At 48.5% G+C, this 57,671-nt stretch carries 45 protein-coding genes (2 of these 45 only partly in view); 11 read left to right on the forward strand and 34 right to left on the reverse strand.

Going from position 1 to position 57,671, the window contains the following annotated elements:
* From MKY92_RS24140 to MKY92_RS24185, 10 genes are all read right to left on the reverse strand, one after another.
* On the reverse strand, positions 1 to 534 hold the 5' portion of the coding sequence (locus MKY92_RS24140; protein ID WP_339297915.1) for an LLM class flavin-dependent oxidoreductase. It extends 810 nt beyond the left edge of the window; the window shows 534 of its 1,344 coding nt (coding positions 1–534); its start codon is at positions 532 to 534; its stop codon lies off the left edge, out of view.
* A 322-nt stretch (positions 535 to 856) separates the two neighbouring features.
* Positions 857 to 1,135, reverse strand: coding sequence for a glutaredoxin family protein (locus MKY92_RS24145; RefSeq protein ID WP_339297916.1), 279 nt, complete (start codon positions 1,133 to 1,135; stop codon positions 857 to 859).
* Positions 1,136 to 1,352: 217 nt separating this feature from the next.
* A complete protein-coding gene (locus MKY92_RS24150) occupies positions 1,353 to 2,306 on the reverse strand; it encodes an aminoglycoside phosphotransferase family protein (RefSeq protein WP_339297917.1) in 954 nt (317 codons plus the stop codon).
* Between the two features lie 424 nt (positions 2,307 to 2,730).
* On the reverse strand, positions 2,731 to 4,458 hold the full coding sequence (locus tag MKY92_RS24155) for a glycosyltransferase family 2 protein (protein ID WP_339297918.1): 1,728 nt from the start codon (positions 4,456 to 4,458) through the stop codon (positions 2,731 to 2,733).
* Between the two features lie 66 nt (positions 4,459 to 4,524).
* Entirely contained in the window at positions 4,525 to 5,364 is an 840-nt protein-coding gene (locus tag MKY92_RS24160; RefSeq protein ID WP_036673573.1) for a GT-D fold domain-containing glycosyltransferase, read from the reverse strand.
* A 692-nt stretch (positions 5,365 to 6,056) separates the two neighbouring features.
* Entirely contained in the window at positions 6,057 to 6,788 is a 732-nt protein-coding gene (locus MKY92_RS24165; protein WP_339297919.1) for a sugar phosphate nucleotidyltransferase, read from the reverse strand.
* On the reverse strand, positions 6,785 to 7,558 hold the full coding sequence (locus MKY92_RS24170) for a glycosyltransferase family 2 protein (RefSeq protein WP_339297920.1): 774 nt from the start codon (positions 7,556 to 7,558) through the stop codon (positions 6,785 to 6,787). The genes MKY92_RS24165 and MKY92_RS24170 overlap by 4 nt, the downstream gene beginning before the upstream one ends.
* On the reverse strand, positions 7,558 to 8,670 hold the full coding sequence (locus MKY92_RS24175; protein WP_339297921.1) for a glycosyltransferase: 1,113 nt from the start codon (positions 8,668 to 8,670) through the stop codon (positions 7,558 to 7,560). The genes MKY92_RS24170 and MKY92_RS24175 overlap by 1 nt, the downstream gene beginning before the upstream one ends.
* A gap of 41 nt (positions 8,671 to 8,711) precedes the next feature.
* A complete protein-coding gene (locus tag MKY92_RS24180) occupies positions 8,712 to 9,668 on the reverse strand; it encodes a glycosyltransferase (RefSeq protein WP_339297922.1) in 957 nt (318 codons plus the stop codon).
* 435 nt (positions 9,669 to 10,103) lie between these two features.
* Positions 10,104 to 10,403: a hypothetical protein gene (locus MKY92_RS24185; RefSeq protein WP_339297923.1), complete on the reverse strand. Its 300-nt coding sequence runs from the start codon at positions 10,401 to 10,403 to the stop codon at positions 10,104 to 10,106.
* A gap of 34 nt (positions 10,404 to 10,437) precedes the next feature.
* On the opposite strand from MKY92_RS24185, the gene MKY92_RS24190 reads away from it, so the two are divergent.
* On the forward strand, positions 10,438 to 12,003 hold the full coding sequence (locus MKY92_RS24190) for a M4 family metallopeptidase (protein WP_339297924.1): 1,566 nt from the start codon (positions 10,438 to 10,440) through the stop codon (positions 12,001 to 12,003).
* A gap of 170 nt (positions 12,004 to 12,173) precedes the next feature.
* Here MKY92_RS24190 and MKY92_RS24195 read toward each other — a convergent pair whose 3' ends face one another.
* The gene (locus MKY92_RS24195; protein WP_339297925.1) at positions 12,174 to 17,378 is read right to left on the reverse strand and encodes a WIAG-tail domain; all 5,205 of its coding nucleotides are present in this window, start codon (positions 17,376 to 17,378) and stop codon (positions 12,174 to 12,176) included.
* A 376-nt stretch (positions 17,379 to 17,754) separates the two neighbouring features.
* On the opposite strand from MKY92_RS24195, the gene MKY92_RS24200 reads away from it, so the two are divergent.
* Positions 17,755 to 18,885, forward strand: coding sequence for a YheC/YheD family protein (locus tag MKY92_RS24200; protein ID WP_339297926.1), 1,131 nt, complete (start codon positions 17,755 to 17,757; stop codon positions 18,883 to 18,885).
* 85 nt (positions 18,886 to 18,970) lie between these two features.
* Complete coding sequence (asd, locus tag MKY92_RS24205; protein ID WP_047841263.1) at positions 18,971 to 19,762, forward strand: archaetidylserine decarboxylase; 792 nt, start codon at positions 18,971 to 18,973, stop codon at positions 19,760 to 19,762.
* 347 nt (positions 19,763 to 20,109) lie between these two features.
* Here the strand turns inward: asd and MKY92_RS24210 are convergent, their stop codons facing one another.
* Both MKY92_RS24210 and MKY92_RS24215 read right to left on the reverse strand, forming a co-directional pair.
* Positions 20,110 to 20,895 carry an AraC family transcriptional regulator gene (locus tag MKY92_RS24210; RefSeq protein WP_036605807.1) on the reverse strand — a complete coding sequence of 262 codons (786 nt, stop codon included), beginning with the start codon at positions 20,893 to 20,895 and terminating at the stop codon, positions 20,110 to 20,112.
* A 178-nt stretch (positions 20,896 to 21,073) separates the two neighbouring features.
* Positions 21,074 to 22,558 (reverse strand): PLP-dependent aminotransferase family protein, encoded by a 1,485-nt coding sequence (locus tag MKY92_RS24215; protein ID WP_339297927.1) that lies wholly within the window; start codon positions 22,556 to 22,558, stop codon positions 21,074 to 21,076.
* A gap of 130 nt (positions 22,559 to 22,688) precedes the next feature.
* Between MKY92_RS24215 and MKY92_RS24220 the strand changes: the two genes are divergently transcribed.
* The 3 genes from MKY92_RS24220 to MKY92_RS24230 all read left to right on the forward strand — a co-directional run bounded on the left by MKY92_RS24220 (position 22,689) and on the right by MKY92_RS24230 (position 25,174).
* Positions 22,689 to 23,306, forward strand: a complete 618-nt coding sequence (locus MKY92_RS24220) for a pyridoxamine 5'-phosphate oxidase family protein (RefSeq protein WP_339297928.1) — start codon at positions 22,689 to 22,691, stop codon at positions 23,304 to 23,306.
* A gap of 178 nt (positions 23,307 to 23,484) precedes the next feature.
* A complete protein-coding gene (locus MKY92_RS24225) occupies positions 23,485 to 24,783 on the forward strand; it encodes an aminotransferase class I/II-fold pyridoxal phosphate-dependent enzyme (RefSeq protein WP_339301901.1) in 1,299 nt (432 codons plus the stop codon).
* 262 nt (positions 24,784 to 25,045) lie between these two features.
* Positions 25,046 to 25,174 carry a hypothetical protein gene (locus MKY92_RS24230; protein ID WP_017692471.1) on the forward strand — a complete coding sequence of 43 codons (129 nt, stop codon included), beginning with the start codon at positions 25,046 to 25,048 and terminating at the stop codon, positions 25,172 to 25,174.
* A 165-nt stretch (positions 25,175 to 25,339) separates the two neighbouring features.
* On the opposite strand, the gene MKY92_RS24235 is transcribed toward MKY92_RS24230, so the two are convergent.
* The 5 genes from MKY92_RS24235 to MKY92_RS24255 all read right to left on the reverse strand — a co-directional run bounded on the left by MKY92_RS24235 (position 25,340) and on the right by MKY92_RS24255 (position 30,214).
* On the reverse strand, positions 25,340 to 26,557 hold the full coding sequence (locus tag MKY92_RS24235; RefSeq protein ID WP_339297929.1) for an ABC transporter permease: 1,218 nt from the start codon (positions 26,555 to 26,557) through the stop codon (positions 25,340 to 25,342).
* Positions 26,558 to 26,559: 2 nt separating this feature from the next.
* Positions 26,560 to 27,312 (reverse strand): ABC transporter ATP-binding protein, encoded by a 753-nt coding sequence (locus tag MKY92_RS24240; RefSeq protein WP_036605802.1) that lies wholly within the window; start codon positions 27,310 to 27,312, stop codon positions 26,560 to 26,562.
* 27 nt (positions 27,313 to 27,339) lie between these two features.
* Entirely contained in the window at positions 27,340 to 28,713 is a 1,374-nt protein-coding gene (locus MKY92_RS24245; protein WP_339297930.1) for a DEAD/DEAH box helicase, read from the reverse strand.
* Positions 28,714 to 28,925: 212 nt separating this feature from the next.
* Positions 28,926 to 29,699 carry an SDR family oxidoreductase gene (locus MKY92_RS24250; protein WP_339297931.1) on the reverse strand — a complete coding sequence of 258 codons (774 nt, stop codon included), beginning with the start codon at positions 29,697 to 29,699 and terminating at the stop codon, positions 28,926 to 28,928.
* Between the two features lie 56 nt (positions 29,700 to 29,755).
* Positions 29,756 to 30,214 carry a chemotaxis protein CheX gene (locus MKY92_RS24255; RefSeq protein ID WP_036605799.1) on the reverse strand — a complete coding sequence of 153 codons (459 nt, stop codon included), beginning with the start codon at positions 30,212 to 30,214 and terminating at the stop codon, positions 29,756 to 29,758.
* A 456-nt stretch (positions 30,215 to 30,670) separates the two neighbouring features.
* Here MKY92_RS24255 and MKY92_RS24260 point away from each other — a divergent pair, with 456 nt between their 5' ends.
* Together MKY92_RS24260 and MKY92_RS24265 are read left to right on the forward strand one after the other, a co-directional pair.
* On the forward strand, positions 30,671 to 31,573 hold the full coding sequence (locus tag MKY92_RS24260; RefSeq protein WP_036605798.1) for a LysR family transcriptional regulator: 903 nt from the start codon (positions 30,671 to 30,673) through the stop codon (positions 31,571 to 31,573).
* Between the two features lie 30 nt (positions 31,574 to 31,603).
* Positions 31,604 to 32,413, forward strand: coding sequence for a histidinol-phosphatase (locus MKY92_RS24265; protein WP_339297932.1), 810 nt, complete (start codon positions 31,604 to 31,606; stop codon positions 32,411 to 32,413).
* 487 nt (positions 32,414 to 32,900) lie between these two features.
* Here MKY92_RS24265 and MKY92_RS24270 read toward each other — a convergent pair whose 3' ends face one another.
* The 7 genes from MKY92_RS24270 to MKY92_RS24300 all read right to left on the reverse strand — a co-directional run bounded on the left by MKY92_RS24270 (position 32,901) and on the right by MKY92_RS24300 (position 39,270).
* A complete protein-coding gene (locus MKY92_RS24270) occupies positions 32,901 to 33,533 on the reverse strand; it encodes a GNAT family N-acetyltransferase (protein WP_339297933.1) in 633 nt (210 codons plus the stop codon).
* 168 nt (positions 33,534 to 33,701) lie between these two features.
* The gene (locus MKY92_RS24275) at positions 33,702 to 34,433 is read right to left on the reverse strand and encodes a metallophosphoesterase family protein (protein ID WP_339297934.1); all 732 of its coding nucleotides are present in this window, start codon (positions 34,431 to 34,433) and stop codon (positions 33,702 to 33,704) included.
* 57 nt (positions 34,434 to 34,490) lie between these two features.
* Positions 34,491 to 35,465, reverse strand: coding sequence for a metallophosphoesterase (locus MKY92_RS24280; RefSeq protein ID WP_339297935.1), 975 nt, complete (start codon positions 35,463 to 35,465; stop codon positions 34,491 to 34,493).
* 175 nt (positions 35,466 to 35,640) lie between these two features.
* Positions 35,641 to 36,405 (reverse strand): succinate dehydrogenase iron-sulfur subunit, encoded by a 765-nt coding sequence (gene sdhB / locus MKY92_RS24285; protein WP_338588456.1) that lies wholly within the window; start codon positions 36,403 to 36,405, stop codon positions 35,641 to 35,643.
* Between the two features lie 50 nt (positions 36,406 to 36,455).
* Entirely contained in the window at positions 36,456 to 36,590 is a 135-nt protein-coding gene (locus tag MKY92_RS24290) for a hypothetical protein (protein ID WP_339297936.1), read from the reverse strand.
* A 225-nt stretch (positions 36,591 to 36,815) separates the two neighbouring features.
* A complete protein-coding gene (gene sdhA, locus MKY92_RS24295) occupies positions 36,816 to 38,558 on the reverse strand; it encodes a succinate dehydrogenase flavoprotein subunit (RefSeq protein WP_339297937.1) in 1,743 nt (580 codons plus the stop codon).
* A gap of 43 nt (positions 38,559 to 38,601) precedes the next feature.
* Positions 38,602 to 39,270: a succinate dehydrogenase cytochrome b558 subunit gene (locus MKY92_RS24300; protein WP_091020850.1), complete on the reverse strand. Its 669-nt coding sequence runs from the start codon at positions 39,268 to 39,270 to the stop codon at positions 38,602 to 38,604.
* 295 nt (positions 39,271 to 39,565) lie between these two features.
* Between MKY92_RS24300 and MKY92_RS24305 the strand changes: the two genes are divergently transcribed.
* Positions 39,566 to 40,489 (forward strand): LysR family transcriptional regulator, encoded by a 924-nt coding sequence (locus tag MKY92_RS24305; protein ID WP_074096338.1) that lies wholly within the window; start codon positions 39,566 to 39,568, stop codon positions 40,487 to 40,489.
* A 58-nt stretch (positions 40,490 to 40,547) separates the two neighbouring features.
* Here MKY92_RS24305 and MKY92_RS24310 read toward each other — a convergent pair whose 3' ends face one another.
* Together MKY92_RS24310 and MKY92_RS24315 are read right to left on the reverse strand one after the other, a co-directional pair.
* Positions 40,548 to 41,219, reverse strand: coding sequence for a TrkA family potassium uptake protein (locus MKY92_RS24310; RefSeq protein WP_339297938.1), 672 nt, complete (start codon positions 41,217 to 41,219; stop codon positions 40,548 to 40,550).
* A gap of 48 nt (positions 41,220 to 41,267) precedes the next feature.
* Complete coding sequence (locus MKY92_RS24315; protein WP_307543472.1) at positions 41,268 to 42,608, reverse strand: TrkH family potassium uptake protein; 1,341 nt, start codon at positions 42,606 to 42,608, stop codon at positions 41,268 to 41,270.
* A gap of 424 nt (positions 42,609 to 43,032) precedes the next feature.
* Between MKY92_RS24315 and MKY92_RS24320 the strand changes: the two genes are divergently transcribed.
* A complete protein-coding gene (locus MKY92_RS24320) occupies positions 43,033 to 44,730 on the forward strand; it encodes a type II CAAX endopeptidase family protein (RefSeq protein WP_339297939.1) in 1,698 nt (565 codons plus the stop codon).
* On the opposite strand, the gene uvrC is transcribed toward MKY92_RS24320, so the two are convergent.
* Positions 44,699 to 46,786 (reverse strand): excinuclease ABC subunit UvrC, encoded by a 2,088-nt coding sequence (gene uvrC, locus MKY92_RS24325; protein ID WP_339297940.1) that lies wholly within the window; start codon positions 46,784 to 46,786, stop codon positions 44,699 to 44,701. The genes MKY92_RS24320 and uvrC overlap by 32 nt on opposite strands.
* 494 nt (positions 46,787 to 47,280) lie before the next feature.
* Positions 47,281 to 47,598 (reverse strand): thioredoxin, encoded by a 318-nt coding sequence (gene trxA / locus MKY92_RS24330; protein ID WP_017692451.1) that lies wholly within the window; start codon positions 47,596 to 47,598, stop codon positions 47,281 to 47,283.
* 265 nt (positions 47,599 to 47,863) lie between these two features.
* On the opposite strand from trxA, the gene MKY92_RS24335 reads away from it, so the two are divergent.
* Positions 47,864 to 48,019: a hypothetical protein gene (locus MKY92_RS24335; protein WP_017692450.1), complete on the forward strand. Its 156-nt coding sequence runs from the start codon at positions 47,864 to 47,866 to the stop codon at positions 48,017 to 48,019.
* Positions 48,020 to 48,147: 128 nt separating this feature from the next.
* Here the strand turns inward: MKY92_RS24335 and dnaI are convergent, their stop codons facing one another.
* From dnaI to MKY92_RS24360, 5 genes are all read right to left on the reverse strand, one after another.
* Positions 48,148 to 49,098: a primosomal protein DnaI gene (gene dnaI / locus MKY92_RS24340; protein WP_076319793.1), complete on the reverse strand. Its 951-nt coding sequence runs from the start codon at positions 49,096 to 49,098 to the stop codon at positions 48,148 to 48,150.
* 263 nt (positions 49,099 to 49,361) lie between these two features.
* The gene (locus MKY92_RS24345) at positions 49,362 to 52,157 is read right to left on the reverse strand and encodes an alpha-mannosidase (protein ID WP_339297941.1); all 2,796 of its coding nucleotides are present in this window, start codon (positions 52,155 to 52,157) and stop codon (positions 49,362 to 49,364) included.
* Positions 52,154 to 55,333: a beta-galactosidase gene (locus MKY92_RS24350; protein ID WP_339297942.1), complete on the reverse strand. Its 3,180-nt coding sequence runs from the start codon at positions 55,331 to 55,333 to the stop codon at positions 52,154 to 52,156. Before MKY92_RS24350 ends, MKY92_RS24345 begins: the two co-directional genes overlap by 4 nt.
* Positions 55,330 to 56,649 (reverse strand): glycoside hydrolase family 125 protein, encoded by a 1,320-nt coding sequence (locus MKY92_RS24355; RefSeq protein ID WP_074096344.1) that lies wholly within the window; start codon positions 56,647 to 56,649, stop codon positions 55,330 to 55,332. Before MKY92_RS24355 ends, MKY92_RS24350 begins: the two co-directional genes overlap by 4 nt.
* A 255-nt stretch (positions 56,650 to 56,904) precedes the next feature.
* Positions 56,905 to 57,671 carry the 3' end of an alpha-mannosidase gene (locus MKY92_RS24360; RefSeq protein WP_339297943.1) on the reverse strand. The gene runs 2,449 nt beyond the window's last position, so only the last 767 of its 3,216 coding nucleotides appear in the window; its start codon lies off the right edge, out of view — the gene reads right to left on this strand; the stop codon is at positions 56,905 to 56,907.

The following is a 57,671-nucleotide window of genomic DNA, read 5'->3' on the forward strand; positions in this document are numbered from 1 at the left end:
ACCGCTCTCTTTGTCTCTTACAAAGGCATCATCTTCCCAAGAGTCCCACAACCCTTTGGTTACCTGTAAATATTCCGCGGCAATGCGATAACGTTCCGGATGCGTAGGGTGACTGCTCTTGCTATAGTTCTTCGCTGTACCTTCCAGCGGAGAAGTCACGACGTTCCAGCCTGCACGGCCATCACTGATCTGATCGAGGGAACCGAACTGTCTCGCTACGGTGAACGGATCACTATAGGATGTCGAGAGGGTGCCTACCAGTCCAATACGTGAAGTAACGGCAGCCAAAGCGGAGAGGATACTGATTGGTTCGAAGCGATTCAGGAAATGGGGAATGGATTTCTCGGTAATATACAGACCGTCTGCGATAAAGACCAGATCAAACTTGCCTTCCTCCGCTTTCAGTGCCTGACGTTTGTAGAATCCAAAGTTAACGCTGGCATCCGACAGAACCTCCGGGTGTCTCCATGTGGTGTTGCTTCCTCCAACCCCATGAATAATGGCTCCAAATTTCAAACTGCGTTTCGCTGTCATATGCACTCCGCCTTCCTTGGATTAGAATCTTCAAAAGAATGATCAAGGACCAACTGAACTGATTACGTATGCAAAATAACTTAAAAGTTAACTATTCCTATGAGTTTGGTTTGTTTTAATTTCACAAAGCTTATCACTGCCCCGTAAAAGGGTCAACAGCGTGACTAATAGATTTTTTCTATATGAACATTGAAGTTTTAAATAAGACCATTTACATCCCAAGTGAGCTATAACTTATGAACGTTCCGGCTGCTGCACAAATGCGATCTTGCATCATGCAGCAGCCGGAACAGCTTGCTCCAAAGGTATATATCGACTCCCGTTAGACTGCGGCCGCTTCGTCCGCTCGTGCCAGAAGTTCAGCCAGCTTCTCCAGATCAGGTTCCAGCAAGGCTTCAAACTTGCCGTCCCCTCCCACTTCAATGACGGGTACATGCCGAATGCCATATTTTGCTTCAAGCACATCTCTCAGCACGTCATGACCCTGCACTTCAATCTTCTCAAAAGGCTGGTTTCGCTCTGTCAGAAATGCTTTCACTTCCCCGCAGAAATGACAGCCTGTTTTGCTCCACAGCACGACTTTTTTGGTTGATGATGACATCGACATACCTCCTGATTGGTTTTAAGATCAAGATCTGGGCCATTGAATATGAACGCCCTAGACCTTCAATTCCCATCTGTTAAATAAGAATTATGGCTCTAAATGTACTCCTGTGCCCTTCCTGCGTCAATGGATCTGCTAATAGAATAAACCTATAACCAAATAGAAAGATTAAATTATAAATTTGAAAGATGGCTTATTTTACAGGAATGAATCGTTATTGGCCCCTCCTAACCTTGTTAAAAGCTTGTTTGGCTAAATCAGTGTAGAACTCGATCTGATCCGGACTTCGATCTATGGCCCACCTCAGGGTATCAAAAGCTTTCAATAACAATACACGGCTCGCTAGATTCAGTTCGCGCTCTTGCTCTTGTGTACTTGTCCCATAGCCTTCTAAAAACGCTTTCAATTCTACCTTGTCAGGACCCTCACCCCGTAGCTGGCATTGCATGAGTTGAATGATATCGCCATACGGCACGACGGTGACCTCCGCATTCCCCCAGTCCAGAAGGGTAACCTCACCCGTTGAACTTACGATGATATTCTTCAAGGAGAGATCACCATGGCATAAACCAAAGCGGAACTTTTGCAATTTCAATTGTTCGAACCATTGCCTTACGAGCTGTGATTCCTTCATCGTAATGACACCAAGCTCAATCAATGAATCTTGCTCCGTGAGACTATTGATATTGTATTGCACATATCCTTGCCAACTGCCATCTGATCCTGCATGAGGGGGAGAGTAAAATTCGTTTTGTACGTGATCGGGCATTTCCCTTCCGAAACCAGCCACCGGGATGGATTGAAACTGTTTTGTGTACTCTCCAAGTTTCCTCCAGATTACGGAAGCAGGCACGGTCGTGTCTAATCCGTTATCCCCTTCGATATACGTTTGAATCATATATGCATGTTCAGCGGTAAGCCCCAAGGACAATGTCTGTGGCCCAGGAATACCGGCACTCGCCGCTTGTTCGATGCACCATTTTTCTTTCACAAAGGTAGAATATGTATCTGGATCGTTCATGCGTACAACCACTTTATGACTTGCCGTCTCCACCAGGCAGACCTGATTAACAAAACCTTTACCGATGATATGATGTGAGCATGTTACTTTTTCCAGCAAAAAATCACTGGCAATCTGTTCGGCTTGGTTGACTACAGAATTTTTCACCGTGTTTCCTCCCTGTCCCTATCTGATGACCCCAAGTTACGCTTGGTGATCATTGTGTTGGTCATAGTGTAAAAGGAAATCGATGATCTTTCAATCTCTTTACTTTAAGTGGTCTATTTAAGTTAAACTAATCATTTACACGATAACGGAGAGGACAGAAAAAACCTGAAAAAGCGAAGCGTTCGCCTTTATCCCCGGATTTTCCCTTGAGAAAGGGGAATCGAAAAAATCTGGGGATAACAGCGATTGGAAGGTTATTCTGTCATCGTAGTGTCAGTGTAAATAATCTTTAGTTCAACTTATATAGCTACCAACTCATATGTAATGTTTGGATGCGGAATGAATTCAAAGCGATTCCACAGGATACCGCTGCATCTTTCATTCCGCATCATGCTGCTGATTCGCATAACTAGATCGCCTGACATTACAGATCGGGGTTCAAGAGCAGAGGTGGGGCGATAATGGGCCAGCCTTCTTCCATCGCATTCAGTTGGGCCGCAGACACGCTGATAATATGCCCAGAATGTACACCCCAACGTTCTGCCGCATAGACCGAAACAAATCGTCTCCGCTTGTCTCCGCTGATCTGATATCGAATCTCGGGTGCATCCACTGCGGCAACAATACTTCCTTCTGCCCATCCATTGTGAGAACCATGAACCGCTGTCGTATGCACCTGTTGTGATTCCCTCGGCCATCCTTGCACGTCCCCCGCTGATATCAGTGCTTCTCCGGCAGGAATGGCGAGCAGATCCGGTTTGGCAATCTGAACAGGAGATATTCCACGAGGTACAGGGATGTTCAGCTTACGCCGCCGACCGCCAGTTAGAGTATAGACATCTCCTTTGGCATCGGACAGAAACGAACCTTCCGGGTAGAAGTCATAACTGTGTCTGAACTGTAATGCTGGATCTTGGCTGCCCTGCGTTGAGATTCGCTGACGCGGATCCATTGGGTTTGTGTCACCATCCTCTTGTTGACCGGATGGGGTACCAGAGGTTTGTTGTCTAGCCAAGCGAGAGGTTTCGGCAACCAGCGCATGGGGATCTCCCCACTTTTGGCTATAAAACTGCTCGTTATCCTTATTCACTACAGCAAAGTCCTGCTCACCCAAGGCTTTCATACTGACACTTCCGAAGTGGTGGATAAAAGCATCCCCGGCTACCGCAAGCTGGTATCCTGCCAGCTTCACCCGGATGATCCAGTCATCATCTTCGAAATTGCCCACCGCGTACCCTTCGTCCAGATAACCTACCCGTTCCAGCAGCTCCCGTGAGAACAGCCAGCAGAATCCGACCAGTCGATCGGTTATTCGATGTTTGTCTGCATCCGGACGATTATGTGTGGCGGCAAAAGACCACATCTCTTCTACCTCACGGTACGGAACCTCAATCTGCTGATCCCCGCCAATATAGTTGGTCACCGGACCCACCACACCAATCTTCGGATCACTGGCAAGACAAGTCATCATGTTATCCAGCCAGCCCGGAGTAACAAGCGTATCGTTGTTCAGCACGATGATATGTCTTCCTCTCGCCATCATCAGTCCATGATTGACACCTCCTGCAAACCCCCGGTTCTGATCCAGGGCAGCCACCCTCACCATGCCGCCTTTGCGGCGCATGGCCTCGGCAGTTCCATCCTTGGAGGCATTATCCACGACAATGATCTCGAAGGGGGCAGGGGTATGCTTTTCAATACTGGACACACATTTCAGTACATAGTCTCGCTGATTGTACGTGGGGATAATGATGCTAACTCCTTCAAAAACAAGACCAAACGAGCTCTGTCCCTGGCGGACACCTTCGTTGTATCCTCTGGTATACCCCTGTTTGTAGAGCCTGGCGCCTTTGGCTGTGCGCCTGCTCTTGCCTTTATGTCTGGATTTCCGTATTGAGCGACGACCTGCTGCATGCAGGACTGCCATGGCAGATCGCGAGACATTGTGCTGTGTGGCACGGTGGTCCGCTTTTTTTTCGCTGCTTATGCTGCCATTCCGGTTGTTTTCACTGCGGCTCTTGTCACTGTGAGTGCTGATATTTGGAATGATGTTCAGATGACTATGACCCTTTCGACGGACGACGTTTCGAGCATTAACCTTGTTGTTACGACCATGACGTCCTTCCCCGCGCTGTTGATCGGGTGCTCTCATGTTGCTCCCTCCATTTCCACTTGTCCGTGAGGCTAACACGCATATCACCAGCCTCTGGACGGTCCACTAGAGTTGAAGCTCTCCTGTTACCAGTTTGTCAGCCAAATGTCCAAAATCCAAAGCGACCTTGCCGAGTTCACCTGCAATTCGCCGACACAGAATGACCGCCGGAATTCCCGCCGCCACCAACGCGATATCAAAAGCATGTTCTGCAGTTTGCTGCATCACCCTCGGAATATCCATGACTCCTGCCACAGAACCAATGATGCCTGTGACATGAATCCCCCGGTTATGCAGCAGTGCCGCAAGCTCTGGTGCCTGGCTGCCTATGAGCAGAACCCGCCGTCCTTGCAGCAAGGGCAACACCAGGCCGGACTGATGCAGACTGTAATTGATCGTCGAACTGGTCAATTTCAGCCGGGACCAGTCGATCCCGAAGTGGCGCAATACCGGGAATAACAGCCCCTGGAAGGTCGGCGCCCGCGAGATCGGCACGCCAACCCAGTCGGCGGCCTGTATGGCTTCCGCAAGCATCGCGCGGATGTCTGGGGTTGAGCATGGCACCCCTGCATAGGGCAGAAACGGTGCCAGCTCCTGCACTTCCTGGCCTGGCAGCACCGTATCGGCTGCCAGGGTGAGCAGTTCGCCATCTCCGAGGCGAACGACAGACAAGGGGCGCTGCGCATCCAGCGCCGCTGTAATGTGTCCAGCCATCTCATGAGGGCTGGACAGCCGGGCCAGGCTGGGCGCGTATTGGCGGAATCCCGCCGCGATCAGATCTGCCGCCGCCACGGCTGGCAGAATGTGATCCGGCGGGATGTGCTGCGCCACCAGCGCCTCCCCGCCGGCGAATACGCCGTCGCGGTAGCCCTCGGCGTAGCCGCCGGGCACGGCCTCCGCCTGCACTGCGTGCTCCGCGGGCGGAGGCGGCAAGCCCTTCGCGCCGGCAGCGCCTCCCCGCCCCGCGGGGGCGCCACCCTTCGGGTGTGTCGCCTGGCGCGGGGCGGGGCCAGCACCGCTGGCAGGCATCGCCGGTGGCGTGCTGGCTTGCGGTGCTGGCAAGGGCGCACGGCGCATCGCCGTGCGCTGCTTGGCGCGAGCAGCGGCACGCCGGCCCCGCGCGGATGCCGGCCTGCGCCCAGCAGTGGCCTGGCGCAGGCCGGCTTTGCCTTTGCCGGTGCGGCTGGCTCTTGCCGCTTTGCTCGCACGCGCAGAGCCAGCTTTGCCTGCTCTGCCAACAACACTGCCCGTGTTGCTCGCTTGGCCTGCACGGACCTTATGCGCTGCGCCTGCAGATGTACCCGCTTTGGTCAGGGTACTACGTTTACCTGACTTCACACCTCTGACTCCAGCAGAACCTGTACCTGCTGCTGCCGGAGTGCCACTGCCCATAAATACGGCCGGGTGGATGCCCCGGGGCTTACCCGACACGGAGGCCCTAGCGGCCCCGGCACGTGTCACTACTCTCACGCCATTCCCTCCTTTGGCATGCACGAGGATTGTCGCTGCGCAAAGCGCCGGAGCATCCTTCCAGCTCCGGCGCAGAGTGTTCTGCTCCCATGGGGCACCGCACAGCGGCAGCATCAGGCGCATATATTTTAGGGCAATTGTCCTTTCATGCGGACAGCTGCTTCCTGGAGCGAATCAAATGTACCTGCATCACTCCAGTATTTCTGCAAAATGTCGTATTCCAATCCACCAGCAGATGCGTAGTGATTATTCACATCCGTAATTTCAAGTTCTCCGCGCGCAGACGGAGCAATGTTGCGAATCAGGTTAAATACATGATCGTCATACATGTATATGCCCGTCACACAATAAGAGGTTTTCGGCTGGCTTGGCTTCTCCTCGATGTACGAGATTCGCTCTGGATGCTTTGGATCAAAAACAGGCACCCCGTAACGTCGTGCATCATCCACCTCTTTGAGCAGAACTCGCGCTGTACCAGCAGGTTGCTGCATGTAACGGTCCACATAAGGCTTCAGATCATCGCTGAAGAGATTATCTCCGAGAAGCACAACGAATTTTTCTCCAGGAAGGATAAAAGTGGTCGCCAGATCCAACGCTTCCGCAATTCCGCCTGCCTTTTCCTGAATGCGATAAGTCAACTTCACCCCATGATCCGCTCCGCCACCAAGATAATCTGTATATAACCCGGCGGAATGTTTGTTGATCACAATCAATAGATCATCAATGCCTGCCTGGCGGAGCCTGTCGATGCCATACATAATCATCGGATGTTTACCGACTGGAAGCAGATGTTTGTTAATGAGCCGGGTCAGCGGATACAGTCTAGTTCCTGTTCCGCCGGCAAGAATTACACCTTTCATTCCACGTTCCCTCCTTCATCGGATATGTCCATATATTCAAGCGGATCGACATGCCATTTGTTCATAAAAATCGAACGATTACGCTCAAGCAGCTGTTTCCACGCTACCGGATCTGTCTTCTGGAAGCTGGCACTTCCCTGATGATGCACGAGAACATCTCCACATACCAGCAGGCGATATCCCTGCAATCTTGCTCTATAACAATAATCGTCATCCTCATAGTGTCCCGGAGAATATGCCTCGTCAAGCAGTCCAACCGATTCCACGACATCTCGTTTCATCAGCATGCACAGACCAACGATCCGGCGTACTTCCCTCCACCTTGAAGAATCCGCAATATTATTGGAATGGGCTAACTCCTGAAAATGTTCCATGTCCCGAAACGCCAGTTCAATCTGCTGGATGCCGCTTGCATAATTCGTAACAGGACCCGTGATCCCAATGCTTGCGTCACTGTACAGAGCCGTTCGCAGGTTCTCCAGCCAACGGGGCGTGACCGTAACATCATTGTTCAACAGCAACAGCTCATCCCCGCAAGCTGCACGAAGTCCAGCATTACACGCTGCCGGAAACCCCCGATTGTCCGGGAACCTTACAAATCGAATTCGCTCCAGCGCACAATATTCAGCCGTTCCATCCGTCGAACCGTTATCTACCACGATAATTTCATATGACGCAGGATCGCCCGAGTATTGACGTATGGCATCGATGCAGGGCCTGATCAGATCCAGGCCATTGTAAGTTGGGATAATCATACTCGTCAGTGTCATTAGGCGTTCCTCCTGTAAGCCACTTCTACACGGGAGAGTGTATGTGCCTGGGCTGGATTCCAACCTGTACCCAGCAATGTAGCCAGTGCCTCCAGATGATCTCCGATGATCAATTTGGCGACATCATTCCCACTTCCCGTGTTACCAGGGCGCAACCGATTGGAACGAATAACATCCACCTGACTTGGTGCCGAGACGTTCATTCCATGCTGAATAGCTAGACTTTGTGCTTTAGGTGGAACGGCCAGTGATGCTGGCTTCACGGTCTGAATCATACGACGAGATAATGCATGAGGCACAGCTGTCATGGAATTGGAACCCAGATCTGCCCTGCCTAATGTTCGGTTCAGATATGCTTTGATCCGGCTTACCTCATCCTGCCCTGCAAACGCAGGAAGCAAAGACGTCAGATTATTCAACGCCACATCCTGTCCCCGATCAACCGCGAACAGAAAGGGTGCAAGCTGTTCAGCCGAGACGACCATATCTCCATCCACAAAAAGTACCGTCTCCGCATCCGTCATCTTGGCTCCAAGTGCCCGGCCGACATCATGTCCTGCCCGATCAGGTTCATAGATTACTGTAAGTCCCGGCTGCCTTAGTACCTGCTTCAAACTGTCATCTGTCGTTCCATTCAGTACCACAATAATATCCGTCAGAGGCAACCGCTTGAGTTGCAATAACACCTGCCCCAGTGTGTGTTCCTCATTACAGGCACAGACAATGGTAGCAGCCGAATGACGAAGAGGGAGTGGCACGATCTGGAATGAATGTCCCGAGGCCTGAGCATAACCCTGCATAAATGCCTTACCTGCCTTCAGAGCTAGCTCGAAGTTGCTTAGCTCCGCAACGTTCGCCGCGTGTGCATTCCATACGAGACGTGCATGGTTTTCTGATACTGTATTGTTTGCCTTTGCCTCGCTTCCTGCAACTTGCCCCGCTTTCCACATCAAGTGCAGATCTACTTGACCAGACTTTGCTCGGCTTCTTCTTGTTTTTTGAATATCTACATGTTTATTGTTCCTATGACGCTTGTTCATTACTGTTCTTCCGGCTGTCGTTTGTCTATTTGTCGTCCGCCTGCGGCGGACAACCCCTGAACGTCCCTTCATTTCCTCACCTCCAGCATGCTGCATCATCCGATGCGACATGCTTACCTCGCTAGGTTGCGAACACGTTTCAGATCGGTATAACCTCCGCGGGGACCGAGCGTATCCGTAATCCACTTGATCGCTGCCATATGATCATTGAGTACCACTTGACTTAGCAGATCAGGTCCGCTTCGCTTTTTGATTCGTACTGCATTCATTCTACCCACAGGTACGTGATGAACAGCGCGTACCCGAAGTCCGCCGATCACTGCCTTCGCTTGTGCGAGTGGCGGAACTTCCAGTGAGGATATCCCTATGACCTCAAGTCCTGCTCGGCTTATTGCATGTGGAATAGCTGTCATGGATGCTCCTCGGAGATCGGATCTTGCGAGTATGCTGTTCAACATGTGTTTGGCCTCCACTACCGGATGAACGGGATGATGAGTGACTGGCCCATGGTAGTCGTTAAGCGCCACATCCGTTCCCTTCAGCACAGCCTTCACGTAAGGCGCAAGGTGCTCTGCGGGAATTGCGATATCTGCATCAGTAAATAGCAACACCTGACCATAGGCCGCTGCCGCGCCTACTTTTCGTCCTCCATCATGCCCCAGCGCTTCTACATACGTGAGCACTCGTGCTCCAGCCCGTTTGGCTGCGGTAGCCGTACCGTCTGTTGAACCATTCACAACGACAAGCACTTCAGCATCACGGCATATCCGCCGCGCTTCACGGACAACTGCACCAATCCTTTTCTCCTCATTCATGGCAGGAATAATGACCGAGAGCATCGGTCGCCTAGAAACATCCCTGTGTGAAGGAGCATCACTCATGCCATTTTCCGCTCCATTCTCTACTCCATCCTTAGCCTGTGACATCAGCTGTTTGGATGGAATAACGAACATATAGGCCTTTGTACCCTTTTTGTGTCTAGACTTCCATTTTCGTTTCTTCAGTACTGTTTTTCTTCGTGTCACATTGGATCGAGTTGCATAACGTACTGTGGCACGTGTTTTACGCAACAGTTTCACCTCCCGCATTCGATCATCGGCATGCCAAGGGAGTACACGTTATTCTATGTATTCGTGGAGCAGTGGAAACGGCGTTTGTCCTTGCACGAAGCAGGTTCTCCCTGTGAACACGAGGGTACAGGCCTTGCTTTTAGACAAAATACGTCAAAATATGTGGAAAACGCTACCTCTCCCCTACTTCAGACACAATTTTAACAAAAATCTAAAATTGTATCTTTTCCAAAGTTTTACATTGTGATAATATACGTTCCAAGCAGTTTTATTTACAAAAATAACCTTGTGGTGAACGTAAGTTCCCATATATTTTTAAATCAATTTATTGACCTTAGGTTGATTAGATGATGACCTCATTCACAGAACCTGTTAAACAGATACATTTTACTCTTGAGAGGAGTGATGCCGTTCAGAACACACTGCCTTTATCATTTACGCAAACCCGGATTGAACACCCCAGTTTTCCGTGAACGTATCTTCTACCTGCGCAATTGGACAACCCCCGGCTTGGCTGAAAGAGGAACACAATAGACGATTAAACCTTCGGGTTGAACTGAATAAACGGTTATCCTTTTTGTTTGGTGTCGTGCTTAACACTTCCCGAGCTAAGGCCAAGCCGATTTTGTTCCAATCGTTTCTTGTCTTATTCCACGCTTCAGGTTCAGCCCCACGCTCCGCGCTGCCCGAGTTGCAGACGGAATTCCAACCGAGACTGGCATGAACATTTTCCAACCAAAAAATAAGTTTAAGAATGGGAGAGTTTACTATGAAATTTGCCAAAGTTATGCCAACAATTCTTGGAGGAGCTCTTTTGCTCGCTTCCGTATCCTCTGCTACTGCAGCTCCATTGTCTGATCAATCCATTCCACTTCAGGCCCCTTATGCCTCTGAGGAGGGTATTCCATTGAACAGTGGAACAGATGACACCATCTTTAATTACCTTGGACAGCAGGAACAATTCCTGAATTCCGATGTGAAATCCCAGCTCAAAATTGTCAAAAGAAACACAGATACATCTGGCGTAAGACACTTCCGCCTGAAACAGTATATTAAAGGTATCCCGGTATATGGTGCCGAACAGACGGTCCACCTGGACCAAACCGGAGCCGTTAGCTCCGCACTTGGCGATCTTCCACCGATTGAAGAGCAAGCCATTCCGAATGATGGTGTAGCCGAGATCAGCGGAGAAGACGCGATCCGTATTGCAACCGAAGAAGCAACCTCCCGGATCGGAGAGCTTGGTGCAGCGGAAATCACACCTCAAGCTGAATTGAACATCTACCATCATGAAGAAGATGGTCAGACGTATCTGGTTTACATTACGGAAGTAAATGTACTGGAACCTGCCCCTCTACGGACCAAATATTTCATTAACGCAGTGGATGGCAGTATCGTATCCCAGTTTGACCTCATTAACTTCGCTACTGGAACAGGTACAGGTGTGCTTGGAGATACCAAAACCCTGACAACTACCCAATCCGGCAGCACCTTCCAACTGAAAGACACCACTCGCGGCAATGGCATCCAAACGTACACGGCGAACAATGGCTCCTCACTGCCTGGTAGCTTGCTCACAGATTCGGATAATGTATGGACTGATCGTGCAGGTGTAGATGCTCACGCTCATGCGGCTGCTACGTATGATTTCTACAAAAACAAATTCAACCGTAACGGTATTAATGGTAACGGATTGTTGATCAGATCAACCGTGCACTACGGCTCCAATTACAATAATGCCTTCTGGAACGGAGCACAGATTGTCTTTGGTGACGGAGATGGAACGACGTTCCGATCCCTGTCTGGTGATCTGGATGTTGTGGGCCATGAATTGACGCATGGTGTTATTGAATATACAGCCAATCTGGAATATCGTAATGAACCAGGTGCACTCAACGAAGCCTTTGCCGATATTTTCGGTAATACGATCCAAAGCAAAAACTGGCTGCTCGGTGATGATATCTACACACCTAACATTCCAGGAGATGCGCTACGCTCCCTCTCCAACCCTACATTGTATGGTCAACCTGACAAATACAGCGATCGCTACACAGGCACACAGGACAACGGTGGTGTCCATATCAACAGTGGTATCATCAATAAAGCTTACTACCTTGCTGCTCAGGGCGGAACACATAATGGTGTGACTGTTACCGGAATCGGTCGGGATAAAGCGATCCAGATTTTCTACAGCACACTGGTGAACTACCTGACACCAACGTCCAAATTTGCCGCTGCCAAAACAGCTACCATTCAAGCAGCCAAAGATCTGTACGGAGCAACTTCCGCAGAAGCTACTGCTATTACCAAAGCGTATCAAGCTGTAGGCCTGTAAAATCTTATTTTAATGTAGTTGAACTTATAATGTACTCATCATAATGGTAACGAAACGTTCAGACACCCCTCACCGTCCGAACGGATTAAGCTGATATCAATTAAAAGCGGTGTCCCGGACAACTCTGGACACCGCTTTTGTCATTTGTTTATTACGGATACAATCCTGCACTATCCTTGCGAAGGTCCCGCAGCAATCCATGACAACAACCCGTACGTATGCTTGCAATCTGCCGTACGTGACACTTCAAGAACCGCTTCATCTTCACTCTGTGAGAGCAGGGAAATCTGGAATCCCCGATCATTGCTCATGCCCACAATCACATAATGTTCTGAAGCAAATGATTCTTCAAAAACAACGGTTACCTCTGTGCTTACTTCACTCTCTGGCAGTACAAAAGCTTCCATCCCGAATTGTTGTACAACCGGTTGTTTGCTTACGCTGCGAACGGGTTGGAAGGCCAGATGTTTGGCCTGAACTGCCCCCGATTGCAACTGGCTGCTGCCCACGGCATCATCACACAGATGCTCCTGTGTAATCGATTGTTCACTTAACATAAACTCCGTAGTTCCAGCGATCTCCTGTGACCGTTCAAGCTGTGGTTGCTGAGACTGATCTGCCTGATCTGCCTGCTCCGTCGTGAACAAAGCTGCCGATGGTTCGCCAAGCTGATCTGTTTGGGATATCAGCTCTTGTTGTTCCTCCAGACCAGCACTCGGCAATGCCTCGACAATGACCTGCTGTGATTGCTGTACACCTTCATTTTCTGGTTGAAGCAATCCCTCTTGTCTTTTGATCGCTGCCAGCTGTTCCAGCGTTTCTCCACTGAACTGACGGATCGCATTCCATATCTCTTCGCTCAGATGCGCTGGACCTACAATCCCCGCATTCAAATGATTAGAGGTAATACTCTGCTCACTCAGTTTGCTGCCGTTCACGCTGCCATCGGCCAATTTGGCACTGGTGACGGACCCATTTTGCAGATGGACCCCGCTTACTGCTTCCTCTTCCAGATGGGTTGTGCGAATACTGCGTTCTTGAATATGATCAGCATGAATGGTTCCATCCTGAATATGACGAGTTTGCACACTTTTGTCTGCCATGTGGATAGCCGATACCGCACCTTCAAGCAATTTATTACCGTTTACACTGCCGTCAGCCATTTTGGCACTTGTTATGGAACCATTGTGCAGATGAATAGAACTTACCGATTCCGCTTTGAGGTGGGAGATCCCAATGCTTCGCTCTTGAATATGGTCAGCATGTATGGCTCTCTCTTGGATATGACGGGATTGCACACTTCCATTGGCAATATGAACATCCGACACCGCATCTTCAAGCAGTTTGTCGCTGCTCACACTGCCATCCGCCAGTTTGGCGCCCGTTACAGACCCATTTTGCAGATGAACCGCACTTATTGCTTCCTCCTCCAGATGGGACGTACCAATGCTATGCTCCTGAATATGATCAGCAAGGATCGCTCCTGCCTGGATATGGCGAGTTTGCACACTTTCCGATGCGATATGGCTCCCCAATACAGCATCTTCGAGCAATTTGCTGCCGCTAATGCTACCATCAGCCATTTTGGCACTTGTGACGGACCCATTTTGCAGATGAACCGCACTTACTGCTTCCTCTTCCAGATGGGCTGTGCCTATGCTTCGCTCCTGAATATGACCAGCGTGAATAGCTCCTGCCTGAATATGCCCGGATTGCACACTTTCCGATGCGATATGAATCCCGGATACCGTACCTTCGAGTAACTTGCTGCCAGTTATACTGTCATCCGCCAGTTTAGCACTCGTTACAGATCCATTTTGCAAATGAATGGCACTTACCGACTCCTCTTCCAAATGTGCTGTGCCGATGCTCCGCTCTTGAATATGATCAGCAAGGATTGTTCCCTCTTGAATATGACGGGATTGCACACTATCGTCTGCAATGTGGATATCTGATACTGCTCCCTCAAGCAACTTGCTGCCGGTTACACTGCCGTCGGCCAACTTGGTACTTGTCACAGATCCATTCTGCAGATGAATGGCACTTACGGCTTCCTGTTCCAAATGAAGCATGCCGATGCTGTGCTCCTGAATATGGTCACCAAGGATTACTCCTGCCTGGATATGGCGGGATTGCACACTTTCAGAAGCGATATGGATTCCTGACACCGCATCTTCGATCAACTTACTGCCGGTTACACTGCCGTCGGCCAGTTTGGCACTGATGACAGACCCATTTTGCAGGTGAATCGCACTTACGGCTTCCTCCTCCAGATGGGTTGTGCCGATGCTCCGCTCCTGAATATGGTCAGCATGAATGGCCCCTGCCTGAATATGCTCGGTTTGCACACTTTCGGACGCAATATGAATCCCCGATACGGTTCCTTCAAGCAATTTGCTGCCGTTTATACTGCCATCCGCCAGTTTGGCACTTGTTACAGATCCATTTTGCAAATGGACCGCACTTATAGACTCCTCATCCAGATGAACTGAGCCAATACTGCACTCTTGAATATGATCAGCAAGGATTGCGCCTTCTTGGATATGACGGGTTTGCACACTTTCATTGGCAATGTGAGTAGCCGATACGGTTCCTGCAGCTAATTTGCTGCCATCCACACTACCCGTTGCTAATTTGGAGCGTGTTACAGATTCATCCTGCAAAATAATCGTACTTACCGCTTCTTCTTCCAGATGAGATGTTCCGATGCTGCGTTCATGGATATGATGAGGAAGAATCTCACCATCTTGAATATGACGGGAATGCACAGCTCCTTGCTGCAGGTGAACAGCACTTGTCGACTCTGCCTGAAGATGCAAACCACTGATCAAACCTGGCTGAAGGTGAGCTGCTGTAATGGATAAAGGTGCCAGATGGTCTGTTTCGACAGATCCGGGTGCCAAGTGATGCGATGTAACCACCTGTTCAGCAATATGCTCCTCATGAATAATGTCTGGCTTCAGATGCTGTGAGCTCACTACTTGAGTCCCCAAATGATCAGATTTCACGCTGCCTTCAGCCAGATGAACGGATTGTACAACGGATGGCTGCAAGTGCTCGCTACCTACAGCAGCCTGTTGCAGTTCTGTCCCGGATACCGAGTCTGCTGTCAAATGGTCCGCACTTATGGAGCCATGCCGAAGTTTGTTGCCGGTAATACTGCCATCAGCAAATAATTCCGGTGAGCGTATTTCTTCCGATAAATGTTCCAGTGAAACGGAATGCTGCTTCAGGTGATACCCGCGAATAGTTCCTGCTGGAATATGTTTGGCGTTAATGCTCTCTGCCATAATCTTGGAAGAAGTCACGCTGCCGTCTGCCAGTTTAGCTGACGTAACAGCAAAATCCGCCAGTTTATCTGTGGCAACACTTTCTGGTGAGAGCTTGGGGGAGGTAACCGCATGATCTGTTAGATGAGGCGGAAAAATGGACCCGCCAGCCAGCTGGGCTGAAGTTACACTATCAATAGCCAATTTGTCTGTTGTGACCGCGGCCCGTGCAATGGCATCCGTTTCCACACTGCCCGGCTGAAGATGAGGTACACCTACGGCATGTTCTGTCAGATGTTCCGATTTCACTGCATAAGGTCTCAGGGCCTCGGAACCCACGCTGCCTGGAGCCAGATGTGTCCCTGTGACTCCACCACTCGCAAGATGCGAGGATATAACACTTCCCGGGGCAAGCGCTCTGCTACTCACTGATGCCGTTCCAAGCTTTTCTGTTGTCACACTTTCATCCGCGAGTTTAACGTCTGTAACGGCAGCATCCTGCAATTCATACGTACCCACGGCCGACTCTGCAAGATGCCGCTCACACACCACGTCGTCTGCAAGAGCATCTCCGGACACACTTCCGGCAGATAGATGAGTTGCTTCGATGCTTCCACTTGCAATGTGAATGGAGTGAATTGCGGAATTGTCCACATGTACCGGTGTGATTCCCCGATTCGCAATGTGTTCCGCACGAATGGACCCTTTGGCAAGATGTTTACCCTGTACGGCTTCATCCGCAATTTTGGAAGAAATGACGCTCTGATCAGAGATCTTGGATGCCGTAATGGACTGCTCCAGCAATTTGGCTGTTCCCACCGACTGGTCTGCCAGTTTGCTGCTGGTTACTGCACCTTCCGTCAAATGCTCACTGCCCACTTCTCCATTGCCGATCTGCTCCTTGCCAACGGAATGAGCGCGAATCTGACTTGATCCGATTGAACCGTCCAGGAGATGTCTTCCAGTTAGTGAACCCTCAGCTAAATGTCTTGTTTGTATGGATCCATCCTCTATCTGGTCACCCCCAATACTGCCATTTAATAGTTGTGAACGACCGACAGACCCTTCTGCCAGATGTGTCTGTTTAACAGCACCTGCCTGAATGTGGTGAGACTCGATGGACAGTTCTTCGATTTTGCTGCCTGTGACAGCAACATCCCGAATTTTGGATGTAGTCACTGCATCGTCAGCCAGTTTGGAGGTATTCACAGCTCCTCCCGTGAGATGTCTTGTATCCACCCCGCTAATCGCAATTTTGTCTCCGGTTACGGCATGATTCTGAATTAAATCTTCCGTGACCAGCATGCGGCTGAGATGCCTTGTGCCGATGGAACCGTCGGCAATTTTGGCCGAATCGATGACCTGGTTGCCAAGCTTCTGAGAAGTAATACTGCCATCTCTGATTTTCTCACCGGCAATAGACGCATTTCGTATTTTATGACCAGACACAGATCCGTCAATCAGGTGCTCTTCAGATACAGACGCTTCCGCAAGCTTTGCCGAAACAATGGCCCCGTCGGCAATGTGAATGCTGGTCACCGCATAATCCTGCAATGCTTCACTGCCAACCGCATCCGGTTTCAGCTTGGAGGCATCCACAGAGAAAGGAGCCAACTTGCTCTCCGTAACAGCAAATTCACTCAAATCGTCCGTGTAGATGTAGTGTCCGGTATGACCCGGCATCTGGTTTTGGTTCAGGATCTGCAGCCGGTCCTTGCTTGTTATCTCCTGTTTGTTGATGTCCTGCTCTTCTTCCAGAGCAAGCGGAGCCAGGCTGCTAACCTGAATCTGCTTTTCCGAGCTATCTTGTGTCTCGACTTCCTTGCGATCAGACTCTACGGGTTCTGGCTTGATTTTGGCTTCGATCCCTAGCTCTTCCAGCTCGTTTTTTGAAGCAGGTAGCTCCGTTGATTCGAATAGGAGTTCTTCCGACTCCTGAACAGCTCTCGAATCCCTTTTGTTCGTATTCAAGCGTTCTTCCCTATTCACAGTGAAACCTGAGTTCATCTTGTCTGCCCGGCGATCAGTCAGTTCCAATTCCTTAAATTTCGGGCTCACATGCCGCAGTTTCGGCGTTGGAACCTTCTTTTTGCCATTTTTACTCATGCAGCTTGCTCCTTCCTCTAACGTTCATCTCCGGCATCATATGCTCCCATATGGGCATCTGCCACTTCATTTATGACTTTTGCGGATCCCAGAGCACGAATGATACAGGCGTCAAGACAGGAAGGTTCGATGATCTTCGTGGAAATAGGCGTGTCAGGGCAGCAGAGGAAAGGCGGCTGTCCACGCCCCCGTCCCAGTCATGTCATAGGATATTATGTCTAGGTCGTGTCTGAAAACGCCTTGAGCAAGCACTAGTGCATGGCTATGCATATATACACCGGTCTGCGTTATCGCGATGTCTGAGCCATGCGGTGACAGGCCGGCATTCCATGAATGGACGATCCATGGTCGCGATAACATCGAAGGAGGAACGGTCATGCTCCAAGAAACGATCGGCATTATGTTCGATTCACGCATGTACCGGGGGATACCGGCCGGAAGGACCGGTCAGGAATCACTCGCGAATTATGAACAGGCAGCGGCCAGTTATGGATTAACCCCCTGCTTTTTGAGGCTGGAAGATATTGATTCGGATCAAAAAACATGTCTTGCCTATGTAAAAAAAGAAGGCAGATATGTTCGCGAGCGCATGCCACTGCCCTCCGTCATTCATAACCGATCACTCCAGCTTCGCCGGACGGAACAGCATCAGATCACCAAGCTGATGTTGCAGGGTATCCAGATATTCAACGTTCGCAACCGGTACCGTAAAGATCACATTCATGACATGCTTCATCAGGACCTCGCCTTGCGAGAACACCTGCCCCGTGCAGTTAAAGCTACGCCAGAGTCTCTGGCCTATATGATGGAACAATATGATGACCTCGTCATCAAACCATGCAGCGGTAGCATCGGTCATGGTATTATGCGAGTCTTCGAGCGAGATGGACAGTGGAAACTAACTTGTGAGACGAAGGCTTCACGCAAAGGGTGGGCAACCTTCCGATTGAGCAAAGGACAGCTTCCTTCCGCCACCCTAAGGCGGATCTTTCGCCATGCCTACCTCATTGAGGAGCGTATCCCACTGGTACGTTATGAGGGCAGGCCGGTCGATTTGCGGGTATCTGTACAACGTGGCAGCGATGGTCTTTGGGGCATAACAGGCATGTTTGCCAAAGCGGCTCCTGCCCATACGTTTGTCAGCAATATCGCCCAGGGCGGTAAAGTCATGAAGCTCGCAGAGGCCCTTGGATTAGGAGAACCTGGCTTCGACCTGGCTCGACTGGAATACAGAATCGGACTCGTTGCACTTCGAATTGCCCAGAACCTGGCGGCCAGTCTGCCACATCTGGCTGATCTGGGCCTTGATCTCGGGATAACGCGCAGCGGCCAGATCTATTTTATTGAATGCAATGGACGGGATCAGCGTTACGGTTTTCGCAAGGCGGGAATGTCGGAACACTGGAAGGCAACGTACAGCAAACCGATGGCTTATGGGCGTCTGCTGCTGGAACAGAATTCGAGGATTCCGAGACAACCGCAGACATACGATAGGAGACTATATTGATTTCGTGTGCATTCTGTGTCAATATTATGCAGAACGGCCGGTCTTGCCGGCCTTGAAGTTCGCATTAACCCTAAGGGGGATATTCATGGCAAAAACGCTGTTGCGATTAATGACCGAGCTTTCTTCGCGCAAATGGATCTCCCGGACTGTGGGAGCCTTCTCCAAAAGCCGGGGAAGTAAGGCATTTATCCCTTATTTTGTCCGGACCTACGACATCCCTGTTCAGGAGGCCGAGAAAGACTGGAAGGAATACCGTTCACTGAACGATTTCTTTACCCGCAAATTAAAGCCGGGCATGCGCCCGTTGGAACTTTCAGAGCATGCACTGATCAGCCCGGTAGATGCCAAGATTACGGCAGCCGGTCCAATATCTGCAGGGACACTCCTGAATGTTAAGGGACAAAATTATACACTTGCTGAATTATTAAACCATTCTCCCCATCTGGAGAAGTACAAGCACGGGTACGGGTTCGTCCTCTATCTCAGCCCTCGCGACTATCACCGCATTCATGCACCTGTCAGCGGCCGCAAAATAGAGAGCGAACATATCAAGGGCAAAGTTTATCCCGTAAATGACTTTGGCCTGACCCATATGAGATCCGTGCTTAGTCGAAACGAACGGCTCATTACGTATATCGCACACGATTACGGTGAAGTGGCGGTTGTCAAAGTAGGTGCGATGAACGTGAGTAGCATACAATATGCTGATACGGACACAAGTACCTGGGCACAAGGCGATGATCTGGCCTATTTTGAATTCGGTTCCACCGTTGTTCTGCTGACGCAGAGTGGCACATTCGAACCAAACCCGGGCTTACAGCCAGGCGATTCGGTCAAGATGGGCGCATTGCTTGGTCGTTTGAAACCGAAGAACTAATGAGTCCCTACGCAATTAAAGAGGATGGCGCAGCACCTGTAACCAGGTATTGCGCCATCCTCTTTATGCATTCATATTCATCCATGTATACATGCAATACGAAGCTTCGCTCCGTCGTTATTGGTCTGCTGAGTTCTCCTCAAAACCACACATCTTGCAAGTCCTCTGCCGGTTTGAAGCGACGCAGACGGTTCCGGAAAATATTGCATCCCTTCGTAGAGCATCCCCGGTTGCGGACCCGACGTTTTCCGTTCATCACAAGTTCCCCCTTTTGGTCATCTGGAATGCTAGATCATTACCCTTGCGTTCCAGACTTGAAACGGTTTCCTGTTTTTCTCATCAGAATTTTAACGAATCTCGGACGGGCTTTTGCCGGTATATTGCTTGAACTGACGACTGAAGAAGAAAATATCCCGGTAACCCAGAGCATCCGCCACTTCGGTCACATTCATGCCGGTATGCACCAGCAGATGTTCCGCCCGTTCAATACGCATGCGGATAATATAAGATTGCACTGAAGATCCTACCAGTTCCTTGAACTTGATCGAGAAGTATCGGGGCGATAAGCCAGCCCGCGCAGCCAGATCTTCCACCCGATGCGTAATCCCCGGATGCTGACGCACATAATTGGCGACCTCCTGGATCACATCGGATAACTGGTTGCTTACCTTTTTCTCCACAGGTTCTTCGGTATCAGCGCGCAGCAAATGAATCATCAACTGCTTCAGAATCAATCGGCTCTCTTCATCACGTCCGTACACATCCGATAAGAACAGTCTTACATAACGTGCCAGCAGGTGCTCAAACTCCACCGTTTCCTGTACCTCGCGATAGGACTGGGGAACATCAGCAACAGGCACGTCCACATCAAAATGAATATACGTAAGTACCAGCGGTTTTTGCTTATTATGTGTTGCAGTAGGATGATCTCCTGGCCTGAACAGAAAACAACTCCCCTTGCCAACTTCATACGACTGGTCATTCAGTACAAGCGTTCCTTCACCACTCCATACATAAAATAAATCATAGTTTTGCATCGGTTTTTCGCGCTTCTGCCACTTCCAGCCCGGTTCACAGACAATTTTGGCGACAGCGGGCAAAATAACAAATGATGACGGCGATGCCTGCAGCATGTCGCCACTCCCCCTTGATAGTTAATCTCTCTGCATATGGCATCATTCTGATCTGAATCTCACTTCTTCAATCCAGGCCATATGTATTTCAGTATCTTGCATCATGCTATACAGCTTGCTCATATATGATCTCTGCTCTTACAGGAGCGAAATGTCTTATCCCATTATACAGCGGAATTCACCGAAACGAAAATGTGCACTTCTCCCAGGCTAACCGCATTCGCCGGATTCCCTCTGTCATCTCTTCTTTCTCCAGATGTGCAAAAGCAAAACAGGCCGCCGGATGACCTGAAGTCAGCCGATATCGCTCTGCATCACGAAACAGTATGCCATCCTCCTCAACAAGCTTTTTAAATCGCTGATAACTGTCCACATCGCCATTCCAGGTAGCGTAGATATGCAGTCCTGCATCACCAAGCTGCATCGTGAATGCTTCCGGTAACTGTAGCTGCATCTCTCGGACAAAAAAATCATGCCGTTCACCGTATAACCGGGTTAACCGTCGTAAGTGCCTCAGGTAACCTCCTCTGGTCATAAATTTTGCCAGTGCGCGCTGCTCTAACAGCGCCGGAGGTACCGGTTCATACAGCGCCTTGGCGGCAAGGAGAGGTACTACCAGGCCAGGCGGCAGTACGGCATAACCAAGTCGGAACGAAGCAACCATCGTTTGTGAGAAAGAACCAACGTAGATGACACGCTGTTCACGATCAAGCACTTTGAGGGGTTCAATGGGTCTTCCGCCCCATCGGAATTCACTGTCATAATCATCTTCAATGATGACCGCATTCCGCTTCGAGGCCCAAGCAAGCAAGGCACGTCTTCTGTCCAATCCCAGCACGGCCCCTGTTGGAAACTGCCGGGTAGGGGTGACAAATAACGTCTGTGCCTCCCAAGGCTGAGGAATAATGCCTGCGGCATCCACCTCTGCCGGGATGATATGCCCACCACAGGACTTGACGGCATGGGCAATGCCCGGGTAACCCGGATTCTCCAATACAACTGCTGTATTCTCCGTAATCAGCAATTGAGATAGTAAGGTGATGCCTTGCATTGAACCACTGAATAATACAATCTGAGAGGGTTCAGCCTGAATACCACGTGTCCATCTGAGATGGGAGGCGATGGCCTCACGCAGCTCCGGATCACCGGCTACACCGCTCGATTCTCGCCAACCACTGCGATGAACCGCAGCGAGTGCACTCTTCCACTCCCCTAACGGGAAATGTTCGGCAGGCATGCGCTGCATTTGAAAATTAATGACGGACGGCTTCGGTGAAGACATCTGCGTCCGCAGGACTTCATGTTGCGTATTCAACCTCTGTACTCGTTCGCCCCAGGCAGACAGCTTGAGAACGGCTTCCTGTTTTTCATTTTCTTGAGTGGATAATGTTTCGGTTACATATGTACCTCTTCCCCGATGTGCATGGACATAACCATCCGCAAGCAGCATGTCGTATACCTGAGCTACCGAACCACGTGACATCTCATATTGCTTTGCCAACTCACGGGTGGAAGGAAGTCTCGTACCTCCCACCAATGTGCCTGCATGAATGGCATCACGTAACGCATGGTACAATGCCTCATACTTGTATCGATGCTGAAGTTCATAGGTATCCATCGGCAGCCACAATTCCATCATGCACCTCTCTTCATTTGTCTTCATTATGTGATCCCCGACTAATTGGCCTACTAAAGTGAATGTAAATTGGATCTATTTCATTGTCAATGTATGAATTATTGTTATCCATAAGATATGGCGTTCTATTATACATTTCAATGATGGGGGAATACACATGAGACGGAAAGAATTCACAGTAGATGAAGAACAGGAAATTACCACATTTCTGGATCAGTGCTCCTTCGGGTTTCTGGGAACGGTCAGCCCGGACGGACAACCACGGGTTACACCGCTGAATTTCGTATATATGGACGGTTGCTTTTATTTCCACGGCAGTCTGGCTGGCGAGAAGATGAAACAGATCAAGCAGGATTCGTCGGTCAGTTTCACGGTGGCTGAAGAGTTCTCCCTGATTCCATCCTACTTTAGTGATCCTGAGCTTGCTTGTCCGGCGACTTCTTTCTTCAAAAGTGTTATGGCCTTTGGTCAGGCTGAACCGGTTAAAGATCTGGACATCAAAGGTAAGGTATTACAACGATTCATGGAGAAACTCCAGCCGCAAGGCGGATATGTACCCATTGATGCTACTGACTCGCGTTACACAGGCAACCTCAAAGCTGTAGCCGTTGTAAGAATCATCCCCGAACGAGTCACTGCCAAATTTAAATTCGGACAAAATTGGTCCATTGAACGCTTGGATCATATCAGTGGTCAACTGGAACAACGCAATGAGGGACGAGATGCCGAAACTGCTGAAATGATGCGGAAATACTGTCCATTTCATCAGCAATAAGTTTCATTTCTTGAGGATTACTCCAAGGTTAAATTCAACGATAACCCACCCGAAAACCCTCTGCAACAACGCGGTAAAGTGATATAACTGTCATATTGCGTAATTTCCGTGACGGGGGCATGTCAAGGTGATATAATGTTAGGCAGTTGAATCACAAAGACTTGGAAGGATGAAAAGAATGAATCCACTGGCTGAACAGTTGAACGAAAGTATTCAGACAGGCAGCAGTCACGTCTACTCCATGCTGTCACAGCTTGGCAAAGAAATTTATTTTCCTAAAGAGGGGATTTTGAGTCAATCTGCTGAAGCAGCAAGCTTGGCCAAGACCCATAATGCCACGATTGGTATCGCCCTGGAGGGTGGTGTGCCGATGCATCTTCAGGTTATTCAAGAGAAGCTGTCTGCATTCCAACCAAAGGATCTGTATCCTTACGCTCCACCTGCAGGCAAACCTGAATTGCGGACCGTTTGGAGAGACAAGATGCTGAAGGAAACGCCTTCTCTGGAAGGCAAAACGTTTGGCAATCCGATTGTAACCAATGCATTAACCCATGGACTAAGTATCGTAGCCGACCTGTTCGCCGATGAAGGGGACGCTGTCATATATCCGGATAAAAACTGGGAAAATTACGAGCTGACCTTCGGAATTCGCCGTCATGGCCAGTTGGTTCATTATCCCCTGTTCGATGATCAGTTGAACTTCAACAGTGATGGTCTGCTTCAGGCTTTGCTTGATCAAAAGGACAAAGGTAAAGCGATCGTTCTGCTCAACTTCCCGAATAACCCTACAGGTTATACGCCTGGAGCCGAAGAAGCAGATTCAATTGTGAACACGATTCGTCAGGCAGCTGAAGCCGGCGTTAACGTGGTTGCTGTAACAGATGATGCGTACTTTGGACTGTTCTTCGAAGATTCCATTCATGAATCCCTGTTTGGCAAACTTGCCAACATACATCCACGTGTGTTGACTGTAAAAGTGGATGGTGCAACCAAGGAAGAGTTTGTATGGGGCTTCCGCGTTGGTTTCATTACGTATGCTCATGAAGATGCAGCCGTTCTGCATGCATTGGAACAAAAAACACTTGGTATTATCCGGGCAACGATCTCCAGTGGCCCGCATCCTTCCCAGACTTTTGTACTGGATGCGCTCAAAGCACCGGAGTTTGAAGCACAGAAACAGGAGAAGTTCGAGATTATGAAAGGCCGCGCCAATAAGGTAAAAGCCATTCTCGATAGCGGCAAGTATCGAGATGCATGGGACTATTATCCGTTCAACTCCGGTTACTTCATGTGCCTGAAGCTGAAAGAAGTTGGCGCTGAAGAACTTCGAAGCCATTTGCTGCACCAATATGGTGTGGGTACAATCGCGCTGGGTGAATCGGATCTTCGAATCGCCTTCTCCTGTATTGAAGAATCCGGATTGGAAGATCTGTATGAAACCATCTATCGTGGAGTTCAGGATCTGCGGACGAGTTAGTTAAAACAGATCTGAACCCTAAATGATATAAGAACCCTCTGTATGCCGGGACGACGTTACATGTCTCCGAATATATAGAGGGTTCTTTTGGTTCTTTTTGTGTTTTACAACTCGCCAGATATCACTGCTACACCCGGACAGCTGCCCAAAAGCTCGAAATTCTGGCTTTACCGGGCATCGGCCCAATCAGCCTACCCCCACGGCACATAATATACGATGTACGCAAGGGCGTGCCAAACAACCACTTGAAAGGGGAATGACCATGTCTGGAGTTGAAGATACAAGAGGCGGTTATGGATGCGGCGGTTACGGCGGAGGATTTACAAACACAGGTGCCATTCTCGTTCTATTCATCTTGCTCGTGATTATCACTAAATCGTTCCTCTGTTAGTACCAATACACACTTGCGCGAGAACCAAGTGATCTGATTGCAGCAGTAAGAAGGGTATTCCGGGACACAGCCCGGAATACCCTTCTTTGTTGGTTGAAGAATAACCACCGTCCACCTCGAACCACCATCTTGGCTGGCGAGAGGTAGGAAGGTACGGTCTCTTGTTTACTCGTCTTCTTCTTCCTTCAACCACTTGTTACCTTGCGAACGCCGCATGATTACAATGACCAGTATGCCCAATACGAGCGCCACTCCGGTGATGCTTAGTCCGCTCACTCCGGCAACTAGCATAGGCAGCCACATGAGCAATGCAGCCAGTGCATGTAGATGGAATATGAATCCCAACACCTGAGAACGACGACTCTCGCCCGAGATTGGATAGATCATAATCCAGAACGATTCACTATGACTGCGACGCAGCGCACCAAGCTGTACACCTGCAAGCAACAGGAAGAACAGATACACCCCGACACCAAAGTAGCTGCCTGCTGTCCACCAGGATAGTAACATGCCCAGTACAACTAGGCGTAACACGATTGAGAACACTTCGGTTCGAACAAACGTTTTGGTGATCAAGTAACGGTAAGCTTTCCCTGCATTCCAGGGAAGACCACTCCCCAATTTGCTAAGCCAGCGACGCGAACTTACTTTCTGTCCGGATGAAGGTACATCCACAAACCAGCCAAGCGTCCGCATAACCCTGCCAGCCTGACCCTGCTCTACCTGAATCAGTCGTTCCCACGCTACCCGATGTTTCACCGGTATACGCAGGGCGACGATGTAGACCACAGCCAGCAACAGCAGGAACCAGACGCTGCGCTGCGGTGGTTGCCATAACCAGGCGCCAACCGCCAGCACTGCCAGAGCCCATCGCAAGAGACGATATCCTCTTGCTGCCCCAACCTGAACCATTCTTAGCTCTTGCCATGCTCCATAACTGGACAACCCTTTCCACAGCAGCAGGAACACGATGAACCAGCCAAATGATCGTGCATCCAGATCTGCTCTGACATAGAGCGGCCACAGTGTAACAAACACAAGCAGCAAGCCCAGAGTTTTATAGATGATGCCCCGGGCAAAGCTATTCTTCAAATATTCCTGCATCCGGTATTCCTGTGGTCGCAGGAATACAATATCTGCCGGAAGCAGATATGTACGATAACTGCTAAACAGCACTAGCGGTGCCAGCAGCAGCAATGCAATCCAGCGAATCGGAAATTCCGCCGGAATGTTCTGGACAAATGATGTATACCAGGCGGAGAACGCAATGACGAGAAATAAAAAGACCATAGCTACACCGCTCTGGATCACATAACCCAGATAAGGAAGAATTCCGTTCCAGAATCCTGTGCGTCTTTGCTTCCATAGCAGCTTGAGATCCATGCTCAATCCCTGCCTTGTACGAGGGAATAGAACATGTGCTCCAGCGTGGCATCCGATTCCCCGAATTGGGAGCGCAGTTCATTCAGCGTCCCTTGAGCGATGACTTGCCCACGGTGCAGAACGATAAAACGGTCACAGTAATTTTCAATCGTGGACAGAATGTGTGAACTGAGCAGGATGGATGATCCCGAAGCTTTCATCTCCAGCATAAAATCAAGCAAAGAACGAATACCCAGCGGGTCCAACCCCAGGAAGGGCTCATCAATGATGTACAGTGGTGGTCCTGCCACAAAAGCACACATGATCATGACCTTTTGTCTCATCCCCTTGGACAGGTGAGTCGACAGACTTGTACTTTTCTCATTCATACGGAACAGTTCCAGCAGTTTCTCCGTACGTTGTTTGAAATCAGCCTCCGACACATTGTACGCTCTTGCCGTAAACTCCAAGTGCTCCATCACCGTCATCTCATCATACAGTTCGGGTGATTCCGGCACAAATGCCATAGCCGATTGGTAGATCTGCGCATCCTCGTCCCGTTTCTTGCCCATCACTCGCACTTCGCCCTGTTGAGGTGTCATCAAGCCGAGGATGTGTTTCATGGTTGTGCTTTTGCCAGCACCGTTTAAGCCGATTAGTCCGACCATCTCTCCACGTCCAACTTCCAGGTCGATGCCGTGAAGGACCGGCCGTTTGGCACTATAACCTCCGCTTAACCCGCTGATTTGCAGAACAGGCGATTGAACGTTTTCCATCTATCCCTGCACCCCTTTCGTCAGATTCTATTCTTCGGAGCGTGGCGTTTTATCTTTACTCCACTTGGGTGCTCCTTTGTTTTTACGATCCTGGTCGCGCTCCGTGCGGCCTGTATTACCCGTTGGTTTGTTACCTACCGGACGCGAATTGGAGATTGTAGCTCTGGTTCCCCCATTACGATTGCCCTGCCCTGGTTTGCGATCTCTGGATTGTCCTGGTTTTCTGGAGAACGAATGTCCCTCAGGCCGCGTGTCCGGACGCGGGTCAGCTTCCAGTACTTTACCGCCAAAGAGTACACGTTCTGACAGTTCGATTCCGAGTTCGCGTGCGAATTTACGCATAATAAAGATCTGTGTTTCATCCACAATGGACAAAACGATACCCGAGCGTCCCATCCGGCCTGTACGACCTGCACGGTGAACATAGTGCTCCGAGTCAAAGGCAGGGTCATAGTTAATGACCATTGGCAAGCCTTCGATATCCAGTCCTCTGGCAGCAACTTCGCTGGCAATTAGCAACTGAAGTTTGCCATTACGGAAGGCAGACAATACGTTACTGCGGGTCACCTTGTCAGCATCTCCATACAGCGCAGCAGCGGACAAGCCCAGATGATTCATTTTTGCTTCAACTTCACCAATATCCTCAGTTGCATTCACAAATACGATTGCCCGATCCGGATTGTACTGTCTGACCAGACGACGCAGCATGTCAATTTTGTTCCGGTTTTCTTCTACAAAATAATAATGCTCAAGGCCCGCAGCCGTAGCTCGATCCGGTTCAATTCCGATCTGCACAGGCTCTTTCATCTCACGCTTTGCGAGTCCAGCTGTATGCTCATCAATGGTTGCTGACAGGAAAATCAGCTGACGGTCCCGCAATGCGCTCTTGAGTACAAAATTCACGTCACTTACGCCGCCAAGTTGGAACACTTGGTCCGCTTCATCGATAACAATCGTAGAGACGTTGTGCATTTTCAGTTTTTTGAGTGTAATCAATTCCTTCAGTCGTCCCGGTGTACCCACAACCAATTGTGGATGCTCACGCAGCTTCTCGATCTGACGTTTAGCCGCTGCGCCTCCAATTAGACCCAATACGCCAATCTTACGTTCTTCCGCATAACGCTGCGCTTCACGTACAATTTGCATCGCCAGCTCTTGCGTAGGTGCAATAATGAGTTTCTGCGTACCTTTGATATCCATTTTGATGGATTGTAACAGTGGCAGCAGATATGCCAGCGTTTTTCCTGTTCCCGTCTGGGATTTGGATACGACATCTCGGCCTTCCAAAATAACCGGGATCGTCTGAGCCTGTACAGGTGAAGGTTCGTTAATGCCATGTTTCGCCAAAACGGCCTCCAGATCCTGTTCCACGCCAATTGAAGCAAATGTTTGATTCGTCATGTATGTCCATCCTTTTAATTTATTCATTTTGATGCTAGCCTTGCTTGTACGGATATAAAACCGAAGCCTGTCATCACATTACCTTTCATTATATGCGAAAAAAGCCCGTGTACCAAATCTTATTCCAGAATTGTATGTATACACGCCAAAAAAAAGAAAAGCCCCTCGGCGGAGCCTTTCTTTCATTCCGTATATGATGCCTCGTATCACATTTACTTCTGATTCATTACACCGTGCGACAATCGATCTGCAAGACGAGGAAATAGCTGGTACAACCATATGCCAGCAGAAGCAAGTTTTGGCAGATTCACTTCTTCCTTGCGCTTTTTCATCGCCCGAATCATATGACCCGCAACGTCTTCCGGTTTCAACATCATCCAGCGTACATTATTCACATAATTGCCAGAAGGGTCAGCCCGATGGAAAAATGGTGTATCAATCGGACCCGGATTAATCGTTGTCACCAGGATGCCAGTCTTGCGAAGCTCCTGACGCAGCGCATTACTAAATCCGAGTACAGCATGTTTCGTAGCTGTATAGGCAGCGGATTTGGCTGTACCGATTTTGCCAGCCATGGAGGCCACGTTCACAATCTGACCTTTGCCACGTTCCAGCATTTGTGGAAGCACTGCTTTGGTGCAGCGGACAATGCCCATGTAATTAACGTCCATCATCTCATCGAATTCCTGTACAGACATCTCTGTCATCGCTGCGAATTTCCCGTAACCTGCATTGTTTAGCAAAATGTCGATTCGTCCGTATTTATGCAATATCGCATCCACAGCTACCTGAACCTGCTCACTATCCGTAACATCAAGTGTGAGTAATTCATGCGGCCCTTTCAGCGAGGCACCAATCTCTTCCAGCTTGTCCCGTGAACGGGCAGCCAGAATTGGGATGGCTCCTTCTTCTATCAGCATCTGCGCACACAGCGCACCGATACCACTCGATGCACCTGTGATAAACACTACCTGATCTTTCAGCATACCCGATGTCCTCCCGTATTGAACACATATTGCCTCTTGAGGCGTATGGTTCTATTCTACGAGATCATGACCTGAATATCCATCTCACCAATGCCGTCCATCAGCAAAGGAATGCTCAGTGCTTTCGTTGCACTAAATGTAGTCAGATGTTCGGACTTCATTACTTGTGGAGGTGTAATATCGACCACAACACCCTGGTTTGACAGGATCGTGCTGGCATTACCACTGATCATATTACCCAGTTCGGAAATCGCACTTTTGCTCATTTCATCCATTTCTGTAATGACAAACCCACCCATCATCGCAGATACAATTTTCAATGCAACTTGTTCATTAATTCCAAATACAATGTTTCCGCTAAGTTGTCCGGTCATTCCGATCACGATCCAGACATGGTCTGCAATGTACTCTACATTTTTCACGCCAAGACTCCCGGTGGAAGGCGAAACCTGGATGAGCTGTTCAAATACGTTCCGTGCCGATTCCAGGAAAGGATTAATCACTTCCGCTTTCACTGTCTATGTCCCCCTCGCACTGGGTTATTGGTCACACACCAAAAGTCCCATATTCATTAAATTTATTATACTTTATCACGTACAAGAATTCATTAAGAATTCGTTAAACCATGTGTACTATAATTTATCGTCATCCGTGGGGCAAATGTTTATAGCTGATTCTAGCGAATAAACAGCGCTTTTCACTTCTTTTGAAGAAAGCTTTTCGTTCATTGTGCGTGGCAAAAGGTATTTAGGACTTTATTACTGTTTCTCGCAACTGTTAAAAAAATCAAAATCTTGTGTTCGCGTTTTTTTCACAGTCTCTTGAACTACTTTTGATCCTGATAATTACCTTCATTGCTCTGCTGTCCTGAATCACCTATAATTTAAGATAACGGAACAATAACCAGTTACGGGATTACATCACACCAAACACTACATAATCAAGATACTTTGCCTGCAAGGAGGTCACCTATGAACATAAGCCAACTGGAGACACTAATTACCATTTCCAAAACGATGAGCTTCCGCAAAGCGGGAGAACTTCTGAACCTGACCCAGCCTGCCGTCTCGGCCCAGATCAAAAGTCTGGAGGACGAATTCAGCACCGTTCTTGTGGATCGGAACCAACCCGTTACCCTGACAGACCGTGGACAGGTATTCCTGGAGCACGCTGAACGGATGCTCGACATCGTTGATGAGTTGAAACAAAAATTGTCCGATCTCGATGAAACGCCTCAGGGACGTATCGTGTTAGGCACAACAACTTCCATTGCTATTCAGATCTTGCCAAGGGTGTTATCCTATTTCCAAGATCAATTCCCGCTGATCAAAACCAGTATCCAGTCCCTTCCTTCATCACAGATCTATACCCAGGTCGAAAATGGCCTGGTTGATATTGGTATCGGTTATCTCACGGAGCGTAATCCCAACCTGAATACATCTGTGCTGTACTATGACACATTTGAACTCGTCGTATCTCCTTCCCATCCGCTGGCGAAGAAAAAACATGCTGCAGTGGATGTGCTCCGGAGTACACCATTGATTCTGCTGTCCCCTGATACAGTAGGACGAAGGTTTACAGAAACGATCTTCAAGAAACATAATATTGAACCTAATATTGTAATGGAGTTGTCGAGCAGCGAAGAAGTGAAACGCATGGTCGAGATTGATCTCGGGGCAGCTGTCATCTCCAAACAATCTGTTGCGCATGAGTTGCGTCAAGGTACATTGCGAATGATACCCTTAAGTGAGCTGGAGGTCAGTCATCCTGTTGGTGTCATCTATAAGTCCAGTCGATACCTTAACTCAGCGATGCAGCAATTCATAAGTGACCTCAAAGGTATGCCGGAAACCCAATTCATCAGTTCAGAATGACAATGAGCCATGAGAAAGGAAGGATTCCATATGAAATTTGATCTTCATACACATCATTTTCGTTGTGGTCACGCAGACGGCAACATCCGCGATTATATAGAGGCAGGTATTAAGGCAGGACTTCAGGCCATCGGTATCTCGGATCATACGCCGTACTTTGGCAGTGAGCTTGAGCAGGCATTTCCCCGGATCGCAATGGGCAAGTCGGAATTGCAGCATTATGTGGAAGAAGTCCTTGCTTTGAAAGAAGAGTACGCTGGTAAAATCGATGTGCTGCTCGGCATTGAATCCGACTACTTCCCTGCTTATGCAGAATTGTACCGTACCACACTGGGACAGTATCCTTTTGACTATATTATTGGTTCAGTTCATCATACCGAGGATGTGAGTATCTTCAACAAAACCCGGTGGAATGGACTAAGCAATGCTCGCAAAGTTGAAGTGAAAGAGAGTTATTATACATTAATCCGGGAATCGGCTCGCAGCGGTATGTTCCAGATTCTCGGACACATTGATGCGATGAAAGGAAACTATCCACCTTTCTCCGAAATTATCGCTGATCAGGCCATTGATGAAACGTTGCAGGTCATTGCAGAATCCAACGTAGCGATCGAAATTAACACATCTGGCAAAACCAAACTCAGCGGTGGCTGGTACCCGTCAGATGCCATTTTGGAACGCGCCCATCATTATGGGGTGAAGGTGACATTTGGATCGGACGCTCATAAACCACAGCGCGTTGCAGACGAGCTGGATGACGTTCGTACACGTCTCAAGGAGATCGGATTCACCGACTGGGTATACTTCAAGCAGAAACAGATGCAGGTTGTACCACTGTAATAAATATAGGACCACATAGAAACCCCCACAGCGTTAACAAGCGCAGTGGGGGTTTTGGGTTTAATTCTAAATAAAAAAATATTATATAAAGTTAAACTACATATTTACACGATAACGGAGAGGACAGAAATAACCAGAAGAAACGAAGTGTTCGCCTAAAAGCTTTCTGAAAGAAAGCTGCATCGGAAGCATACGCTATCAACGGATTTTCCCTTTTCAAAAGGGAATCAAAAAATCTGGGGATAACAGCGATCGGAAGGTTATTCTGTCATCGGAGTGGCCAGTGTAAATAATCCACAGTTAACTTATATGGGCAAAAAAAAATGAACCCGCTCGCGCGGGTCCCAACAGCATTATCTATTATCAAAAAGGGGGTCATGAGATAAGTTTACCCCCTGTCTGTTAGAGTTCAATTGCAGCTATATTTCAATTGTGTAACAAATGATTGAAGTTCGATTCATTCACGTTTGACTACTCTTACTCTATGTCATTGCGGCTTGTCAGATACCAGGGTTTGCAGATCTTTTTCCTGAAGCGGGCGGGCGTATTGTTCCCGGTACATACTGTACACTTTGACATCCATCAGGGATTCTGATCCCTCGTCATCCTCATCATGCAGTCCGAACGAGGGAAGACTCCGCTCATAGGACATCCCTATTTTGCTTAGCACCCGTTGTGAAGATACATTGGCCTCATAACAACGTGCTTCCACCCTCTCCAGATGAAGATCGTCAAATCCAAACTGCAGCAGCCGCTGTACCGCCTCGGTAGCCACACCCCTGCCCCAACAGGACCTGTTCAGGATATAACCAATCTGTGCGGTACCATTCTGATCATTCCAGTGCTGGAATGAGGTGATCCCAATCACTTGTTCCTTGCCTCTCCAGCAGATCCCATAATGTAACGAATCCAGCTTGGCACTGCTGCTCCGTATCTGGTTCAATAACCGTCTCGCCCTGATTGGCGTGGACTGGCTTCCCCTATTCACATATCTTATGACTTGAGGATCGGAAAAGAGTTCCGATAATGTACTGTAATCACTTTGACGTAATGATCGCAGGACAAGCCGCTCTGTCCACAAAGCCGGCAGACCTTGAACCAGCATTTTTCGGGTAAGCATGACAATCGCTCCTTTTGCCTAAACGGGCTCTAGTCCGGTAAGACAAGCATGCTCTGATGATGATCCGGCGTAATACCATTTGAACTGATCCACGAACTTTAGTATTCGCATTTTAGTATTAATATATTGCATCATTCGATTCCTGACGCTAAAGAGCCCAGATGCTGACTACTCCTGCAGCCCGCGATAGATACCCGTACGAATCTCACGAATATAGAAATCCAATGCAGGAACATTAGCCGACTGTGCAACCTGTACTTCTTGCTCAATATCATAAGGCACCCTCACAAATTGAACATTGAACGGGGTGTTGTTATCGTTGCAGTCTTCACCCTCCAGAATACAGTAGGATGCTTGGGGAAGATCGAGTGGATTACCAACACTGCCTGCATTAAACAGTAACTTACCGTTCATATACTGCAAGTATGCGTTATGCACATCCCCATAACCTACAACATCTGCAACACCTTGGTCAGACTCATCAGCCGGAGGATCAAACATTGCCAACCTCTTTTCCATCGCGTCCCACGGCTGTACACGATGGTATACACTTTGAGGTGAAGCATGGACCAGACGGATGGTGCGACCACTCAGTTGAAATTGGTGACTGAAGGGTAGGCCCGCCAAGTACGCCAATCGTTCCTCACCCAACCGTTCTGCTTGCCACGTAAAGTTCTCGTTGTCTTGGTTAACCGCAACCAGTTCATCCCAATTGCCACGGATAACAAGTTCGCACGTCGCTCTCACCTGATCCACAACCTGTACCGGTTCTGGCCCCTTGCCCACGAGGTCACCAAGACAAAAGATTCGCTCCACGCCACGACTTCGGATATCTCCTAACACTGCTTCCCAGGCAGTCATGTTGCCATGAATGTCGGATACAATCGCAATTCGTTCCATCTGGATAACCTCCATTCATGTTAAATCCTTTATGTTTTACATTCATCTTATATTCTTTTATGTGGTTAATCCTTTAAGCTCAAACACCGTTAATTCTGGTCTGCACAGAAAACGAATGGGCAGTTGAGTCATGCCAAAACCACGATTCACATACACAGGCATCTGTGTCTGGGTGGTGTAATATACCCCCTGGACATCCGTGTAATACAATCCTTGAACATACTTGTGTGAACCTCGCGGAGTTGTCAGTGCCCCGATCCAGGGAAAACGTACCTGTCCACCATGGCTATGACCGGAAAGTTGTAATCCGAAACCATAGGGAGTGGCAATGTCGGCATAATCCGGTTCATGCATGAGTAACAATTTCCACACATCATGATCCAATCCCTTGATGGCTTGGGCAGGATCAGGCCTGCCTGTAAGTGCGTCATCCAGACCAACTATGGCTAGACGTTCGCCCCCTTGTTCAATCACCACATGTTCGTTCCGTAACAAAGTGAATCCCGCTTCACGGAACATGGTTGTCACTTCATTCTGCTGTCCGCCCCGATAATCATGATTCCCCAAAACAGCAAATTTGCCATACTTCGCTTGCATGGAGGCGAGTACCGGAATACATTCACGCATCGGCTCTGCTTCCCTCTCGACGATATCTCCGGTAAAACAAATCAAGTCCGGTTGCTGCTCCTCAATCGTTGCTGCCAGCTTCTTCAGCTCTTTCACCCCAGTATGAAAACCAAGATGGGCATCGCTGAACTGAACGACACGCAGACCGTCAAATGCCTTTGGAAACTTCGGAAGTTTCAGCTCCACTTGCTTGATCTCCAGACGACGCGGTTCCCATAACCAGGCATAACCTCCTGTAAGCAAACTGGCACCCGCTGTCATCAAAACCATGCGTAATAAGAAACTTCGGCGAGAGGGATCATGATCCTTTTCTTCCCCAGGAAACACAGATTCTTCTGCACCTGGTGCTTTGTGCGAGCGCTGGGACGGCGAGTTGTTGCTGCCCTGACGCGGTGTCTCTGCCATATCTCCCCCTCCTTCTACGCTCTTAATCCATCCCCTTAGTATATCATATTCTGCATGGGTAGCCCGGTTCCTCTGCTTCATTACAAAAAGAAGCCGGGATCTCCGGCATGTTGCTGCACGGGATCACGACTTCTTCTAAGTTGCAGATTACACTTCTGCACATGTTATGACGAGATTATACACCCAACCAGCGTTTGAACATATGCTTGGTCGTTTGTTTGTTCATTTCGGCAATGGAGGTTGTCAGTGGAATGCCTTTTGGACAGGATTGCACACAGTTCTGTGAGTTACCACAGCCCTCGATGCCTCCGTCTTCCATCAACGCTTCCAGACGATCGTCGGCGTTCATCTCCCCTGTTGGGTGAGCGTTGAACAGACGCACTTGAGACAGTGCTGCTGGACCGATAAAGTCTGTTTTCTCATTGACGTTCGGGCATGCCTCCAGACATACACCACATGTCATGCATTTGGACAGCTCATATGCCCACTGACGCTTCTTCTCAGGCATCCGTGGACCTGGACCGAGGTCATAGGTACCATCGATCGGAATCCATGCTTTTACGCGTTTCAGGGCGCTAAACATCCGGCTACGGTCGATGACCAAGTCACGAACCACCGGGAATGTCTTCATGGGTTCGATACGAACGGGCTGTTCGAGCTTGTCGATCAGGGCTGCACATGCTTGACGTGGCTTGCCGTTGATGACCATGGAGCAGGCACCGCAGACTTCTTCGAGACAGTTGGAATCCCAGCATACGGGTGCAATGGATTTGCCATCTGTATTGACCGGGTTCCGCTGAATCTCCATCAGGGCGCTGATCACATTCATGTTGGGACGGTACGGAAGCTCAAATTCTTCGTTGTACGAAGATGACTCCGGGCTATCCTGACGGGTGATGATAAACTTGACGGTTTTGTTGGCTGTAGCTTGTTCCGTCATATCGTAGTCCCCTCCTCTGGTGACGATGATTGTATTGCTGATGCGCAAAGTTACTGGTTTGGTGCACGGAGACGCTTCGTCAGCGGAATGCCCCTCTGATCGCTGTTGCTCCCCCATTTTACGGAATGAATCTGTATTGAATAAAATGGGGTATCAAAGGCGAGCGCTTCGCTTCTTCTGGGCATTTCCGCTTCCTCCGCTACGTCGTGCACTGGGTCACTTTGCTGGAAACTGCACTCCATTCATGCTGGATGAGCAGTATTCAAGTTCTGAAGCATCGCTAGGCGCTTGCTTCTTCTGGGCATTTCCCTCACGTTGATGGCAATTTGAAGTAGCTCTGCTTCTCCAAAGTTCTCCTGCCTCTCCGTTCAGGTGTTTAACTATTCATTGCATGAATAGTGTGATACTTCTTAATCCTTGGAGTAATCCCGGATACGTGGTGGGATCAGAGATACGTCTACTGGCTCGTACGAGATTTTCGGGCCTTCCTTCGACCAGCTTGCGATAGTCGTTTTCAGGAACTCTTCGTCATTACGTTCCGTAAATTCCGGTTTGTAATGCGCGCCGCGGCTTTCGTTACGCAGCAGAGCGCCCAGTGTCATCGCTTCTGCCAATTCAATCATGTTCCACAGTTGGCGAGTAAACGCCGCGCTCGGGTTATTCCAACCGGAGTTGTCATACATGTTGATTTTGCCATAACGCTCTTTCAATTCCTTGATCTTGCCAATCGTGGCTTCAAGCTTGTCGTTGTAGCGTACAACCGTCATGTTGGCTGTCATCCACTCGCCAAGCTCTTTATGAATAACATAGGCATTTTCTGTGCCCTGCATTTTCAAGATGCCTTCGTATTTGTCGCTTTGTTGTTTGGTGTGTTTCTCAAATACGGAAGATGGGATATCAGCGGACGATTTTTTAAGTCCTTTGATATATTCAGCCGCTTTTGGTCCAGCCACCATACCACCATAGATCGCAGATACCAATGAGTTTGCACCCAGACGGTTCGCACCATGGTATTGATATTCACATTCACCAGCTGCGAACAGCCCCGGAATGTTAGTCATTTGGTTGTAATCTACCCACATACCGCCCATGGAATAATGGACTGCCGGGAAGATTTTCATTGGGATTTTACGCGGGTCATCGCCCATGAACTTCTCATAGATCTCAATGATTCCGCCCAGTTTAACATCCAGTTCCTTCGGATCTTTGTGCGACAGGTCGAGATAAACCATGTTCTCACCGTTCACACCCAGACCCATATCTACGCAGACGCTGAAGATTTCACGAGTCGCGATATCACGTGGAACCAGGTTACCGTAGGATGGATATTTTTCTTCAAGGAAGTACCAAGGTTTTCCATCTTTGTACGTCCAGATCCGTCCACCTTCACCACGCGCGGATTCAGACATCAGACGCAACTTGTCATCCCCCGGAATCGCTGTCGGGTGAATCTGAATGAACTCCCCGTTGGCGTAATTTACACCTTGCTGATACACCGCACTTGCCGCTGTACCTGTGTTAATTACAGAGTTGGTCGTTTTACCGAAGATGATCCCCGGACCACCACTCGCCAGAATAACCGCTTCTGCCGGGAAGGTCTGTACCTTCATCGTTTTCAGATCCTGAGCCACGATCCCGCGACATACGCCTTCATCATCCAAAACCGCCTGCAGGAACTCCCAGTTCTCATATTTCGTAACCAGGCCAGCTGCTTCCCAGCGACGTACCTGCTCGTCTAATGCATAGAGCAATTGTTGTCCTGTTGTCGCTCCGGCAAACGCTGTACGGTGATGCTTCGTTCCTCCAAAACGACGGAAATCAAGCAAACCTTCCGGTGTCCGGTTGAACATTACGCCCATACGGTCCATCAAGTGAATGATGCCAGGTGCTGCTTCGCACATCGCTTTAACAGGAGGTTGGTTCGCAAGGAAGTCACCGCCGTATACCGTATCGTCAAAGTGTACCCATGGGGAGTCACCCTCACCCTTGGTATTTACCGCTCCGTTAATGCCGCCTTGTGCGCATACAGAGTGGGATCGTTTAACAGGAACCAGTGAAAATAAATGAACATGGACTCCGGCCTCAGCCGATTTGATCGCCGCCATCAATCCCGCGAGACCGCCGCCCACAATAATTACATTCGTTGATGCCATTGCTGTTCACTCCCTTATAAGTCAGCATTTATACGCTAAATGCTTAAATTAGAACTGTTTTTACTGCGTCAATCATCGAAGTAGCTGTCTGGAAATCAATGCTCCGGAAAGCAAATAGTGAAGCAATAAACATGATGGAAACAATAGCGAACAAGCTCATACATACGTAAGAGGATACACGTTGCGCACGCGGACCAACCGTAATTCCCCAGCTAACGAGGAACGACCACAGACCATTGGCAAAGTGATATGACGCCGCAACCACACTGATCATATATATCGCAAAGGTTATCGGATTCGTCACCGCATCATGTATGACGCCGCCAATCTCTTCATGGGATACATTCCCCAGCGCAATCTGTACTCGCGTCTCCCATACGTGCCAGATGACGAATACAAACGTAATAATACCGCTTACCCTCTGTAACGTGTAGCGCCAGTTGCGCTCATTGCCAAAACGGCCCACGTTAGGCTTGGCCTGATAGGCAATATAAAGACCGTATACACCGTGATAGAACAACGGCAGCCAGATAAGTAACGCCTCGATCACAATAACAAGAGGCAAACCGTTCAGAAATGCAACGGCACCGTAAAAAGCTTCTTTGCCGCCTTCAACTGCCGTGAAGTTCGTCACCAAATGCTCAGCAAAGAACAGACTGAGCGGAATGACGCCAAGCAAGGAGTGCAGCTTTCTGGAGTAAAACCCTTTCATAAAATGTCGATCCCCTTTCGCTAAATACAACGTTTTCATAAATGATTTCACTTATCATGACACGAATCCTTTTCCCTGAAAAGGTTCGACAAATTGTTCCGTTTTCCCCAGGTGTGAACAACTTGTGTCACGATTCATGTTACTCCTTTTTTTCTTATAAGGGAATTGCAATATAATTATTAAATGTTATAACCTATAGGTATAAGCAGTGAAACATTGGGTTTACAGGCTATACAACATGGAAAACGATTACGCAAGGGCAAGAATCACATTCATGGAAAAGAGGTTATTGTTCATGTTTGAGGAGTTAAATGCATTTGCAGCGGTCGTGGAGCAGTCCAGCCTGAACCGTGCATCCAAGTTACTGAACTTGTCCCAACCCGCACTCTCACGTAAAATTGCCAAATTGGAGGATGAACTCGGGGTTGCCCTGTTCCACCGCCGTGGCAAACGGCTGGAATTAACCAGTGTGGGCCAGTTCACCTATACCTACGCTGTAGAACAGAAGCAGCAGCAACAGAAGTTCCTCACCATGCTGGCCCAGTATAAAGACGAAGAACAGAGCACCATCACACTCGGAGCCAGTCTGACGACGCTTCAAACTACGTTACCACCTCTCGTCAATGCCTTTATGGAGAAACATCCAAATGCCGAACTGAAACTGTTGACGGGTAAAACACATGAGATTGTCTCGTTTGTGCGTGACAAAAAAGCCGATGTGGGCATTGTCGCCTCCTCCATCAGCGAAGTGGGGCTTAACTGTGTGCCACTCTTTGACGATCACCTGGAACTGGTTGTGCCGCTTACACACCCCTTGTCCGGTAAGGAAGCCGGGATGGAGCATTTGCAGGATCTGCCGATGATCACGTTCTCCAAAGGTACCTGGTACCGCAAATTAACGGACGATCTCTTCCAGCGCTGTGCCGTGATGCCGGATATTCGCATGGAGATTGATTCCTTTGAAGCGATCATCCGACTTCTGCCTTCCGCCAAAGCAGCTGCTCTATTGCCCAAGTCCTATCTTCGTCCACAATTGCTCGCGGACAATGATCTTGTTTCTGTTCATTTGCCTCAATTACAGCAGACCCGCAGAACAACTTGCATGATATATGGGGAAAAAGAGGACCTCAGCGAGACCTCCAGACAATGGGTCAAGGAGACGGCTGCACTCTTTACAGCTAAGGCGCCATTGCCCTCACGGAGGACTACGACGCCTTAGCTTTGATCTGAATCAGCCAGGCTCTAACGTCTGGCTTCCATAAAACTCATCTTAATTATCAGCTCTCCTGGCTGATAACCTCTTCTTCAAATCGGTCGATATCTGCATTATTACCAATAATGACCATGATATCCCCCATTTGAAGCGAGTCCAATGCCGTAGGAGCGATAATGACCCCGGCTTCTTTCTGTAACGCTACAATGCTGCAACCAAAACGTACGCGTGCATTCAGGGTTGAAAGGGTTTTGTTGTGCAGACAGGCGGGAACCTTCATCTCGACAATACTGTAATCATTGGATAATTCAATGTAATCCAGCAAGTTCGGGGTAACCAGCTGGTGGGCAACCCGAATGCCCATATCCCGCTCAGGATAAACGACACGATCGATCCCCAGTTTATCCAATGCTCGTCCGTGAAGGACAGATATGGCCTTGGCCACGACCGTCTTGACACCCAGCTCTTTCAGCAGGATAGCAGTGAGAATGCTCGTCTGAATATCATCCCCGATGGCTACGATGCAACAGTCGAAATTTCGAATACCCAGGGAGCGCAGCACTTCCTCATCTGTGGCATCAGCTACAACGGCATGGGTAACCAGTTCACTTATGTCTTCGACGACTTCTTCATTTTTATCGATCCCGAGCACCTCATAGCCGAGTTCCATTAATTCCTGCGCCAGACTGGTGCCAAACCGCCCAAGCCCAATCACCGCAAACTGCTGTGTTTTCATTGTTCTTCACGAACCCCTTATCCAAATCAATTTCATAACTCACTAGATTTATCCAATAATCATTTTGCCTTCCGGGTACCTGTATAACTCTTTACCCTTTTTCTGCCCAAGTGCATACGCTAATGTGATCGGTCCAAGCCTTCCTGCAAACATCGTAAAACAGATCAGGAGTTTGCCCAAAGTAGTCAGCTTCAGCGTCAGTCCGAGCGATAATCCGACAGTACCAAAAGCTGATGTCGTTTCAAATAAGATCATCATAAAACTGGCGTCTTCTGTGGTACTCAGTGCCATCGTTACAGCTATGATGAACAAAAGCGCCAGCAATGTAATGGTAAGCGCCTTGAAAATCCGTTCCTGTACGAGCCGATAGCGGAAAAACACGATATCTTCACGTCCACGCATCATGGCGATGACCGCTCCAGCCATAATCATAAATGTCGTTGTTTTGATCCCGCCTCCGGTAGAACCCGGCGAAGCACCAATGAACATCAGAATGATCATAAAGAACTGTGTTGCCTGTCTCAGCCCGGCAATATCTACCGTATTGGCTCCTGCTGTTCGCGGCGTAATGGATTGGAAAAATGAACCGAGAATTTTGCCACCCCAGTTCAGGCCACCCAATGTCCGGGGATTGCTGAATTCAAATACGAAAATGACAAGTGCACCAAACACAATCAACAATCCAGTTGTTAACAGTACAACTTTGGAGTGCAGAGACAGCTTTCGCGTTTTGCGGTAATCTACCAGGTCTGACAACACCACAAAACCGATACCGCCAGAGACAATGAGGAACATTGCTGTAAAATTAACCAACGGGTCATACACATATCCGGTCAGACTGCGGAAATCGCCAAACATATCAAAGCCCGCATTGTTGAACATGGAGATCGCATGCCAGTAGCCATAATAGATCGCCTGTCCGACCGGCATGTCGAACGACCAGCGAATGGCAAACAATGTGCCACATATGCCTTCAATAATGAGTGAGTAAATCACAACTTTACGAATCAGCCGAACGATGCCCTCCATCGTGCTCTGGTTCATCGCTTCCTGTAGTATCAACCGCTCTCTAAGCGAAATCCGCCGTTTGAACGCAATGGCAACCAATGTGGACATTGTCATGAAGCCCAGTCCGCCAATCTGAATCAGAATCGCAATCACAACCTGACCCAGCACCGAGAAATGAGTCCCTGTATCGACCACAACCAAACCGGTGACACAAACGGCCGAAGTTGCTGTAAAGAGCGCATCAATAAATGCAAGACTGTCACCGTTACGGTTGGATGCCGGAAGCATTAACAATAGTGTGCCTACCAATATGATGCCAGCAAATCCTAACACAAGAATACGGGGTGGCGATAATCGCATCCATTGAACATTCAGTTTCACTTGAGTATCTTCCACCTCTTCTAAAATGAAAATAATTCCACACCCGTGGAGCCTTCTTCATTTGAAATGCTGTTGCCAAACGTTAAACAAGTATGATTCAGATTAATACGACATATATAATGAAGTTGGAATATATTCTATTCGTTCCCTTGTTGGGCGAAAGACATGCGAATCATTGCACATTTGCTTCAAAATTATAAGCGCTGCGACGTTTGTAGACAAAACGTTTTTTGTGTAAATCGGATCGAATTCAGCCAAAAAGGGAAGAACTCAGATATGGCGACGGATGGATCAGATTCTTTCGGTCCTTTTCATTCATTTTCAAGGATTTACACCTGTTTTCGTTACATCATTGGCATTCGGTGCTTGGCCTGTGCTATGTTAACTTTAATATCCATATTAGATTAAGGAGGAACACCATTACATGAATCCCTTAGGGCAGCCTTTGCTACTCAAGGCTAACTTCAAGCGGCTGGGGTTGCTTGCGGCGATTGGCCTGATTCTATTTTTTGTATTTCAGATCTTTCCAGCTACCTCATCACAAACGACAGAAATTTCGTCCACGTCCTTCATAACCAAGGAGCAGGCGAAGCAATCCGCGCGATCATTCGCAGCTTCTGTGAATGACTATTCACTACCAAATGATGATGAAAAAACTCTGGTAACCTACCAGACACATTCCGATATCTACGGGTATATGGCCAAAACCAAACAACTTGATACCTATAACCAGAAATGGGAAACTAGCTATCCTTACGATGTATTCCGCGTTCGTTTGCCTGATCAGAACAAAGGCGGATATCTTAATGTTGACGTACATATGAAAACAGGAAAAGTGGTCGGCTTCAAACGGGAACTGCCTTCTTCTCTCTATACCGCCATTGAGGCGGAGCAGGTTAGTGGACGAGTGACCACATCGCAAGTACTTGCTGAAGGCAATATATCTCTGGACGAGAAACAACAGCTCGCGGCTGGCGTTCTGACCGAATTCGGTTATGAAGTGCCAACACTTCAATTGGATACTCGCGATGGTGAAGCGGGTCTGAAGTATACAGATTCTGCAAAAGCCATTGGAGACTCCAAGCTTGAACTGAATTTTACGTTTGAAGATGGTGCGGTACGATCGTTCGATCCTGGCTTCTCGGTCCCGGAATCCCATACCGATTATGTGAAAGATCAAACACGTCAGGCCAATTGGATGACTTATGGCGGCTATGCATTCCTGACCTTTGTTCTGGGCGTGCTGGCAATCATCTATAGCATTCTGACCCGAGCACATACATCTTTCAAACGCGGAACCATTCTCTCGCTGGTGTATTTCGCTGCTTCAGTAATTGGTACACTGAACATGATTCCACTCTTTCAGGCACAAGGACTTTCCAGCTTCATGTTAGCGTTCCTGATGTTAATGCAGGCAGGAATTACACTGGTTATGAGTGCAACCATCTATCTGTCTCTCGTTGCTGGTGACGGCATGTGGCGTAAAATAGGTCTGAACCCATGGCCTCGTGCCAAGGAACCTGGATATGGAAAATATGTACTTCACAGCATGGTTGCTGGTTACCTGTGGGCGTTCATTCTACTGGGTGTGCAATCCATCCTGTTCTTCATTCTGGAGCGTAGCATCGGCACATGGTCAACGACGTCAGCAGATCAATCTACATTTAATATGACCTATGCCTGGCTCTTCCCGATCATGGCCTGGATGGCCGGTATTGGTGAAGAAACTGTTTATCGACTGTTCGGCATTCGCATGATGCAAAAGATTGTGCGTAACACGTTTATTGCCTGTCTGATCCCAACCATCATTTGGGCACTTGGACACACATTGTATCCGATCTATCCAGTAATCACTCGTCCCATTGAACTGATGGTGATTGGATTGCTGTTCAGTCTGATCATGCTGCGTCACGGCTTCATTGCCGTTGTATTCGCGCATGTGATCTTCGATAGCTTGTTGATGGGACTCAGCTTGGTCTTTATGGGCGATGCCCTGAATATGGCTGCCGGACTCTTCTGGATTGTACTGCCGGCCATCGTTGGATATGTGGTCTACAAATTCAATCCAAAACAAAAAGAGAAGCCGTATGTTACGACTCCTCATCACGAAGTGCTGCAATAATCTGATTTGCCAGTTTGTCACCAATAGATAGAGGCCGGAAGTCTTCGACGCTGGCCTCTTTTATTTTGCGCAAAGAGCCAAAATGCTTCAACAGCAACTTACGCCGCTTCTCTCCAATACCCGGAATGGCATCCAAACGTGATGTCACCATCGATTTGCCACGTTGTTCCCGGTGGAACGAGATCGCAAAACGGTGGACCTCTTCCTGTATCCGCTGCAACAGGTAGAATTCCTGGCTATCCCGAGGCAGGGAGATCACTTCTGGTGGATTACCGATCATCAACTGTGAAGTCTTATGCTTCGCATCCTTCACCAGACCACATACCGGAATAAACAGCCCCAGCTCATTTTCCAAAATATCGACCGCAGCCGAGATCTGTCCTTTACCACCATCAACCACAATCAGGTCAGGCTGGGTCAGGTTTTCTTTTAATACTCGCTCGTAACGGCGACGGATGACTTCTCGCATGGTTTCATAATCATCCGGCCCTTCCACCGACCGGACCTTGTACTTCCGATATTCCTTCTTATCCGGTTTACCATCGGTAAACACGATCATGGCAGATACCGGGTTCGTACCCTGGATGTTCGAGTTATCAAATGCTTCAATACGGTGAAGCTGATCCAGTCCAATAAAACGTCCCAGTCCTTCGGCAGCTTTGGATGTACGTTCTTCATTTCGCTCAATCAAACGGAACTTCTCTTCCAATGCCACACGTGCGTTATCCACGGCCATAGTGATCATCTGGCGTTTCAATCCACGTTGCGGGATGAGCACTTTGATCTCCAACCACTCCTGTAAAGCAGCAGCAACCTGAGTTGGGTCTTCCAGTCCTGATGGAAGCTTTTCAGTAGAAGCAGTTGTATCCGTTATTGGAGCATCCTCTTGCATACTGTCAGGTTGTTCACCTTCTACCTCAGTAGAACCTCCGTAAGCTGCACGAGTCTCAGCAACCAGTGGCTGGGAAACTTTACTGTGCTCCACTTGTCCCGTCTGCTCGAACTCTACCGTAACTGCGGCAGGTACCGATCCATCAGCATCAGATACTGTATCCAAACTGTCGTTATCCGTTGCAAGATCCTTGGGCATTTCCGGCAACAAAATTTCTTGTGGCAATGCCGGATTATCGCTGTAATACTGTGTTACATAGGACATGAAATCACTGTACGCCTCACCGTAAAACGGGAAGGTTGATACGTGACGTTCAATCATTTTACCCTGACGCATATATAGAATCTGGACACACATCCAGCCTTTATCAATGGCAAAACCAAATACATCACGGTCTCTGGCATCGGCCATCGTAATTTTCTGTTTTTCCATCATCGCATCGATGGCGATTACCTGGTCACGCAGTTCCTTGGCCCGTTCAAAATAAAGATCCTCCGCAGCCTCTTGCATCTTACGCTGCAAATCCTTCTTAATCTCTTCGTGACCACCGCTTAGAAATGAACCAATCTCTTGTGAAATCTGGTCGTACTGCTCCTTCTCCACTTCCTTCACACAAGGGGCAAGACACTGTCCCATGTGATAATACAGGCACACTTCTTTGGGCATTACACCACATTTGCGCAGTGGATACATGCGATCAAGCAATTTTTTCGTTTGGTGTGCCGCATACGAGTTCGGATAAGGTCCGAAATATTTGGCTTTATCTTTCAGCACACGCCGGGTTACTTCCAGCCGGGGGTGCTTTTCATTCGTAATTTTAAGATAAGGGAATGTCTTGTCATCCTTAAGCAATACGTTATAACGCGGCATATGTTTCTTGATCAGGTTACACTCCAGAATGAGTGCTTCCATATTACTGCCCGTCACGATATATTCAAAATCACGGATTTCGGAGACCAGACGCTGAGTCTTTCCGTTATGACTGCCGATAAAATAAGAGCGTACGCGGTTCTTCAGCACTTTAGCCTTACCAACATAGATAATGGTGCCTTCACTGTTCTTCATCAGGTAACAACCAGACATGTCTGGCAGCAAAGCGAGCTTGTGACGAATCTGCTCCAATGCCTTCTCCTGATCCTGCAAATCATTCATGAATTGATCCATAATTCGGTGAATCCTCCTTCCCGAAAAAAGTATAAATAAAAGGTTACACTAAGCCATTCTGATTACAGTACCGTCTTCCAATCCGTTATCGGATTGTCTCTGAGTCACCTTTTTTATAAGAAGAAACTAAAGATAATTCACACTGACACTACGATGACAGAACAACCTTCCAATCCCTGTTATCCCCAGATTTTTTTCATTCCCTTTTCTCAAGGGAAAAATCTGTTGATAAAGGGGAACGCTTCGCTTCTTCAGGTTTTTTCTGTCCTCTCCGTTACTGTGTGAGTAATTAGTCCAATACATATTAAAGGTGAAACTCGGATAAAAATTGCAACGGCTATGCTTCTACAGATCATTTCTGTCTTCTTCGTTAAACATGTAAATTTCCAGTTTCATTTTATATAAATAGTATACTTTATATTGTCCTATATAAAGGTATTCGACGCAAAACGCCCCCGGCATGTAAACCGGAGGCGTATGTGTAAGCCTGTAAATTATTGGTGTTTTGCGATAATTCCTTTGAGCGCATCTTTCGAGTTCAGACCAACCACTTTATCTACCGGTTGACCGTCTTTGAAGAAGATCAAAGTTGGAATGCTCATTACGCCAAAGCGGGAAGCAGATTCCGGATTTTCATCCACGTTAACTTTAGCAATTTTCACTGCATCGCCAACTTCTGTGGACAGCTCTTCCAGGATTGGAGCGAGCATTTTACAAGGACCACACCAAGGCGCCCAGAAATCAACAAGAACCGTTCCTTCGCCTTCTACTTCAGCGTTGAAGGATTGATCGGATACGTTAACAATAGCCATGAAATTGTCCTCCTTATATATACTTACGGTTTTATTTTAACCTGTAACGTCGCGAACGACACTTCCAGTATAACACAGGTACGTCAAACTTGTGAATTGAACGCTGCAATGTTCATCTTCCCAACATCAAATCTTCACAATTACAGGATGTGGCATACCAACTGCAAAATCTTTACAAACGCTTTCTTTTCCAAGTATACTAAAATTACTCCGGGTTTCAGCCCCCACATGGGCAAGCTGTCATTCCCTATAAGGAGGCAATAACATGGATGCAAATGTGCGGATCAGCGACCCGCGTGAACATGTGAACGAGGAACCCCGCAACGATCTGTTTGATTTGATCGCGGGTGTTGCCGGCATGGCCGGTCTGATGACAGTGATTTTTTTCGGTATGGTTATCTTCAAATTCCTCACCGAATAGGACACTCACAGGTCTCACGCAGGACCAGAAAAGCCCGGTTTTCGCGACAATGCGAAAGCCAGGCTTTTTTTGGGACTACTTATTGTTTAAAAAGTATAATTTGTAGATCAGACCAAAAGACTAAACAATTAACGTTTGCCGCGCTGATTCTCACCCCGAACGGAGATGACATCCACAAATGGACGAATCCGGTCCATGAGTCGCTGGCCTTTATTCATTTCCTCGCCGTCCCGATTGGTGAAACTAAGATGTTTTTCAAGCCCATCCAGATTGTAATTGGACGTATAGAACGTAGGTTTACGATTCATCCGATAGTTCAGAATGGACCCCATCACATGATCCCGAACCCAAGGGTTCAGATTCTCTGCCCCAATATCATCAAAGATGAGCAGATCACAACTTTTCAAAATATCCGTCATTTCCTTCAGCTTCTGCCCTTCACTAATCATGGATTTCAGATCCTCCACAAAGTCAGGCATATAGATAATGACACCCGTGTGCCCTGCAACCGCCAGTTCATGCAGCAGATAACACATCAGGAACGTCTTACCCGTCCCGAAAGTTCCCTCAAGAAACAGTCCTTGCGGAGATAATCCGTTCTCCTTGGTCTCCCTAATATACCGAAGCACCTGATTCACTGCCGGAGCACGCATCCGATCCTTGCCCATAATCTCCACGTCGTTGTATCCAGCACTGAGCGCACGCTCGTCCACATAGAAACTGCGAATGCGTTGCTTAATAATATGTTCATTTTGCCGGGCGATATGTTTGGAACAAGGCGCTTTTATATCTATGATTTCGGGTTTACCGTTAAAATGTTCTACTTCCAGTTTGCAAAAGTGGCCCTGAAAATCGTTAGGACAGTTGTCGAGTCCCGGACAATTCGCACAGTTCTTAGAGTCTTTGGCGTACTGAAACAGCTTGCTCAGATCGGTCATGAGCTGTGCATCTTGCAGTTCAGGATGACCTGCGCGGAATTCGCGTACGTACGGATTTTCCATCAACTCCGCCGCAATCCGCCGCGATTGCTCACGAAAGGCAGGGTTCAGCTGCTGAAGCAGTCCTCCCAAGGATTCCATGGCTTCAAGCCCCCTTAATGTTTCAATATAGAATGAACAATGAAGTGTACCTGCGACCATCTTGATGGCATAGGTACTTTCGATCATTTGCAATTCTACTGTTCATTCTATAGAAAAACAACCAATAACTCAACAGATACATCTGGTAAATAGCGTAACCCTTCCACCACCGTACGTAATGCCTAGTTTAGAGAACACTTGCAGTCCTGTACCTTTTATTACGTGGTCAAAAGTCTGTTTTTCGACCTTTTGAACAACCTTTATCAGCGGCGCAAGCCGACAGTAACGATCTCGCATGAACCTGTCTGTATGTTCCATTCCTTGCTGGCAAATGATAATGTCAACGCCTCTTCTATGTTGTGGGAATGAAGCCTTTCGCCCTCTTCCTCCAAGATATTGCTCTTGTATGCCGTTTCGAATGGCTGTGGATTCGCCTGTGATGCAGCAAGATTTAACGTGGCAGAGTTGGTGGTCATATTGAACCAGCGTAGCATCACATCACCGGAACCCTCATTTACCTTGAGTGAGGAAAACGCCAAGCCATCCCCTTGCCATGCAAACGGTGTGTTGCTAGGTGTTAAATAACCCGGGTGTACTTCGGTTTGTGCCAGCGTCCAAGGAACCTGGAACTGATAGGCCTCGATATATGCACCTGATGCTGCACCATTTCCATCATGCGGAATGATCTCGATCCGAAATGTATGCTCACCAAGGCATTGTGCTTCCGGTGTCGGGAACAAGCCCCAGTCTCCAAGTTCGCCCACAGCACGTAGCAGCGTTACGGCGATGGTGTTGCGCCCATCCTGAAGGACTTCATATTCATTCAGACCCAGATTGGCAACGACCAATCCGGCGTCCTTTTCACCCACATCCACAAAATTCTGTTGATGCTGTGTATTGCTTGGATTTTGCCACTCCGGTGCAGGCTTGTTATCACGCGTTGCAATTTCGAACATGGAATCCACATGATGAACCCCAGATACAAGATCCGTTGGGAAAAGGGCGCGTACCCGATGATCCTTCGCCTGATTGTTGAAGGTTGTCTCCACCTGGACGCCTTTTCCACTACGACTAAGCGATATCACTGTACGGATCTGAAGTGGAGTCATTTTCGCTGAACGCTGGGCTTTGCGATGTGGATAATAAATCAGTTCTCGCTGTTCCTGATCCAGCATCTCATCCGCCGACTCCGGTATTTCCCAATGATGAATCACTTCGAATGAGGCCAAGTATGATGTATCCTCAAGGATCCGAATCTCAGCCTGAAGCGCTTGTGTTGTCAATGCAACTTCATTCTCTGGTTGTTTGAACATGTATTCATTGCCGATATCGCCCACATTTTCGTACACGCCAAGATCCTTGTAAGTCCGACCTGTTCGTTTATCTGTGAGTGTGAATGAACCATTGTCTGCAATCGTAACGATCATATGTTGATTTTCCATGCCACGTTCACCACGCAACAACGTAGTCGTTTTCGACGGAGTACCACTCTTAGCATGATCCTCTGAGTTCACCAAAGCATACGTTTTCAGGCCCAATGCAGCTACATGCTCTGTTTCAAAACGAATACGAACTCGTCGACAGCTATACGGCTGACGGAAGCGATCATCCGGCAGATCATAGCCAAATTGCAGACCCAGATCCTCCACCGTACATGGAATGTGGTTACCCTCTTCATCTACAAGTATGCGATCTGACAGGTCAACGGCTTTCATCTGTGCCGCCATCTCTTCCAACGTATATCCATCCCGGAAATACAACCGAGCCGCGTCCAGTTCCATCTGAACTACACCGCTGCGTTCCCAACCCGTTGTATTAAACACCACAACAGGTCGGGCACCTTCGCCGTAACGCTCAAATATGGAGGTATCGACAGCTGTAGCAATCTGGCTGGTGCTCTCTTCAATTAAAGCCTCTGCTACATGACGGCTCTTATCAAACCGTGTCACCATCTCACGGTGCACCTCATCCACACTGCATCCACAGATGCTGTCATGCGGGTGATTTTGCATCAGCGTTTTCCATGCATACGTCAGTTGATCATGTGGATAGGCATGTCCAAGCAGATAAGCGTAGGATGCCAGGGGTTCGGCCACTTTTTCTAGCATGGTCTGGCCCAGCTGGTTCATCTGTTTCAGATACACACGAGCCGAAGCGGTGTTCACCAGAGTTCCCCAGCCATCGGTACGTTGGCTGCGCAGTTCGCCTTTGACCGTGGACAGCTCATATTCAGACGATGCTCTCAAAGCTTCCAGATAATCCGGAAAGTTGGAGTGAATGAACTCGATATCGGGATATAATTGTTCAGCCATGCGAATCGCTTCTGGCAGGTCTCGTTGAATCGGTTGGTGATCACATCCGTTCATGTACAACAACTCATTGGTCGATGCATATTTCTCGGCATCTGCCAGCTTGGTTTCCCAGAACTTGCGGGCCGAGGCCTCGTCTACCGGAACTTCATTCCCGTTGGAATACCAGTTGGCAAACAATACGCCAAGCACTTTTGATCCGTCTGGTCCTTCCCACATCAGCTCCGAGAAGCTTGATTCATATCCGGCATCCGATACCGTATTATTAAATCCCGTAGGCTTCACACCACGTCCAAAGAACACATTATCAATGCCAGATTGCTGCATCAGTTGCGGGGTCTGTCCGACCAATCCAAATGTATCAGGAAAATAACCAATTTTCGAAGGTGTGCCGTAACGTTTGGCGTCCTTATGTCCAACCTGCATGTTGCGCACATTGGCTTCTCCACTCGTCAAAAAGGCATCTTGCAAAATGTACCATGGCCCAATCACAATCCGCCCATTGCGGATATGTTTCTCCAGTCGTTCCTTTTGTTCCGGGCGAACCTGAAGATAATCTTCGATGATAATCGTTTGTCCATCCAAATAAAAGCTTTTATAGTCCGATCCCTCATCAAGCTGATCCAACAGTGAATCGACGAGCTGAATAAGACGCATATGATGCTTCTCATACGGCAAGTACCATTCCCGATCCCAGTGGGTATGCGAAATAATATGTGCTCTCTTCGACTTGTTTGTCCGTTTGGTCATCGTGTTATCCCACCTCTTTCGTCTTGTTGTACAATCTCAACCTCATCCGGGCGATACACCGCAGTCAGCTTTCCGGAAGCATCAGTGGCAAACAGCACGGAACGATTTTTCTCCAATTGGAACGAGTACGATACACCTGTACGTTGATCTCTCACATGAACTTCATGGTTCAAGGCAAACTCCGATACAAATACATACAGATTTCCTTTTGGAAAACTAAGCTTCCGGCCGTAGATCCCAGCGATATCCCCACCGGATATCCATTCCAACTCCTGTTCGATGCCCGAAATTTCGGTTGCATAACGATACAATTCAGCAAGTGGCTCGTCCCGTCCATTTAACTCGAGCGGCAGTGGAGTCCAGATTAATTTCCCTTTGCCCAAAGGCAGAACGTGTACTTCATCTGCTGTACCATTATCCCCATGAAGCAACGTCTCCTTTGCCACCTCGGCGATCCGACGCCGTCCATAGGTCACCCGGTGATTCACGCCATTAATACTCAGCAGTTCTTCCCGCTGTACGTTACCCAGACTGCGTTTGCCTACGATATGATCTGCCCGGTCAGTTGGCTTCCAGTATGCATCCAGCCCCAGTGGTCCAGTGATGAGCAGACTTGTACCTTCCTTCTCCGCAAACGTGAGCAATTGTTGAAGTGCATCGCTGTCCATATTGTGTGGACTCGGCACGATAATCAGCTTCGGTGGCTGCTGCTCCAGCGCTTCCAAATGATATTCGGATAATGCACGGAATGGCAATTTCAGATCATAGGACATCACACGAGTAAGCTTTGTTGTGGCATCATAGGCCAGGGCACGGTTGGAGAAGTCATTGGAATACGGGAATACCACTGCAATATCCTCCAGCTCGCGGTCTTCAAAGAGATCACGAATGCCATGCATGAATCGGCCAAAATCATAAGACACATCCGCCTCTGGTTTCTCCGTACCATCTGCACGCAAGGCTCCGATATGGGACTCATTGGCATTATCCATATAGAAGTTGGTGTTCCAGATCCATTGCACCGCTCCTGCGCCGCCTGTCGAGAAAGCATAAGCGTACTTGCGTTCGAGAATGCCACGAAGCTCTTCTTCCGTACGCTTGGCTCGCCCATCCGGGGTTTCCACATACATGATGCCCGTCTCCTGAATGAGATTCGGTTTGTATGGTGTTTTGGCAAAAATGCCATCCCAGATCAGATCATCATTCAACCACCAGGAATGTACGGTTGTATAATCCACTTCACACTCATAGAAGAAAGGCGAAGGACGCTGTGCACCAAGGGCTTCGTCCTGTCCCACGGTGACCAGATGATTCGGTACCAGATCCTTAATCGTACCTACAAGCTCTCTAGCCCATACATTGTGCATCTCCATGGAGAAGAGACAGTAATCGAGCCAGCGTGTTCCTTTTTTGGCCTTGTGCATGTCCTGTACATCAAAGTTAATCTCTTCCGCCTCCGGGATCACCGCGGCTGCAAAGTTCGGAAGCTGCTTCGGTGACATGTTCCATGCCTCCTGCAACGCTTCAATCGTCTCATGACGTTGTTCAAGCCAAGTGATATAAGCCTGCTGTTCATATGAATCCCTCGCCGAGCGTGGGCCAGCTGAGAAGATACGCACGGGATCAAACATGGATGGCTCATTAATCAGATCCCAGTCCACATGGGTTGTATGCGTGTGACGACTGACGATGCTGCGGATGAAACGTTTCTGTGCTTCGACACTCTGCGGGTCCAAATACGGATTCGTGCCTTCCCATGTCTCCGGTGTAAAGGAGAAGAAAGTGAACGTGACCTGTAAGCCGTGGCGCTTCGCCGTTAAAATAAATGCATCAATGGCACGAAGCACATCCTCTGCCATATGTCCGTCCACCTGCATCATGTTGCGATAGGCGGTCCAGATCCCCGTCCGAATCCAGTTGATTCCTGCTTTAGCCATCTGAGCCATATCTCGATCCCAGACATCCGCGTTCGGCAGAAACAGAAATTTCCGTGCCACATCGGAGGTCATGTAGGTCATGCCCACAACAGGCAGAGGACGTCCGTCTTTTACAAAATAATCCCTGCTGCGGGTAATCAGTTCCCCTTCTGCCAGCAATGCAGCATCCTGTCCCCAGAAGCCTTGACGCAAGGTCCGAACTTCCCCGTCAGGAGCCTGCGCGTGGCATATGATCCGATACAGCCCACTTTCAATGGAAACCGGGAGAAGTATACGTTCGAAACGCTGCTCACCGGAAAGTTCCATCTCCAGTCGATGGTTCCATACCTTCTCCGTCATGCCACTTGTGCGATCTTCGTGCTCGACCGTTATGTCAAACGTCCACAGCTCGGACTCGGTAAGTCTATTGCCTGCACGCTGTAAAATCTGGCCTTGAAGTGTGAGTACAGCCCGTTCATCTGGCTCATACGAAGCATAATTCGTTTTGAGGGATAACTCAGTTACACCTTGCGCACAGAATTGCGCCCACTTCACAATCTCGTCAGCGCCATCCTGCGTCCAGAATGAGGTGGTCAGCGGCAGATGCACAAATATCCATCGTGAACCTACGAAAGTCCCGCGCGAGTTTTCCCACAGAACGACCGGAGCGGCGACACTGCGCCCGTCCTTACTCATGCCACGAAGTAATGGGTAAATCTGCGTACTCATCGGTCCTGATGAACCCATCTGGTGAGGCAGATCACTTGTTTTGGTTGTATGTGGAACCAGATTCCATGTATCTGCCTTCTCGAACAGTCCTTCTTTCCCAGTGAGAAGCGGGATCTGTTCAGATGACGTGTACGATTGCACATTGGTAGAAGACACGTTCAACGCCTCATGAATATAGAGTTCCTGATGATATGCGGTCTGCTCGGACTCTACAACCCATGCCCCATTCTCATATCGAACTGGACGTTTAAAGGGTGCGCCCCCCACACTGATCAGGCTTCCGCCCTGATGCAAGTAAGCTGCAATTTCCGTCCAGGCGGACTTGGGAAAATAGGGTGCATGCAGATTGACCAGACATCCTTCACCTGCTGTAGTCTTCAAAGTCTCTGCGAGTTCTTCGGCGTTTACAACGGTGATCTCTTTGACTGCTTTCCATGTATTCAGAGCCTGCTCAGTTGGAAAAGTACCATCCAATGGAAACGTAGAGTCAGCGAAGATAATCAGCTTTTTATCATTAGGTTGGATACTCATAACAGGCCATCCTTCATGGATTTATAGACCAACTGGGAGAACAGGCTGTTGGACCATGCAAACCATTTTCGTGTAAAAATCGTCGGATCATCAGCGTGGAAGCCTTCATGCATATAACCTGTATCTGCATCTGTCGCTTCAAGCATGCGAATAATCTCCAGTTTCTCCTCGGCAGACTGCGCAGTCAGTCCCTGCATGGACAAGCCCATATGCCAGATATAATCTGGTGGTGTGTGCGGGCTTCCGATCCCTTTGGCAACCTTGCCTTCATAATAGAATGGGTTCTCTTTGCTCAGAGCGAAGCGGCGGGTATTCTGGTAGATCGGATCATCCGCTGTGACGTAACCCAGATATGGAATGGACATAAGTCCTGGTGTACCCGCATCGTCCATGAGACAGTGGTTGCCATAACCGTCCGTCTCGTACGCATAGATCGGTCCAAATTCCGGATGACGATAAATACCATACAACTGAATGCCGTGATCCACGTCCTGCTCCAGATCCTTCAATTCCTGCAAAAGTTCCATATCCCGGAACACCCACTCGGCAAACTCCTGCATTTGGCGCAGAGCGACAACCGCGAACATGTTGCCAGGGATATTGTAGTGGAAATCACACGCATCATCACTGGAACGGAAACCGGACCAGATCATCCCCGTGTAGTTGACTGGCATACCTTTTCCGTGATTGCGCAGGGAATCTGTTGGGATACCGTTATTACGAGTGAAGCGATATGGAGATTGTTCCATGTGATGTTGTTCGACTTTGAACAGGTCCACGATTTTACGCATCGCTGCCTTGAAGCTTGAATCAAAAATGTCGGTCAGCTCGGTTTCCTTCCAATATAAATACGCCAAACGTACAACAAAACATAATGAGTCAATCTCAAATTTGCGTTCCCACACCCAAGGTGACATCTCGGTTTCGTCCGTGGTGTTCCAGTGCCAATCGTTGGCCGTCTCATTGAAGGCATTGGCATACGGATCGATGTGAACATATTGGATATGACGTTTGATCAGCCCGCCAATAATGCGTTGCAGGTCCTCGTCTTCTTTTGCAAACGGAATGTAATGTACCACCTGCTCCACGGAATCACGCAGCCAGGAAGCCGGAATATCTCCTGTGATCACAAAAGTCGTACCGTCCTCCATCAACTTGGTTGTTGTTTCGATGGTGTTGGGGAAGCAGTTTTTGAATAATTGAAGCAGTTTTGGCCGGTGAGCCAGTTTCTGTTCTGCTTCTTCGAGCACGGCCTGAATGGATTGTGGCAAAGCAACAGGTGGCATGGGTATTTTGGGTAATCTGAACTGTTCCATGGATGAGTGCAACTCCTTAAACAAATTGAATGGTGTAGCTATACAGGATGAAACAAAAAATTTACACGGGACCACTGCGCGGTCAGAAATATCCTCCGATCGCTGTTATCCCCAGATTTTTTTGATTCCCTTTTCTAAAGGGTAAAATCTGGGGATAAAGGCGAACGCTTCGCTTCTTCGAATTCTTTCTGTCCTCTCCGTTATCGTGTAAATGTTTAGTTGAACATGTATAGCTCAAAAATATTTCAAACAGGTTTACCGCAGTAGCACGGTTTGTATTTCGTAAGGTTTAAAAGATAATGTAATCTGGCCATTCGTATGGGCCAGTGGTTGGATTGGTTCTTCCAGTGCGTTGGAGTGATAGGCTTGCACAAAGGCATGCGGCCATTGCAATGTGATGTTTTCGCGTTTGCCTGAGGATTCATAGAAACGCAGCACAGTGCCTTGTCCATCCTCTGCCAATTTAACTGTATCCAGAATGACGTGATTGCTGTTCAAGTTAATCCAGGAGCCTGTTGCTGGACGAGATTGTGCGGCAGTTGCCGTTGCATCTGCGGTTGGATATAATTCAGCCCCTGCGCTTTTTTCTAATTGATCCCTCTGTTGCACCTGCCCCATCGATTGTGCCTGTTGGGGCTGTTGTGTTTGCTCAACTTGTTGCACGACCACTTCCGTGTTCAATTCAGTTGCCTGACGTACCGTGTGTGCAGTTCGCCAGTCACCGTCATGTGGATATAACGAATAGGTGAATTCATGTTCTCCCAGATCGGCTGTGCGATCAGGCCATTTTGGTGCACGAAGCAAGGACAAACGAATGGTACTTCCCTGCACGTCGTACCCGTACTTGCAATCATTGAGCAGGCTCACACCGTATCCATATTCGGATACATCCGCGAAGCGGTGTCCACAGACTTCATACTGTGCTTGTTCCCAGCTTGTGTTGCGATGTGTTGGACGTTCCAGTGCGCCAAATGGAATTTCAAATGTTGCCTTGGAGGTCACCACATCAATCGGGAAACCAA

Origin of the sequence: Paenibacillus sp. FSL R5-0623, from assembly GCF_037974265.1 — a bacterium.
Lineage (GTDB): Bacteria > Bacillota > Bacilli > Paenibacillales > Paenibacillaceae > Paenibacillus.

What these genes read in the sequence shown, in the direction of transcription:
- MKY92_RS24195 (WP_339297925.1), bottom strand. Translation starts at nt 17,378, where the DNA reads ATGAGTAAAAATGGCAAAAAGAAGGTTCCAACGCCGAAACTGCGGCAT.
- MKY92_RS24235 (WP_339297929.1), bottom strand. Translation starts at nt 26,557, where the DNA reads ATGGATCTCAAGCTGCTATGGAAGCAAAGACGCACAGGATTCTGGAAC.
- MKY92_RS24300 (WP_091020850.1), bottom strand. Translation starts at nt 39,270, where the DNA reads ATGAAAGGGTTTTACTCCAGAAAGCTGCACTCCTTGCTTGGCGTCATT.
- uvrC (WP_339297940.1), bottom strand. Translation starts at nt 46,786, where the DNA reads ATGGATCAATTCATGAATGATTTGCAGGATCAGGAGAAGGCATTGGAG.
- MKY92_RS24320 (WP_339297939.1), top strand. Translation starts at nt 43,033, where the DNA reads ATGAATCCCTTAGGGCAGCCTTTGCTACTCAAGGCTAACTTCAAGCGG.
- MKY92_RS24275 (WP_339297934.1), bottom strand. Translation starts at nt 34,433, where the DNA reads ATGGAACGAATTGCGATTGTATCCGACATTCATGGCAACATGACTGCC.
- MKY92_RS24310 (WP_339297938.1), bottom strand. Translation starts at nt 41,219, where the DNA reads ATGAAAACACAGCAGTTTGCGGTGATTGGGCTTGGGCGGTTTGGCACC.
- MKY92_RS24165 (WP_339297919.1), bottom strand. Translation starts at nt 6,788, where the DNA reads ATGAAAGGTGTAATTCTTGCCGGCGGAACAGGAACTAGACTGTATCCG.
- sdhB (WP_338588456.1), bottom strand. Translation starts at nt 36,405, where the DNA reads ATGACGGAACAAGCTACAGCCAACAAAACCGTCAAGTTTATCATCACC.
- MKY92_RS24145 (WP_339297916.1), bottom strand. Translation starts at nt 1,135, where the DNA reads ATGTCATCATCAACCAAAAAAGTCGTGCTGTGGAGCAAAACAGGCTGT.
- MKY92_RS24345 (WP_339297941.1), bottom strand. Translation starts at nt 52,157, where the DNA reads ATGACCAAACGGACAAACAAGTCGAAGAGAGCACATATTATTTCGCAT.
- MKY92_RS24245 (WP_339297930.1), bottom strand. Translation starts at nt 28,713, where the DNA reads ATGACGAATCAAACATTTGCTTCAATTGGCGTGGAACAGGATCTGGAG.
- MKY92_RS24190 (WP_339297924.1), top strand. Translation starts at nt 10,438, where the DNA reads ATGAAATTTGCCAAAGTTATGCCAACAATTCTTGGAGGAGCTCTTTTG.
- MKY92_RS24215 (WP_339297927.1), bottom strand. Translation starts at nt 22,558, where the DNA reads ATGAAGACAAATGAAGAGAGGTGCATGATGGAATTGTGGCTGCCGATG.
- MKY92_RS24335 (WP_017692450.1), top strand. Translation starts at nt 47,864, where the DNA reads ATGGATGCAAATGTGCGGATCAGCGACCCGCGTGAACATGTGAACGAG.
- MKY92_RS24210 (WP_036605807.1), bottom strand. Translation starts at nt 20,895, where the DNA reads ATGCTGCAGGCATCGCCGTCATCATTTGTTATTTTGCCCGCTGTCGCC.
- MKY92_RS24355 (WP_074096344.1), bottom strand. Translation starts at nt 56,649, where the DNA reads ATGGAACAGTTCAGATTACCCAAAATACCCATGCCACCTGTTGCTTTG.
- sdhA (WP_339297937.1), bottom strand. Translation starts at nt 38,558, where the DNA reads ATGGCATCAACGAATGTAATTATTGTGGGCGGCGGTCTCGCGGGATTG.
- dnaI (WP_076319793.1), bottom strand. Translation starts at nt 49,098, where the DNA reads ATGGAATCCTTGGGAGGACTGCTTCAGCAGCTGAACCCTGCCTTTCGT.
- MKY92_RS24225 (WP_339301901.1), top strand. Translation starts at nt 23,485, where the DNA reads ATGAATCCACTGGCTGAACAGTTGAACGAAAGTATTCAGACAGGCAGC.
- trxA (WP_017692451.1), bottom strand. Translation starts at nt 47,598, where the DNA reads ATGGCTATTGTTAACGTATCCGATCAATCCTTCAACGCTGAAGTAGAA.
- MKY92_RS24200 (WP_339297926.1), top strand. Translation starts at nt 17,755, where the DNA reads ATGCTCCAAGAAACGATCGGCATTATGTTCGATTCACGCATGTACCGG.
- MKY92_RS24155 (WP_339297918.1), bottom strand. Translation starts at nt 4,458, where the DNA reads ATGAGAGCACCCGATCAACAGCGCGGGGAAGGACGTCATGGTCGTAAC.
- MKY92_RS24305 (WP_074096338.1), top strand. Translation starts at nt 39,566, where the DNA reads ATGTTTGAGGAGTTAAATGCATTTGCAGCGGTCGTGGAGCAGTCCAGC.
- MKY92_RS24250 (WP_339297931.1), bottom strand. Translation starts at nt 29,699, where the DNA reads ATGCTGAAAGATCAGGTAGTGTTTATCACAGGTGCATCGAGTGGTATC.
- MKY92_RS24265 (WP_339297932.1), top strand. Translation starts at nt 31,604, where the DNA reads ATGAAATTTGATCTTCATACACATCATTTTCGTTGTGGTCACGCAGAC.
- MKY92_RS24175 (WP_339297921.1), bottom strand. Translation starts at nt 8,670, where the DNA reads ATGAAGGGACGTTCAGGGGTTGTCCGCCGCAGGCGGACGACAAATAGA.
- MKY92_RS24290 (WP_339297936.1), bottom strand. Translation starts at nt 36,590, where the DNA reads ATGCCCAGAAGAAGCGAAGCGCTCGCCTTTGATACCCCATTTTATTCA.
- MKY92_RS24350 (WP_339297942.1), bottom strand. Translation starts at nt 55,333, where the DNA reads ATGAGTATCCAACCTAATGATAAAAAGCTGATTATCTTCGCTGACTCT.
- MKY92_RS24280 (WP_339297935.1), bottom strand. Translation starts at nt 35,465, where the DNA reads ATGGCAGAGACACCGCGTCAGGGCAGCAACAACTCGCCGTCCCAGCGC.
- MKY92_RS24220 (WP_339297928.1), top strand. Translation starts at nt 22,689, where the DNA reads ATGAGACGGAAAGAATTCACAGTAGATGAAGAACAGGAAATTACCACA.
- MKY92_RS24170 (WP_339297920.1), bottom strand. Translation starts at nt 7,558, where the DNA reads ATGACACTGACGAGTATGATTATCCCAACTTACAATGGCCTGGATCTG.
- MKY92_RS24240 (WP_036605802.1), bottom strand. Translation starts at nt 27,312, where the DNA reads ATGGAAAACGTTCAATCGCCTGTTCTGCAAATCAGCGGGTTAAGCGGA.
- MKY92_RS24230 (WP_017692471.1), top strand. Translation starts at nt 25,046, where the DNA reads ATGTCTGGAGTTGAAGATACAAGAGGCGGTTATGGATGCGGCGGTTAC.
- MKY92_RS24270 (WP_339297933.1), bottom strand. Translation starts at nt 33,533, where the DNA reads ATGCTTACCCGAAAAATGCTGGTTCAAGGTCTGCCGGCTTTGTGGACA.
- MKY92_RS24260 (WP_036605798.1), top strand. Translation starts at nt 30,671, where the DNA reads ATGAACATAAGCCAACTGGAGACACTAATTACCATTTCCAAAACGATG.
- asd (WP_047841263.1), top strand. Translation starts at nt 18,971, where the DNA reads ATGGCAAAAACGCTGTTGCGATTAATGACCGAGCTTTCTTCGCGCAAA.